52 protein-coding genes and 1 riboswitch (1 of these 53 running past the window's edge) are annotated in these 57179 nt (G+C 71.3%); of the genes, 41 read left to right on the top strand and 11 right to left on the bottom strand.

Translation table 11 applies throughout. The features are described from left to right. From fliG to N799_RS02470, 28 genes are all read left to right on the top strand, one after another. Positions 1–415, top strand: the 3' end of a protein-coding gene (gene fliG / locus N799_RS02605) for a flagellar motor switch protein FliG (RefSeq protein ID WP_081974663.1). It extends 608 nt beyond the left edge of the window; 415 of the gene's 1023 nt are visible here — the last part of the coding sequence; the start codon falls outside the window, past its left edge; it ends in the stop codon at positions 413–415. Continuing rightward, positions 412–1032, top strand: a complete 621-nt coding sequence (locus N799_RS02600; RefSeq protein ID WP_036207433.1) for a FliH/SctL family protein — start codon at positions 412–414, stop codon at positions 1030–1032. The genes fliG and N799_RS02600 overlap by 4 nt, the downstream gene beginning before the upstream one ends. Continuing rightward, on the top strand, positions 1029–2456 hold the full coding sequence (gene fliI, locus N799_RS02595; RefSeq protein WP_081974662.1) for a flagellar protein export ATPase FliI: 1428 nt from the start codon (positions 1029–1031) through the stop codon (positions 2454–2456). Before N799_RS02600 ends, fliI begins: the two co-directional genes overlap by 4 nt. Continuing rightward, positions 2453–2905, top strand: a complete 453-nt coding sequence (fliJ, locus tag N799_RS02590; RefSeq protein WP_036207430.1) for a flagellar export protein FliJ — start codon at positions 2453–2455, stop codon at positions 2903–2905. Before fliI ends, fliJ begins: the two co-directional genes overlap by 4 nt. 104 nt (positions 2906–3009) lie before the next feature. Next, a complete protein-coding gene (locus N799_RS14270; protein WP_152597786.1) occupies positions 3010–4155 on the top strand; it encodes a flagellar hook-length control protein FliK in 1146 nt (381 codons plus the stop codon). A 125-nt stretch (positions 4156–4280) separates the two neighbouring features. Continuing rightward, a complete protein-coding gene (locus N799_RS02580) occupies positions 4281–4775 on the top strand; it encodes a flagellar basal body-associated FliL family protein (protein WP_036207427.1) in 495 nt (164 codons plus the stop codon). Between the two features lie 18 nt (positions 4776–4793). After that, a complete protein-coding gene (fliM, locus tag N799_RS02575; protein WP_036207424.1) occupies positions 4794–5798 on the top strand; it encodes a flagellar motor switch protein FliM in 1005 nt (334 codons plus the stop codon). Then, a complete protein-coding gene (gene fliN / locus N799_RS02570) occupies positions 5795–6139 on the top strand; it encodes a flagellar motor switch protein FliN (protein WP_036207421.1) in 345 nt (114 codons plus the stop codon). Before fliM ends, fliN begins: the two co-directional genes overlap by 4 nt. Then, positions 6136–6795, top strand: a complete 660-nt coding sequence (gene fliO / locus N799_RS15110; protein ID WP_052101090.1) for a flagellar biosynthetic protein FliO — start codon at positions 6136–6138, stop codon at positions 6793–6795. The genes fliN and fliO overlap by 4 nt, the downstream gene beginning before the upstream one ends. A 38-nt stretch (positions 6796–6833) precedes the next feature. Then, positions 6834–7676, top strand: a complete 843-nt coding sequence (fliP, locus tag N799_RS02560; RefSeq protein WP_036207748.1) for a flagellar type III secretion system pore protein FliP — start codon at positions 6834–6836, stop codon at positions 7674–7676. 10 nt (positions 7677–7686) lie between these two features. Then, the gene (locus N799_RS02555; RefSeq protein ID WP_036207417.1) at positions 7687–7956 is read left to right on the top strand and encodes a flagellar biosynthetic protein FliQ; all 270 of its coding nucleotides are present in this window, start codon (positions 7687–7689) and stop codon (positions 7954–7956) included. Positions 7957–7969: 13 nt separating this feature from the next. Beyond that, positions 7970–8758, top strand: a complete 789-nt coding sequence (gene fliR, locus N799_RS02550; RefSeq protein WP_036207415.1) for a flagellar biosynthetic protein FliR — start codon at positions 7970–7972, stop codon at positions 8756–8758. Between the two features lie 42 nt (positions 8759–8800). Next, a complete protein-coding gene (gene flhB / locus N799_RS02545; protein WP_036207412.1) occupies positions 8801–9952 on the top strand; it encodes a flagellar biosynthesis protein FlhB in 1152 nt (383 codons plus the stop codon). Continuing rightward, the gene (gene flhA, locus N799_RS02540; RefSeq protein WP_036207410.1) at positions 9949–12015 is read left to right on the top strand and encodes a flagellar biosynthesis protein FlhA; all 2067 of its coding nucleotides are present in this window, start codon (positions 9949–9951) and stop codon (positions 12013–12015) included. The genes flhB and flhA overlap by 4 nt, the downstream gene beginning before the upstream one ends. Before the next feature lie 74 nt (positions 12016–12089). Further along, the gene (locus N799_RS02535) at positions 12090–13898 is read left to right on the top strand and encodes a hypothetical protein (protein ID WP_036207407.1); all 1809 of its coding nucleotides are present in this window, start codon (positions 12090–12092) and stop codon (positions 13896–13898) included. Next, the gene (locus tag N799_RS02530; protein WP_036207405.1) at positions 13885–14763 is read left to right on the top strand and encodes a MinD/ParA family protein; all 879 of its coding nucleotides are present in this window, start codon (positions 13885–13887) and stop codon (positions 14761–14763) included. The genes N799_RS02535 and N799_RS02530 overlap by 14 nt, the downstream gene beginning before the upstream one ends. Beyond that, complete coding sequence (locus N799_RS02525) at positions 14760–15509, top strand: RNA polymerase sigma factor FliA (protein ID WP_036207404.1); 750 nt, start codon at positions 14760–14762, stop codon at positions 15507–15509. Before N799_RS02530 ends, N799_RS02525 begins: the two co-directional genes overlap by 4 nt. A 53-nt stretch (positions 15510–15562) precedes the next feature. After that, a complete protein-coding gene (gene cheY, locus N799_RS02520) occupies positions 15563–15955 on the top strand; it encodes a chemotaxis response regulator CheY (protein ID WP_036207402.1) in 393 nt (130 codons plus the stop codon). Continuing rightward, positions 15952–16581 carry a protein phosphatase CheZ gene (locus N799_RS02515; protein ID WP_052101085.1) on the top strand — a complete coding sequence of 210 codons (630 nt, stop codon included), beginning with the start codon at positions 15952–15954 and terminating at the stop codon, positions 16579–16581. Before cheY ends, N799_RS02515 begins: the two co-directional genes overlap by 4 nt. Before the next feature lie 3 nt (positions 16582–16584). After that, on the top strand, positions 16585–18384 hold the full coding sequence (locus tag N799_RS02510) for a chemotaxis protein CheA (RefSeq protein ID WP_036207399.1): 1800 nt from the start codon (positions 16585–16587) through the stop codon (positions 18382–18384). A gap of 60 nt (positions 18385–18444) precedes the next feature. Continuing rightward, a complete protein-coding gene (locus N799_RS02505; RefSeq protein ID WP_036207396.1) occupies positions 18445–19185 on the top strand; it encodes a flagellar motor protein in 741 nt (246 codons plus the stop codon). Positions 19186–19195: 10 nt separating this feature from the next. After that, positions 19196–20215 (top strand): flagellar motor protein MotD, encoded by a 1020-nt coding sequence (gene motD / locus N799_RS02500; RefSeq protein ID WP_036207393.1) that lies wholly within the window; start codon positions 19196–19198, stop codon positions 20213–20215. Position 20216: 1 nt separating this feature from the next. Further along, positions 20217–20990: a ParA family protein gene (locus N799_RS02495; RefSeq protein WP_036207390.1), complete on the top strand. Its 774-nt coding sequence runs from the start codon at positions 20217–20219 to the stop codon at positions 20988–20990. Continuing rightward, entirely contained in the window at positions 20987–21682 is a 696-nt protein-coding gene (locus N799_RS02490) for a chemotaxis protein CheW (RefSeq protein WP_052101082.1), read from the top strand. Before N799_RS02495 ends, N799_RS02490 begins: the two co-directional genes overlap by 4 nt. A 237-nt stretch (positions 21683–21919) precedes the next feature. Next, positions 21920–22210 (top strand): STAS domain-containing protein, encoded by a 291-nt coding sequence (locus N799_RS02485; RefSeq protein ID WP_036207387.1) that lies wholly within the window; start codon positions 21920–21922, stop codon positions 22208–22210. A gap of 8 nt (positions 22211–22218) precedes the next feature. Further along, a complete protein-coding gene (locus N799_RS02480; RefSeq protein WP_036207738.1) occupies positions 22219–22584 on the top strand; it encodes a response regulator in 366 nt (121 codons plus the stop codon). Positions 22585–22598: 14 nt separating this feature from the next. After that, positions 22599–24599 (top strand): chemotaxis protein CheA, encoded by a 2001-nt coding sequence (locus N799_RS02475; protein WP_036207384.1) that lies wholly within the window; start codon positions 22599–22601, stop codon positions 24597–24599. Between the two features lie 33 nt (positions 24600–24632). After that, entirely contained in the window at positions 24633–25154 is a 522-nt protein-coding gene (locus tag N799_RS02470) for a chemotaxis protein CheW (protein ID WP_081974660.1), read from the top strand. A 371-nt stretch (positions 25155–25525) separates the two neighbouring features. Here N799_RS02470 and N799_RS02465 read toward each other — a convergent pair whose 3' ends face one another. Next, complete coding sequence (locus tag N799_RS02465) at positions 25526–25831, bottom strand: energy transducer TonB (RefSeq protein ID WP_052101079.1); 306 nt, start codon at positions 25829–25831, stop codon at positions 25526–25528. A gap of 268 nt (positions 25832–26099) precedes the next feature. Between N799_RS02465 and N799_RS14260 the strand changes: the two genes are divergently transcribed. The 7 genes from N799_RS14260 (at position 26100) to N799_RS02430 (ending at position 35987) form a co-directional block, all read left to right on the top strand. Then, positions 26100–28775, top strand: a complete 2676-nt coding sequence (locus N799_RS14260) for a methyl-accepting chemotaxis protein (protein WP_052101076.1) — start codon at positions 26100–26102, stop codon at positions 28773–28775. Between the two features lie 201 nt (positions 28776–28976). Then, the gene (locus N799_RS02455; RefSeq protein ID WP_081974658.1) at positions 28977–31157 is read left to right on the top strand and encodes a putative bifunctional diguanylate cyclase/phosphodiesterase; all 2181 of its coding nucleotides are present in this window, start codon (positions 28977–28979) and stop codon (positions 31155–31157) included. Then, positions 31150–32028 (top strand): CheR family methyltransferase, encoded by an 879-nt coding sequence (locus N799_RS02450; RefSeq protein ID WP_036207382.1) that lies wholly within the window; start codon positions 31150–31152, stop codon positions 32026–32028. The genes N799_RS02455 and N799_RS02450 overlap by 8 nt, the downstream gene beginning before the upstream one ends. Continuing rightward, positions 32025–32621: a chemoreceptor glutamine deamidase CheD gene (gene cheD / locus N799_RS02445; protein WP_036207379.1), complete on the top strand. Its 597-nt coding sequence runs from the start codon at positions 32025–32027 to the stop codon at positions 32619–32621. Before N799_RS02450 ends, cheD begins: the two co-directional genes overlap by 4 nt. A gap of 18 nt (positions 32622–32639) precedes the next feature. Beyond that, positions 32640–33707 carry a protein-glutamate methylesterase/protein-glutamine glutaminase gene (locus N799_RS02440; RefSeq protein WP_275040599.1) on the top strand — a complete coding sequence of 356 codons (1068 nt, stop codon included), beginning with the start codon at positions 32640–32642 and terminating at the stop codon, positions 33705–33707. A gap of 88 nt (positions 33708–33795) precedes the next feature. After that, positions 33796–34965, top strand: coding sequence for a methyl-accepting chemotaxis protein (locus N799_RS02435; RefSeq protein WP_036207376.1), 1170 nt, complete (start codon positions 33796–33798; stop codon positions 34963–34965). 89 nt (positions 34966–35054) lie between these two features. Then, positions 35055–35987 (top strand): sensor histidine kinase, encoded by a 933-nt coding sequence (locus tag N799_RS02430; protein WP_036207373.1) that lies wholly within the window; start codon positions 35055–35057, stop codon positions 35985–35987. A 153-nt stretch (positions 35988–36140) separates the two neighbouring features. Here N799_RS02430 and N799_RS02425 read toward each other — a convergent pair whose 3' ends face one another. From N799_RS02425 to N799_RS02410, 4 genes are all read right to left on the bottom strand, one after another. Further along, the gene (locus tag N799_RS02425) at positions 36141–36992 is read right to left on the bottom strand and encodes a TrmH family RNA methyltransferase (RefSeq protein ID WP_081974669.1); all 852 of its coding nucleotides are present in this window, start codon (positions 36990–36992) and stop codon (positions 36141–36143) included. Further along, complete coding sequence (locus N799_RS02420) at positions 36982–38490, bottom strand: alanine/glycine:cation symporter family protein (protein WP_052101069.1); 1509 nt, start codon at positions 38488–38490, stop codon at positions 36982–36984. Before N799_RS02420 ends, N799_RS02425 begins: the two co-directional genes overlap by 11 nt. 79 nt (positions 38491–38569) lie before the next feature. After that, positions 38570–41695, bottom strand: coding sequence for an efflux RND transporter permease subunit (locus tag N799_RS02415; protein ID WP_036207369.1), 3126 nt, complete (start codon positions 41693–41695; stop codon positions 38570–38572). Between the two features lie 2 nt (positions 41696–41697). Beyond that, complete coding sequence (locus N799_RS02410; protein ID WP_081974657.1) at positions 41698–42834, bottom strand: efflux RND transporter periplasmic adaptor subunit; 1137 nt, start codon at positions 42832–42834, stop codon at positions 41698–41700. Between the two features lie 231 nt (positions 42835–43065). On the opposite strand from N799_RS02410, the gene cysK reads away from it, so the two are divergent. Continuing rightward, on the top strand, positions 43066–44022 hold the full coding sequence (cysK, locus tag N799_RS02405) for a cysteine synthase A (RefSeq protein ID WP_036207366.1): 957 nt from the start codon (positions 43066–43068) through the stop codon (positions 44020–44022). Positions 44023–44222: 200 nt separating this feature from the next. Here the strand turns inward: cysK and N799_RS02400 are convergent, their stop codons facing one another. From N799_RS02400 to pyk, 3 genes are read right to left on the bottom strand one after another with little or no spacing between them, the layout of a single operon-like run. Next, entirely contained in the window at positions 44223–45227 is a 1005-nt protein-coding gene (locus tag N799_RS02400) for a class I fructose-bisphosphate aldolase (RefSeq protein WP_036207363.1), read from the bottom strand. Between the two features lie 38 nt (positions 45228–45265). After that, positions 45266–46186, bottom strand: a complete 921-nt coding sequence (locus tag N799_RS14600) for an energy transducer TonB (RefSeq protein ID WP_081974656.1) — start codon at positions 46184–46186, stop codon at positions 45266–45268. A gap of 36 nt (positions 46187–46222) precedes the next feature. Further along, positions 46223–47683: a pyruvate kinase gene (pyk, locus tag N799_RS02395; RefSeq protein ID WP_036207362.1), complete on the bottom strand. Its 1461-nt coding sequence runs from the start codon at positions 47681–47683 to the stop codon at positions 46223–46225. Between the two features lie 68 nt (positions 47684–47751). Between pyk and N799_RS02390 the strand changes: the two genes are divergently transcribed. Further along, on the top strand, positions 47752–48342 hold the full coding sequence (locus N799_RS02390) for a GNAT family N-acetyltransferase (protein ID WP_052101067.1): 591 nt from the start codon (positions 47752–47754) through the stop codon (positions 48340–48342). 138 nt (positions 48343–48480) lie between these two features. On the opposite strand, the gene N799_RS02385 is transcribed toward N799_RS02390, so the two are convergent. Next, positions 48481–49656, bottom strand: coding sequence for a phosphoglycerate kinase (locus N799_RS02385; RefSeq protein WP_036207360.1), 1176 nt, complete (start codon positions 49654–49656; stop codon positions 48481–48483). A 433-nt stretch (positions 49657–50089) separates the two neighbouring features. Then, positions 50090–50303: riboswitch (cobalamin riboswitch) on the top strand. Between the two features lie 428 nt (positions 50304–50731). Here N799_RS02385 and N799_RS02380 point away from each other — a divergent pair. The 3 genes from N799_RS02380 (at position 50732) to N799_RS02370 (ending at position 54647) form a co-directional block, all read left to right on the top strand. Then, positions 50732–53083 (top strand): ribonucleoside-diphosphate reductase subunit alpha, encoded by a 2352-nt coding sequence (locus tag N799_RS02380; protein ID WP_036207709.1) that lies wholly within the window; start codon positions 50732–50734, stop codon positions 53081–53083. Between the two features lie 159 nt (positions 53084–53242). Next, positions 53243–54250, top strand: coding sequence for a ribonucleotide-diphosphate reductase subunit beta (locus N799_RS02375; protein ID WP_036207357.1), 1008 nt, complete (start codon positions 53243–53245; stop codon positions 54248–54250). Beyond that, entirely contained in the window at positions 54237–54647 is a 411-nt protein-coding gene (locus tag N799_RS02370) for an acyl-CoA thioesterase (protein ID WP_036207355.1), read from the top strand. The genes N799_RS02375 and N799_RS02370 overlap by 14 nt, the downstream gene beginning before the upstream one ends. 112 nt (positions 54648–54759) lie before the next feature. Here N799_RS02370 and gap read toward each other — a convergent pair whose 3' ends face one another. After that, positions 54760–55764, bottom strand: a complete 1005-nt coding sequence (gap, locus tag N799_RS02365; RefSeq protein WP_036207353.1) for a type I glyceraldehyde-3-phosphate dehydrogenase — start codon at positions 55762–55764, stop codon at positions 54760–54762. Positions 55765–55949: 185 nt separating this feature from the next. On the opposite strand from gap, the gene N799_RS02360 reads away from it, so the two are divergent. Then, the gene (locus N799_RS02360) at positions 55950–56771 is read left to right on the top strand and encodes a S1/P1 nuclease (protein ID WP_238978697.1); all 822 of its coding nucleotides are present in this window, start codon (positions 55950–55952) and stop codon (positions 56769–56771) included. Between the two features lie 38 nt (positions 56772–56809). On the opposite strand, the gene N799_RS02355 is transcribed toward N799_RS02360, so the two are convergent. Then, a partial coding sequence (locus N799_RS02355; RefSeq protein WP_152597785.1) for an energy transducer TonB occupies positions 56810–57179 on the bottom strand: 370 nt, incomplete at its 5' end.

The following is a 57179-nucleotide window of genomic DNA, read 5'->3' as shown; positions in this document are numbered from 1 at the left end:
CGGCATCAAGGTGGCGGCCAACATCCTCAACTTCATGGACTCCGGCCAGGACGAGGTGATCCTCGGCAGCATCGGCGAGATCGACGACGCGCTGGGTGGCCGCATCCGCGACCTGATGTTCGTCTTCGACAACCTCGCCGACATCGACGACCGCGCGATCCAGACCGTGCTGCGCGACGTGCCGTCCGACAAGCTCGCCGTGGCCCTGCGCGGCGCCGACCCGCGCGTGCGCGAGAAGATCACCACCAACATGTCGCAGCGCGCGGCCGAGATCCTGCTGGAGGACATGGAGGCGCGCGGCCCGGTGCGGCTGGCCGAGGTGGAGGCGGCGCAGAAGGAGATCCTCGCCACCGTCCGCAAGATGGCCGATGAGGGCACCATCCAGCTGGCCGCCAAGGCCGAGGCCTTCGTATGAGCGAGACCCTGCTGCAGGCGCGGTTCGCCGACGCCTCCGGCGCGGTGCGCTGGACCGCGCCGGGCTTCGAGTACGTCGAACCCGAACCTCTGCCGCCACCGCCCAGCGTCGAGGATCTGCAGGCGCTCGAGCGCGCCGCCCACGAGGAAGGCTACGCCGCCGGCCATGCCGAGGGGCTGGCCAGCGGACAGGCCGAGGTGCGGCGCCAGCTGGCCCGCATCGAGGGCATCCTCGACGGCTTCACCCGGCCACTGGCAAGGCTCGACTCGGAGGTCGCCGACGCGCTGGGCGACCTCGCCGTGCGCATCGCCGGCGCCCTGCTCGGTCGTGCCTACGCGGCCGACCCGACCCTGCTGGCCGACCTCGTGCGCGAGGCGCTGGACGCGGTCGGCACCAGCTCGCGCGAGGTCGAACTGCGCCTGCACCCGGACGATCTCGGCGTGCTCGCGCCGCACCTGGCCGGCCTCAGCGGCGTGCGCCTGACCGCCGATTCCACCCTCGGCCGCGGCGAGCTGCGGCTGCACAGCGAAAGCATGCGCATCGACGGCACCCTCGCCGCCCGGCTGCAGGCCAGCCTCGACGCGTTCGCCAACACCCCGCCGGAGCCGCGCGCATGACTTCGGTCGCCGCCGAACACTGGGAAGAAGCCCGCAACCTGCGGCTGGCCGCGCGGCTGGACGGTTCCAGCGCGCAGCCGCCGTCACTCGGGCTGGCCCGCGAGGGCGTGCTGCGCCGCGCGGTCGGCCTGACCCTGGAGGCGTCGGGTTGTTCGGCGCCGCTGGGTTCACGCTGCCGGGTCGAGACCGCGGGCGGTCGCTGGGTCGACGCCGAGGTGGTCGGCTTCTCCGGCGACCGCACCTTCCTGATGCCGACCGCCGACCTCGCCGGCCTGCTGCCCAACGCGCGCGTGGTCAACACCCGCCAGCAGGGCGAAGTGGCCGTCGGCGAGGGCCTGCTGGGCCGCGTGATCGACAGCGACGGCGTGCCGCTCGACGGCCGCGGCCCGATCCGCCCCGAAAGCTGGGTCGGCCTCGGCGGCGAGGCGATCAACCCGCTGATGCGCGAGCCGATCACCCGTTCGCTCGACGTCGGCGTGCGCGCGATCAACGCCCTGCTGCCGATCGGCCGCGGCCAGCGCATCGGGCTGTTCGCCGGGTCCGGCGTCGGCAAGTCGACGCTGCTGGGCATGATGACCCGCTACACCGCCGCCGACGTGATCGTGGTCGGGCTGATCGGTGAGCGCGGCCGCGAAGTGCGCGACTTCGTCGAGAGCACGCTCGGCGAGGAAGGCCTGCGCCGCTCGGTCGTGGTCGCCACCCCGGCCGACCGCCCGCCGCTGGCGCGCCTGCACGGTGCGCTGCGGGCTACCGCCATCGCCGAGTGGTACCGCGACCAGGGCCTGCACGTGCTGCTGCTGATGGATTCGCTGACCCGCTTCGCCCATGCCCAGCGCGAGATCGGCCTGTCGGTCGGCGAGCCGCCGACCACCCGCGGCTACCCGCCGAGCGTGTTCGCCAAGCTGCCGCAGCTGGTCGAGCGCGCCGGCAACGGCGCCGACGGCCGCGGCTCGATCACCGCGTTCTACACCGTGCTGACCGAGGGCGACGACCAGCAGGAGCCGATCGCCGACGCCGCCCGCGCGATCCTCGACGGCCACATCGTGTTGACCCGCCGGATCGCCGATGCCGGCCAGTACCCGGCGATCGACGTCGAGGTGTCGGTCAGCCGCGTGATGCAGGAGATCACCGACGCGTCGTGGCGCGAGCGCATCCGCAAGCTGAAGCGGCTGATGGCGGCCTACAACGCCCAGCGCGACCTGATCGCGATCGGCGCCTACCAGCGCGGCAGCGACCCGCTGGTCGACGAGGCGGTGGCGCGCTGGCCGAGGATCATGGAGTTCCTCGGCCAGGACGTGGCCGAGGCCTCCGATGTCGAGGCCAGCCGCGCCGCGCTGGCCCGCTTGCTCGACGACGGCCGCGAGGCTGCGCCCGCCACCGCAACCCCCCAGATGCCCACCCCGGCCCAGGAGCCTGCCCGATGACGCGCTCGCAACGGCTCGACCCGCTGCTGCGGGTCAAGCAGCAACACCAGGACGACGTCGCCCGCGAGGTCGCCGAGCGCGACCGTGCCGTGGCCGAGCAGGAGGAACGGCTGGAGGCGCTGCGCCGCTACGCCGCCGAGTACTCGGCACCGGCCGCGGCATTGACCAACCCGGCGCTGCTGGCCAACCGGCTGGCATTCCGCGAACGCCTCGACGCCGCCGTCGCCCAGCAGGTGCGCGTGGTCGACAACACCCGCCAGCACGCCGACGTCGAGCGCGCCCGCCTGATGCTGGCCAGCCGCGAGACCCACGTGCTGGAGAAGCTGTCGGCCAGCTATCGCGCCGAGGAGTCGCGCGCCGCCGAGCAACGCGTGCAGCGCGAGCTCGACGACCTCGGCGCCCGTCGCGTGCGCAACACCACCCGCGACGACGGCGAGGTGCCGGCGTGATCGCGTCGGGGCTGGCTTCGGCGCCGTCCGCCGCGCCGTCGGGCGACGGTGGCCGGGCGTCACGTGGCAATGGCGGTGGGCGGGACGGGGACAGCTTCGAGCGCTTGCTGGATCCCGCGGCGGCACGTCCCGCGGCCGGGGCGGATGCGCGGGCTTCGCAGTCGCGCGGCTCGCAGGCCCGCGACGACGGTTCGCGCTCGGCGGACGAGCGCTCGCGCGCCGGCGAGGCGACCGGCGCCGCCGGTTCCAGCGATGCGTCGCCGGGCACCGCCGCACGCGCGGAGCGGCGGGAAGGCGACGGCGACGCGTCCGCCGCGACAAAGGATTCGGCCGATGCACGGGGCGGGGACGCCGCCGATGCAACGCTGCCGGACCAGCTGTTCGCGATGATCGGCGGATGGCGCGAGACCGCGCCGGCGCCGGGCATCGGGCCGCCGCCATCCGGCGCGCCGGGCGGCACCGCTGCGATGCCGGCGGCCACACTGTTCCCGACGGCTACCGCTGACGGATTGCCCGCGACCCTGCTCGCCTCCGGACCCGTCGCGGCCACCACGCCGGCCGGCGCGGCAGCCACTTCCGACACCGCCGCATCCACCCTCGCCGGCCTGGCACCCCTGCCCGCGATGCCCGTGGCCACGGACACCGCAGTCGGCTCCGCCGGCAGCGCCCCGCCGGTCGACTTCGCCCCGGTGCTGGAGCAGTCCGCCGACGGCACTTCGCCCGACCTCATCCCCGAATTCGAGACCGGCGAGCGCACCCTGCCGCCGGGCGCCACCGGCAGCACGCCCACCGGTGCACGCCCCGTCACCGCCGCCGGCCAGCCGCCGCTCGCCTTCCCGGCCGACCCCGACGCCGGCTTCGACGACGCCTTCGGTGCGCGAATCGGCTGGCTCGCCGAGCAGCGCATCGGCCACGCCGAGATCCGCCTGAACCCGGAGACCCTCGGCACCATCGACGTCCGCCTGCAAATCGACGGCACCCGCGTCGTCGCCGAGTTCCAGTCGGCCCACGCCGACGTCCGCCACGCGCTGGAGAACAGCGTCGGCCGCCTGCGCGAACTGCTCGGCCAGCACGGCCTGCAGCTGGCGCACAGCGACGTCGGCCAAGGGCGTGGTGACGGTGCCGGCGACAGCGCCGGCGGGCGCGCCGGGACCGTGGCCGGCAACGCTGACGGCATCCACGCCGACGGCCGCAGCGAGCGCGCACCGGTGCAGCTGCGCACCCGCGGGCTGCTCGACGAGTACGCCTGAACCCGGCATCCGCGGAAACCCGTCACCGCTCCGTTCACCTTCGCGTCAAATCACCGGCGGCAACCCGGCGCGCATCGCGGCACACCCCTTGCACGGTAACCGGCACCGACAGCCGGAGTGATCGCGTGCCTGCCCAGAGTTCCACCGCCCCCGCCACCAAAGGCAGCAAGCTGCCCTGGATCATCATCATCGTGCTGCTGCTGGCCATCGCCGGTGGTGGCGGCTGGTGGTTCATGCAGGCCCGCGCCGCGCCGCCGGCCACCGACGGTGCACAGGCGCCGGCCGCCGCCCCCGGCCGTGCGCCGGCCCGCTACTACGCGCTGGAGCCGGCATTCGTGGTCAACCTCGCCGACACCGACGCGGTCCGCTACCTGCAGGCCGACGTCCAGCTCATGACCCGCGACGCGGCCACCTCCGCCGCGCTGGAGTTGCATACCCCCGCCATCCGCAACCGCCTGCTGCTGCTGTTCGGCCAGCAGTCGGCCGCGCAACTGGCGCAGCGCAGCGGCAAGGAGCGGCTGCAAGAGAAGGCCAGGGCCGAGGTCGTCGCCGTGCTCAAGGCCGAGGCCGCGCCGGCCAAGGTCGAGGCGGTGCTGTTCACCAGCCTGGTCACCCAGTAACGCACCCGGACACGAGCCATGAGCGACCTGCTGTCACAAGACGAAATCGACGCCCTGCTGCACGGCGTCGACAGCGGTGCGGTCGACACCGAGGACGCCCCGCCGGCGCCCGGCGAGGCGCGCAGCTACGACTTCGCCAGCCAGGACCGGATCGTCCGCGGCCGCCTGCCGACGCTGGAGATGATCAACGAGCGCTTCGCCCGCACCTGGCGCATCGGCCTGTTCAACCTGCTGCGGCGCTCGGCCGACCTGTCGGTGCGCGGCGTCGACCTGATCCGCTTCGGCGAGTACATGCATTCGCTGCAGGTGCCCAACAACCTCAACATGGTGAAGATGAAGCCGCTGCGCGGCACCGCGCTGGTGGTGTACGAGCCGCGGCTGGTGTTCACCGTGGTCGACAACTTCTTCGGCGGCAACGGCAAGTACCACACGCGCATCGAGGGCCGCGAGTTCACCGCCACCGAGATGCGTGTCATCCAGCTGCTGCTCAAGCAGACCTTCGCCGACCTGGTGGAGGCGTGGGCGCCGGTGATGCCGGTCGAGTTCGAGTACCTCAACTCCGAGGTCAACCCGCACTTCGCCAACATCATCAGCCCGCGCGAGTACATCGTGGTCAGCCGCTTCCACGTCGAGCTTGAAGGCGGCGGCGGCGAGTTCCACGTGTCCATCCCCTACTCGATGCTCGAGCCGATCCGCGAGCAGCTCGACGCCGGCGTCCAGAGCGACCGGGTGGAGCGCGACGAGGGCTGGACCCGCGCGATGCGTACCCAGCTGCAGGACGCCGAGGTCGAACTGGCCTGCGCCCTGACCCAGCGCCAGATCAGCCTGCGCGAGCTGTGCCGGCTGAAGGTGGGCGACGTGATCCCGATCGACCTGCCGCAGACCGTGCAGTTGCAGGTCGAGCAGATGCCGCTGTTCTCCGGCGAGTTCGGCACCCACAACGGCCGCAACGCCATCAAGGTCACCGCGGTCCACGCCGCGCGCACCGTCCCCTCAATCGCCAGCCTGACAACCACGCCATGAACGCATCCGATTCCGCCCAGCTTGCCGATCCGGCCCGCGCCTCGTTCGAGTCGCTGACCGCCGACGCCACCGCCGGCGCCGACCTCAACCTCGACGTGATCCTCGACGTCTCGGTCGCGCTGTCGCTCGAGGTCGGCCGCGCGCGCATCCCCATCCGCAACCTGCTGCAGCTCAACCAGGGCTCGGTGGTCGAGCTCGAGCGCGCGGCCGGCGAACCGCTGGACGTGTTCGTCAACGGCACGCTGATCGCCCAGGGCGAGGTGGTCGTGGTCAACGACCGCTTCGGCGTGCGCCTGACCGACGTGGTCAGCCCGGCCGAGCGGATCAAGCGCCTGCGATGAAACCGTCACCGATCACCGCCGACGCCGCCGGCGTGGCGCAGACCTGGCCGCTGCTGGCGAGCGCGGGCGCGACCGTGGTCGAGCCGCTGCCGGCCGCTGGCGCGGGTGATGCCGCGGCCGGCGTCGCCGCCGTGGCGCCCGCCGCGTCGGCGCAAACCGATGCCACTGCAGCGACACTCGCACCCGCTTCGGCCCACGCGCGCTTCATCGAAACGTCGACCAACGCCACGACGACCGCCCCGCGCAGCGCCGCCAGCGCCTTCACCGAGGGCCAGCCGGTCGCGACCGCCACCACCGCGCAGCCGACGGCCGCTCCGCTCGGCGCCCCGCCCAGCGGCGCCGGCATGGTCGGCACCACGGTGGTGACGCTGCTGCTGGTGATCGGTTTCATCCTGCTGCTGGCGTGGCTCGCCAAGCGCATGCCGGGCATTGGCGGCGCCGCCAACCCGGCGCTGAAGGTGGTCGGCTCGCTGGCGCTCGGTCCGCGCGAGCGCGTGGTCGTGGTCGATGTCGGCGGCACCCAGCTGCTGCTCGCCACGGGTCCCGGCGGCACCCGCACCCTGCACACGCTGGAGCAGCCGCTGCCGGTCGCGGCCGGCACGCCGTCGCCGTTCGCCCAGGTGCTGGCGCAGCAGTTCGGGAAGAAGCCGCGATGACCGCGTCCGGCCTGCACCCAAGCCGCGAGGTCGTCGCCATTCCCGGCCGGCGCAACCCGGCCACCCGCGCCGCCCGCCTGCTGCGCATCGGCATGGCGCTGATGCTGCTGTTCGCGGCGGCACTGTTCATCGCCCCGGCCGAGGCGCAGACCGCGCCGGCCGCCACTCCGGCGGCCTCCGCGCCGGCCACCGCGGTCCCGGCGGCCAGCCAGCCGCTGCCGTCGGTCAACGTCGGCAACATCGGCGGCGAGCCGGTCAGCATGCCGCTGCAGGTGCTGCTGCTGATGACGGCGATCACGCTGCTGCCGGCGGCGCTGCTCGGCCTGACCGCGTTCACCCGCATCATCATCGTGCTCGGGCTTCTACGACAGGCACTCGGCACCGGCCAGACCCCGTCCAACCAGGTGCTGCTGGCGCTGGCGCTGTTCCTCACCGCGATGGTGATGATGCCGGTGTTCGACCAGGCCTGGGTCACGGCGATCTCGCCCTACCTCAACGACCAGATGGAGTTCCGCCAGGCGTGGAGCGCGGCGCTGGAACCCTTCCGCGGCTTCATGCTGGCGCAGATCCGCGAGAACGACCTGATGACCTTCGCCGGCCTGTCCGGCACCGGTCCCTACGCGTCACCACAGGACGTGCCGTTCGGCGTGCTGGCCGCGTCGTTCCTGACCAGCGAACTGAAAACCGCGTTCGAGATCGCGTTCCTGATCTACATCCCGTTCGTGATCATCGACCTGGTCGTGGCCAGCGTGCTGATGTCGATGGGCATGATGATGCTGTCGCCGATGATGATCTCGGCGCCGTTCAAGATCCTGCTGTTCGTGCTGGTCGACGGCTGGGTGCTGGTGGTCGGCTCGCTCGCCGCCAGCTTCAACACCTGAGGCGCGCACGATGAGTCCGGAAACCGCCCTCACCGAGATCGGCCGCGGCCTGCAGATGGCGCTGCTGCTGGGCGCGCCGCCACTGCTGGCGGTGCTGGTGATCGGCGTGGTGGTCGGCATCCTGCAGGCCGCCACCCAGATCAACGAGCAGACCATCGCCTTCGTCGCCAAGGCCATTGCGCTGGTGGCGGTGCTGGCGGTGACCGGGCACTTCCTGCTCGGCCGGCTGGTGTCGTTCACCACCGACCTGTTCCAGCGCATCCCGCACCTGATCGGCTGAGCGCGCGCGCCCGATGGATCCGGTCACCGCCACCACCGTCGACGGGCTGAACCTGTTCGGCATGCTCGCCGCGGTGCTGTGGCACCTGCTGCGGATCGGCGCGGCGCTGCAGGTGCTGCCGATGGTCGGCGGCCGCGGCATGCCGATGCGGGCGCGGCTGGTGCTGGCTCTGGCGCTGTCGGCGGCGATGTCGACGATCCTGCCGGCGCCGCCACCGGCCGCGGTCGACGCGGCCACCGTGCTCAACGTGATCCGCGAGTTCGCCGTCGGCATCGCGCTGGGGCTGGTGCTGCGGCTCGCATTCGAGGCCGGGCAGTTCGCCGGCGAGCTGGTCAGCCAGGGCATGGGCCTGTCGTTCGCGACCATGGCCGACCCGCTCAGCGGCGCCTCCTCGAACGTCCTGTCGCAATGGTTCTTCCTGGTGTTCGGGCTGCTGTTCTTCACCCTCGACGGCCACCTGGCGCTGGTCAACCTGCTGGTCGACAGCTACCACGCGCTGCCGATCGGCACGCCTCTGGCGGACGTGGCGGGCTTCCTCGCCGCGCTGCCGGCGTTCTTCGGTACCTGTTTGCGGGTCGGGCTGCTGCTGGCGCTGCCGGTGATGATGGCGCTGCTGGCGTCCAACCTCGCCTTCGGCGTGCTGTCGCGCGCGGCCGCCTCGCTCAACCCGATCCAGATCGGCCTGCCGGTCGCGCTGCTGGTCGGGCTGGTGCTGATGTCGCTGCTGGCACGGGAACTGCAGGGGCCGGTGCAGCGGCTGTTCGAGGACGCCTTCCTCGCGGCCCGCGCACTGACTCCATAGCAACCGGGCCGGCCGTCCGCCGCCCACGACAGGGCCGGCGAGATGGCGAGCGAAGACAAGGACGACCGCACCGAACAACCTACCGAAAAACGCCTTCGCGACGCCCGCGAAAAGGGCGACGTACCGCGCTCGCGTGAACTCGGCAACGTCGCGGTGCTGGGCACGGCGACCGTCGCCCTGATGGTCACCGCGTCGTCGCTGGCCGATGCCGGCCAGGGCTGGCTGCGCGGCGCGCTGATGCTCGACCCGGCCCTGCTCGGCCACCCCGACCGCCTGCTTGCCCACAGCGCGCGGCTGGCCGGCGGGCTGGTCCTGCCGGTGCTGCCGATGCTGGCCGCGGCGCTGCTGGCGTGCCTGATCAGCCCGGCGGTGCTGGGCGGGCTGCGGTTCTCCACCCAGGCGCTGCAACCGGACTTCAAGCGGCTCAACCCGGCATCCGGCCTGGCCCGCATCTACGGCAAGGAGGGCTTCGCCGAACTGCTGCGCTCGCTGATGCGCGTCGGCCTGGTGCTCGGCGTCGGCGCCGCGATGGTCTACCGCGGCTTCCACGAGCTGGTGGCGATGCCGGGGATGTCGCTGGAGGAGGCGATCAGGACCGGGCTGGATACCGCGCTCTGGGCGCTGCTGGCGATGGTCGGCTCGCTCGCCGTGCTGGCCGCCGTCGACGTGCCGTGGCAGCACTACCGGCACCGCAGCAAGCTGAAGATGACCAAGCAGGAGATCCGCGACGAGTTCAAGGAGATGGAAGGCAACCCGGAGGTCAAGGCCAAGGTCCGGCAGATCGCCCAGCAGATGTCGCAGCGCCGGATGGTGGAGGCGGTGCCGACCGCCGACGTGGTGGTGACCAACCCGACCCATTACGCGGTCGCGCTGAAGTACGACGCCGGCAACATGCGCGCGCCGAAGGTCGTGGCCAAGGGCGTCGACGAGATGGCGCTGGCGATCCGCGACGTGGCCGGCAAGCACCGGGTCGCGGTGCTGGAGGCGCCGCCGCTGGCACGCGCCTTGTATCGGCAGGCGCAGGTCGACCAGGAAATCCCGGTGAAACTCTACGCCGCCGTCGCGCAGGTACTGTCCTACATCTACCAGCTCAGGCGCTGGCACCCGGCCCACGGGCCCGCGCCGGTGCTGTCGCAGGTCGACGTCGGCGCCGATGGCGCGCCCGACAGCGGTGACGGGGAGCCGACGCGATGAGTTCGCAGAGCCGGCTTTCCGGCGTCGCCGCCGCGGTCCGCAACGGCGCCGCCGCCCCGGTCATCGTGCTGGCGCTGCTGGCCATGGTGGTGGTGCCGCTGTCGCCGCTGATGCTGGACGCGCTGTTCACCATCAACATCGCGCTGTCGCTGGTGGTGATGATGGCGGTGGTCTACGTCAAGCGGCCGCTGGAGTTCTCGGTGTTCCCCAGCGTGCTGCTGCTGGTGACCCTGCTGCGGCTCGGCCTCAACGTCGCCTCCACCCGCGTGGTGCTGCTGCACGGCCACGAAGGCCCGGCCGCGGCCGGCCACGTCATCGAGTCGTTCGCGCAGTTCGTGATCGGCGGCAGCTATGCGGTCGGCATCGTGGTGTTCGCGATCCTGACCATCATCAACTTCGTGGTCGTGACCAAGGGTTCGGGGCGCATCTCCGAGGTGTCGGCGCGCTTCATCCTCGACGCCCTGCCCGGCAAGCAGATGGCGATCGACGCCGACCTCAACGCCGGCCTGCTCAGCCGCGAGGACGCCAAGGCCCGCCGCGAGGAGGTCCGCGAGGAAGCCGACTTCTACGGTTCGATGGACGGTGCCAGCAAGTTCGTCCGCGGCGACGCCATCGCCGGCCTGCTGATCCTCGCGATCAACCTGGTCGGCGGCATCCTGATCGGCCTGATGCAGCACGACATGGCCTTCGGCGACGCGGCCCAGGTCTACACCCTGCTGGCAATCGGCGACGGCCTGGTGGCGCAGCTGCCGGCGCTGCTGATCTCCACCGCGGCGGCGATGCTGGTCACCCGCGCCACCCGCGAGCAGGACATGGGCCCGGCGGTGCGCAAGCAGGTGTTCGGGCAGAAGCGCGCACTCATCGTCGCGGCGCTGCTGATGGGGCTGGTCGGCATTGTGCCGGGCATGCCGAACATCCCGTTCCTGGCCCTGGCCGCAGTGCTGGGCTATGCCGCCTGGCAACTGCACAGGCGCGGCGCCACCGAGGCGCGGGTCGAGGAGGAGTCCGCCGAACTGGCCAGCGCCCCGACCACCGCCGAACTGAGCTGGGACGAGGTGCGCCCGGTCGAGCCGCTCGGGCTGGAGGTCGGGTACAAGCTGATCGCGCTGGTCGACAAGGCCCAGGGCGGCGAGCTGCTGGCGCGGCTGAAGGGCGTGCGCCGCAAGCTGACCCAGGACCTCGGTTTCCTGATCCCGGCCGTGCACGTGCGCGACAACCTCGAACTGGCGCCGGGCCAGTACCGCATCCTCGTCCACGGCGTGCCGGTGGCGACCGGCGAGCTGCACGCCGACCGCGAACTGGCGCTCGACCCCGGCCGCGTGTTCGGCCCGCTCGATGGCATCCCCGGCAAGGACCCGGCGTTCGGGCTGGACGCGGTGTGGATCCAGAAATCGCAGCATGCCCACGCCGAGTCGCTCGGCTACACCGTGGTCGACGCCGCCACCGTGGTCGCCACCCACCTTTCGCACGTGGTGCGCGAGCGCGCCTCCGAGCTGCTCGGCCACGAAGAGGCGCAGCAGCTGCTCAACAGCGTCGGCAAGGCGGCGCCGAAGCTCGTCGAGGAATTGACGCCCAAGCTGCTGCCGCTGTCGGTGGTGGTGCGGGTGCTGCAGTCGCTGTTGGTCGAAAAGGTGCCGCTGCGGCAGATGCGGCAGATCGTCGAGGCCCTGCTGGAGCACGGTGCCCACACCCAGGACCCGGCCACGCTGACCGCCGCGGTCCGCACCGCCTTGGGCCGCTTCATCGTGCAGGAGCTCAACGGGCTCAACCCGGAGCTGCCCGTCTACACCCTGGCGCCGGCGCTGGAACGGGTATTGCAGGACTCGGTCAACGGCCAGGGGGCCGCGCTGGAACCCGGACTCGCCGAGCGGCTGCACCAGAACCTCAGCGATTGCGTGACCCAGCAGGAAGGCCGCGGCGAACCCGCGGTGCTGCTGGTCCCGGCGGGCATCCGCGCAACCATCGCGCGGCTCGTCCGCCACAGCGTCCCCGCGCTGTCGGTGCTGGCCTACACGGAAGTGCCGGAAGACAAGCGGCTGCGCCTGGTCGGCGCGGTCGGCTGAACACAACGAGGCACCGCCACCGCGGTGCGGGACGAAACGAGAACGGCACGAGCCGGAGTGGTCAGGGGTAGTTGATGAGAATCAAGCGATTCATTGCCAGCGACATGCGCACCGCGCTGCGGATGGTCCGCGACGAACAGGGCCCGGACGCGGTGATCCTCTCCAACCGGCCGTGCGAGGGCGGGGTGGAGGTGGTCTCGGCCACCGACTACGACGAGGCGCTGGTGCACCAGGCGCTGCGCGCCGCCGCGCCGGCGATGGTGCGGGTACCGTCGATGCCGGCGCAGGCCGCGCCGGCCGCCAGGCCCGTTGCGGTGCCGACGCCTGCCCCGGCGGAGGCGCCACTGCCGTCGTTCGCCGGTGTTGCGACCGCGACCCCGCCGCCGGTCCGCGAGACCCTCGCCAGCCGCGCCCGCGCGGTGTTCCGCATCGGCGACGCCAACCGCCCGGCATCGAACGAGCCGACCCTGGCCGAGCTGACCGGCGACGCGAACCCGGCGCCCGCCACCACCGCGCCGGCCGGCAACGCCCCGTCCCGCGCGAACGATACCGCCGACACGGGCGCCGGCCGCTTCGACGCGATGATGGCTGCGCTCGGCGTGCCGGCCGCCGCCCTGCAGGAACCGGCCGACGACGTGGTCGCCCTGTCCGGCGCCGCACGGTCGGCCGCCAACCAGGTTTCCCCGCCGGCGTCGCCGCGGCCGGTCGCCGGGCAGGACGCCACGGCGACGGCCGCGCCGGCGCAGGTTCCGGCTGCGGTTGCCACGCAGGCCCTCGCTGAAGAGCCGGCCGCGGTCACGGCATCCGCACCGAAGCTCGAACTGACCCTCGAACCGCTGCCCGAGCCGCAACCGGAACCCGAAACCGAAACCCCCGCGCACCCGGAACTGACGCTGGAGCCGGTCGCCGGGGCGGAGCCGGCCAACGACCCCGCCGACGCCCCCCGCCACCTGCACGCCGTCCCGCGCTGGGACGCCGACCCCGCCGTCGCCGCGATGCGCGAGGAGCTGGCGACCATGCGCCAGCTGATCGAGCGCGAGATGGGCCAGTTCGCGGTCGAGCGCCTGAAGGGCTCGCCGGCGCGCGCCGCCGCGTTCGACACCCTGCTCGGCTACGGCTGCGACGAATCGCTGGCGCAGACCCTCGCGGCGAAGATCGACCCCGCCCTCGACCCCGCCCGCGTGCACGCGCCGATGCTGGCCGAGCTGGCCCGCATGCTCACCGTCACCCGCGAGGAGCCGATCGAGGACGGCGGCATCATCGCCCTGGTCGGCCCGACCGGCGCCGGCAAGACCACCACCGCAGCCAAGCTCGCCGCCCGCTTCGCCGCCCGCCACCGCGCCCGCGACGTCGCCCTGGTCACCACCGACTTCGAGCGCGTCGGCGCCTGCGAGCAACTGCACGCCCACGGCCGCCGCCTCGGCATCACCGTCTGCGAGGCCAACGGCCCGGAGGCGCTGCAGCAGACCCTCGACCAGCTGCAGGACTACCCGCTGGTGGTGGTCGACACCGCCGGCTACGGCGCCCGCGACCGTGCCCTGCTCGGCCAGATCACCTGGCTGCGGGCCACCCAGAACGTGCGCAGCCTGCTGGTGCTGCCGGCCAACGGCCACCCGCACGACATGAACGAGGTGGTCCGCCGCTACCGCATGGCCAGCCCGGAGGGCGTGGTGCTGACCAAGCTCGACGAGACCGGCCGCCTCGGCGCCGCCCTGTCGACCGTGATCCGCAACGGCCTGAGCCTGGCCTACACCACCGCCGGCCAGCAGGTCACCACCGACCTCGCCGCGGCCGATGCCTCCCGCCTCGTGCTGCTACTGGAGAAATTGCGCCGTGCTGCCGATAACCCCCTTGCCACCGAGGACCGTCATGCCGTCGCCTGACCACAACCCGACCTTCCCGGCGACGCAGCCCGGCGCTGCGCCGGCGCCCGTGCGCGTCATCGCCGTGGCCAGCGGCAAGGGCGGCGTCGGCAAGACCAGCGTCTCGGTCAACCTCGCGCTGTCGCTGCAGAACGCCGGCCAGCGCACCCTGCTGCTGGACACCGACCTGGGCCTGGCCAACGTCGACGTGATGCTCGGGCTGTCGCCTCGCTTCACCCTGGCCGACGTGTTCGCCGGCCGCTGCGAGCTGCGCGACACCCTGCTGCAGGGCCCCGGCGGCATCTGGATCGTCCCGGCCGCCTCGGGCAAGCGCCACATGACCGAGCTGCTGCCGCAGCAGCACGTCGGCCTGGTGCACGCCTTCAGCCAGCTCGACGTGCCGATCGACACGATGGTGGTCGACAACGCCGCGGGCATCGCCGATGGGGTGCTGACCTTCTGCCAGGCCGCGCAGGACGTGATCGTGGTGGTCTGCGACGAGCCGGCCTCGGTCACCGACGCCTACGCCCTGATCAAGGTGCTCAGCCGCGACCGCGGCGTCAGCCGGGTGCAGATCCTCGCCAACCAGGTGCAACACGCCGCCGAGGGCCGGCTGCTGTTCGACAAGCTGCAGCGGGTCACGTCCAAGTTCCTCGACGTCACCCTCAACTACCTCGGTGCGATCCCGCGCGACGAGTGGCTGCGCCGCGCGGTGCAGCGGCAGGAGGCGGTGGTCGACGCGTTCCCGTCGGCGCCGGCCTCGGCCGCGTTCCGCGACATCGCCCGCCGCGCCGGCCAGTGGCAGAGCCCGCAGGGCCCGCGCGGCCACGTCGAGTTCTTCATGGAGCGCCTGATCGCGCAACCGTCGAGGAGTGCCGCCGCATGAGCACCGCCGCTGCCGCCTATCGCGCCCACCAGCCCAGCGAGACCGCACTCGTGGTCGAGCGCCACGGCGAGCTGGTGCGCCGCATCGCCCACCACCTCGCCGCACGCCTGCCGGCCAGCGTCGAGGTCGACGACCTGATCCAGGCCGGCATGCTCGGCCTGATCGACGCCGCCCGCAATTTCCAGGCCGACCAGGGCGCCGCGTTCGAGACCTACGCATCGATCCGCATCCGCGGCGCGATGATCGACGAGATCCGCCGCGGCGACTGGGTGCCGCGTTCGGTCCACCGCAAGTACCGCGACGTGGTGGCCGCCACCCGCGCGGTCGAGCAGGACACCGGCCGCGCCGCCACCGCGCAGGAAGTCGCCGCCCAGCTCGAAGTGCCGCTGGACGAGTACCACCGGATGCTGGAGGACGCCGCGCGCGGGCAGCTGATCAGCCTCGACGCGCACATCGAGGAGCACGACGGCGAGCCGCGGCTCGCCTCCACCGGCAGCGCCAGCCCGGCGCGCGAGTTCGAGCACACCGCCTTCCGCGAGGCGCTCGGCGGCGCGATCGGCGACCTGCCCGAGCGCGAACAGCTGGTGCTGTCGCTGTACTACGAGCAGGAGCTGAACCTGCGCGAGATCGGCGCGGTGCTGTCGATCAGCGAATCGCGCGTCTGCCAGATCCACGGCCAGGCGATGTTGCGCCTGCGCGCGCGGCTGGGCGACTGGCGCGAGGAAGCCCAGCTCGACGACGAATGACGGCCTCCGCCGCCGCCCCCTTTCCCGGACACTCCGCTGCACGAGCCTGACCCATGGACAAGAACATCAAGATCCTGATCGTCGACGACTTCTCCACGATGCGACGCATCGTCAAGAACCTGCTCAACGACCTGGGCTTCTTCAACACCACCGAGGCCGACGACGGCTCCACCGCGCTGGTGGAACTGCGCAAGGGCCCGTTCGACCTGGTCATCACCGACTGGAACATGCCCGGCATGCCCGGCATCGACCTGCTCAAGGCGATCCGCGCCGACGCCTCGCTGGCCAGGATCCCGGTGCTGATGGTCACCGCCGAGGCCAAGCGCGAGCAGATCATCGAGGCCGCGCAGGCGGGCGTTAACGGCTACGTGATCAAGCCGTTCACCGCGTCCACGCTCGGCGACAAGCTTGGCAAGATCTGGGAGCGGCTGGAGTCGGCGGCGTGAGCACCGCGGCGACCGGCACGGACGAACCGGCCCGGGGCCTGCCCGAGCAGGACCGCCAGCTGATCACGCGGCGCCTGCACGCGGCGCTGTGGGCGCTGGAGCACGACGACCACGCCGGCTGGCGGGCCAACGTCGACGAGCTGATCCAGTGGCGCACGCAGCCGTTCGTGCAGGGGCTGGCGCGGATCGCACGCGAGCTCGAACTCGCGCTCGGCGATGCCACCAGCCACGGCGGCTCGCTGCCCGACGCCTGCGCGCGTCTGGAGCACGTGGTCACGCTGACCGAGACCGCCAGCATGCGCACGCTGGACCTGATCCAGGAGTGCTCGGGCCTGCTCGGCCGCCTGCAGTCCGGCGACGCGAGCCAGCCCGACGCGGTTGCCGGCATCCGCGAGCGGCTGTCGGAAATGACCGCCGCGCAGGGCTACCAGGACCTCACCGGGCAGATCATCCTGCGCGTGGTGGAGCTGGTGCGTGCGGTGCAGGAAGGCCTCGGCGAGGTCACCGGGCCGAGCGCGCCGCTGCACCTGTCCAGCCGCGGCAACGGCCCGTCCATCGCCGGCCTCGACCCCGCCCCGGCGACCCAGGACGACGCCAACGAACTGCTGTCCTCGCTGGGGCTCTGACGCATGAACGCCGCGTTCGAAGGCAATGACATCTGCGCCGACTTCCTGATCGAGGCGCGCGAGATCCTCGACCAGCTCGGCGAGCAGATGGTCGCGCTCGAACGCAGCCCGGCCGACCGCGAATGCCTCAACGCGGTGTTCCGCGGCTTCCACACGATCAAGGGCGGCGCCGGCTTCCTCGACTTCGCGCCGATGGTGGCGATCTGCCACGCGGTCGAGGACCGCCTCAACGCCGCGCGCAGCGGCGAGGTGCCGCTGGATGCCGACGCCTTCGACGGCGCCCAGCAGTCACTGGACCTGCTGGTCGACCTGCTCGACTGCGTGGCCGCCGGCGAGACGTTGATGCCGGCGCCACAAAGGCTGCTGGACGGTCTGCGCGCCGGTTCCGGCGGTGCCGCCGCGCCGGCCGCGAGCGGCGCCGACGCCGCGCCGGCCGGCATCGGCGAGGACCTCGACGACCTCGATTTCGACGCGTTGCTGGACAGCCTGCACGGCGCCGGCAACCTGCCCGGCAGCGGCGAGGCCGCGCCCGCGGCGACGCCGGCAGCGCCCGCCCTGGCACCGGTGAAGCCGGCGCCTGCAACTCCAACCGAGGCCACGCCGCCTGCACCACGCAAGCCGGCCGCGGCCGCCCACGCCGAAGACCCGACCGTGCGCGTCGACGTGCGCCGGCTCGACGCGATGGTCAACCTGGTCGGCGAACTCGTGCTCGCCCGCAACCGGCTCAAGACCATCCGCCCGCGCCTGCGCGACGACGAGCTCGACCGCGCGGTGACGACGCTCGACGCCGCCACCTCGCGCCTGCAGTCGGCGGTGATGATGGCGCGCATGCAGCCGGTCGGCCGCGTGTTCTCGCGCTTCCCCAAGCTCGCCCGCGACGTCGCCCGCCAGTTGCAGAAGAAGGTCGAGCTGGAAGTCATCGGTGCCGAGACCGAGCTCGACCGCAACCTCGTCGAAGCCCTGTCCGACCCGCTGGTGCATCTGGTCCGCAACGCGATCGACCACGGCATCGAAAGCCCCGATGCGCGCCTCGCCGCCGGCAAGCCGGCACAGGGCCAGGTGGTGCTGAGCGCGCAACAGGAAGGCGACCACGTCGCCATCGAGGTGCGCGACGACGGCGCCGGCATCGACCCCGACCGGATCCGCGACAGCGCCGTGCGCAAGGGCCTGATCGAGGCCGACGCCGCCGCCCGGCTGTCGCCCGACGAGTGCCTGCAACTGATCTTCATGGCCGGCTTCTCCACCCGCACCGAGGTCAGCGACCTGTCCGGCCGTGGCGTCGGCATGGATGTGGTGCAGTCGAAGATCCGCGAGCTGTCGGGCGAGGTGCAGATCCAGTCCGAGCCCGGACGTGGCAGCCGCTTCCTGATCCGCGTCCCGCTGACTCTGGCGATCCTGCCGACGCTGCTGGTCGAACTGGCCGGCGACGTCTACGCGTTGCCGCTGGTGCGCGTGGTGGAGGTGCTGTCGCACGAGCGCGGCGCGGCGATGCAGGTCGACGGCCAGACCGTGCTGGACCTGCGCCAGCAACCGGTGCCGCTGCTGTCGCTGCGGCAGTGGCTCGGCGTGCCCGGCACCGCGCTGGAGGAACCCACCGCGGTGGTCCTGCAGTCCGGCGAACAGCGCTTCTGCCTGTCGGTGGACAGCGTGCGCGGGCGCGAGGAAGTCGTCATCAAGGCGCTGCCGAAAACCCTGCGCGGACTGGCCGGTTACGCCGGTGCCAGCCTGATCGGCGACGGCCGGATGGCGCTGATCCTCGACGTCGACGCGCTCTACCGCACCGGCGTGCGCGGCAACCGCTGACCGCACCCGCATCGCCCCGCCCACCTCAAGAAACCGCTCCGGAAACCGATAACGCGAACAATGGACAGGCTCAGCATCATCGGTACGGTACTGGCGATAGGCGCCCTGATGGGTGGCAGCGTGCTCAAGGGCGCGGGGCTGGCCGGGCTGTGGTCGCCGGCGGCATTCGTGATCGTCGTGCTGGGCACCATCGCGGCGATCCTGCTGCAGACCCCGATGGACACCTTCAAGCGGGCGCTGAAGATCATGCGCTGGGTGTTCCAGCCGCCGATGCAGGACCGCACCGCGGTGATCGCGCGGATCGTCGAGTGGAGCGGCACCGCGCGCAAGCAGGGCCTGCTCGGGCTGGAGGCGGAGGTGCAGGCGCTGGAGGACCCGTTCCTGCGCAAGGGCCTGCAGATGGTGGTCGACGGCGTCGAGCCGGAAGCGATCCGGCAGATGCTGGAGATCGAGCTGCACGGCCAGTCCGACCGCGACGTGGCCGCGGCCAAGGTGTTCGAAGGCGCCGGCATCTATGCGCCGACGCTGGGCATCATCGGCGCGGTGCTGGGCCTGATGGCGGTGATGAAGAACCTCGCCGACCCGAGCCAGCTCGGCCACGGCATCGCCGCCGCGTTCACCGCGACCATCTACGGCATCGGCATGGCCAACCTGGCGCTGCTGCCGATGGCAAGCAAGCTCAAGGGGCTGATCGGCCACCAGGCACAGGAGCGCGAGATGATCGTCGAAGGCCTGATCGCGATCGCCCAGGGCGAGAACCCGCGCAACATCGAGGCGCGGCTCAACGGCTTCGTGCATTGAGGCGCCGCGCATGGCCCGCCGCCACCGCCACGAGGAGCACCAGAACCACGAGGCCTGGGCGATCCCGTACGCCGACCTGATGACGCTGCTGCTGGCGTTTTTCGTGGTGATGTACGCGATCTCCTCGCTCAACGAGGGCAAGTACCGCGTGCTGGCCGACTCGCTGTCGTCGGCGTTCGGCGGCGCGCCGCGGACCATCTCGCCGATCCAGCTGGGCAAGACCCAGCTGCGCGGCTCGTCGTTCGACCGGCCCTCGATGCAGACGCCCGACTCCAAGGCCGGGCCGTCGGCCGCGAGCCCGATCAACTCGCCGCGCATGCTGCAGGTGCTGGACATGCCGACCTTCGGCCACATGGCCCGGCCGACCCAGGCGGCGATGCGCCCGGACGCGGCGCAGGGCCAGCGCGCCATGCAGCTGCAGTCGATCGGCAAGCGCATCCAGGAGGCACTGTCGGACCTGGTGCAGCGCAAGCTGGTCACCGTGCGCCGCAGCGAGACCTTCCTCGAGGTCGAGATCCGCAGCGACATCCTGTTCGCCAGCGGTTCGGCGGTGCCCAATGCGCTGGCGACCGAAACCGTGCGCCGCCTCGCCGGCGTGCTGCGCGACGAGCCGAACTCGGTCCGGGTCGAGGGCTACACCGACGACCAGCCGATCCACACCGCGCAGTTCCCGTCCAACTGGGAACTGTCGGCCGCGCGCGCCGGCAGCGTGGTGCACGAACTGGTCGGTTCCGGCGTCGGCCCGTCGCGGCTGGCCGTGGTCGGCTTCGGCGAGCACCAGCCGGTGGCCGACAACGCCACGGTCGAAGGCCGCAACGCCAACCGGCGGGTGCTGCTGGTGATCCTCGCCGCGCCGCAGGGCCCGGACGCGATCACCGAACCGCTGCCGCCGGTGATGGCCGGCGCGGCCACCGGCGAGGTCGACACCGCCACTGCCGAAGCCGGGCAGCCCGCCGCCGACGACGCCCTCGCCCCTCTTTACCCGCTGCCGGACGCCGCGTCCGCCGGCGCCGCCCTGGGAGTCCCCTGACATGCAGACCTGGGCAATCGCCAACCAGAAGGGTGGCGTCGGCAAGACCACCACCTCGCTGTGCCTTGCGCGCGGGCTCGCCGCCGATGGCGCGCGCGTGGTCCTGGTCGACCTCGACCCGCATGCGTCGCTGACCCGCGCCTTCGGCGTGCCGACCGACCCGGCGCCGTCGGGCAGCCACGACCTGTTCAACACCGGCGGCAGCGTCGAGCTGCGCTCGCTGGCGCGCGGCACCGCCATCGACGGCCTGCTGCTGGTGGCCGCGCAGCCGGCACTGGCGACGCTGGAGCGCCGAGGCGCGACCCAGCCCGGGCTGGGCCTGTCGATCGGCCGCGCCCTGCATGCCGCGCGCGCGCATTTCGACTACGCCGTGCTGGACTGCCCGCCGACGCTCGGCCTGCTGATGGTCAACGCGCTGGCCGCGGCCGACCGCCTCGTGGTACCGACCCAGACCGACCCGCTGGCGCTGCACGGGCTGGCCGACATGCTGCGCACCGCCGACATGGTCGAGCGCTCGCGCCGTCGCCCGCTGCCGCGCCACATCCTGCCGACGCTGTACGACCGCCGCACCCGTTCCGGCGTGCAGAGCCTGGAGCGCCTGCACGACCTGTACGAAGGCCACGTGTGGCCGAAGGCGATCCCGATGGACACCCGCCTGCGCGACCCCGCCACCCTCACCGCCAGCGAAGAACCCGGCGGCCGCGGCGCCGACGCCTACCGCTCGGCACTGAACTGGTTGCTGGCGGCGATGCCGCGCCAGCAGGAGGCCGCATGAACACGCTGGTGGTTGACGCCTACCTCGACGAGCTGCTGACCGATGTGTCGGATGCCCCGGTGGTGGCGGACGAGGGTGCGGCTCCGCGCGTTGCGGTCGTCGCCCCCGAGGCCCTCGCTCCGCCTGCAGCCGGGCCCGTCGCGATTGCCGCCGAACCACTGCTGACACCGCTTCCGGCGCCAGCCGTGCCCGAACCGCAACCCGTCCAGACGCCGCAACCGTTCCGGGCCCCGAACGACACCGCCGGCAACGACGGCGACGCGCGTCCGATGCCGCGCCCGGCCACCACCAGCCGCTGGCTGCGCCTGGGCATCGGCCGCGACCACTACGCCTTCGAACTGCTGCGCGTGCAGGAAGTGGTGCGCGTCGCCCCGACCGTCGCCATGCGCGGCGCGCCGCCGGCGGTGACCGGAGTGATGAACCTGCGCGGCCGCATCGTCCCGGTGTTCGACCTCGGCCGCTGGCTCGGCGGCGACGCCGTGCTGGCCGGCGAGCAGTCGCGGATCGTGGTGGTCGAGCGCGACGACGAGCTGATCGGCGTGCTGGTCACCGCGGTCGAAGACGTCGCCACCCTGGCCCGCGAGCACATCGAGCCGCCGCTGGTCGGCAGCGACGCCGGCGCGATCCTCGGCATCGCCCGCATCGGCCGCAGCCCGACCGTGCTGCTGGACGCGAACGCGCTGTTCGCGTGAGGGATGGTGGAGTGGATCAGGCCTGCTGGCCCGCACCGGGACGGGCCACCGCAACCACCGGTGTCCGTCGGATGTAGGAGCGACGTAAGTCGCGACCGCGGCTGGAACCGGGGCGATGTACAGGTCGCGACTCACGTCGCTCCTACAACGACGCAGCCGCATTCCCGCGCGACGGCCGCCTCAAGTCCCAGCCCGCCCCGCCGTTAAACCACTCGACCACCCCTTCGCCGCGCCGCCATGACCCAACTGTCGCTGCAACCCGATCTCGGCATCGAGCACGTCGCCGAACTGCAGGCCGCGCTGCTGCCGCACCTCGACGACGAGGCCCCGGTGCAGCTCGCCGGCGACCAGGTACGGCGGGTGCATGCGGCCGGCCTGCAACTGCTGCACGCCTTCGTCCGCGACCGCGCCGCCGCCGGCCGCAGCACCACCGTCACCCTCGCCTCGCCGACCCTGGCCGACGCCGCGCGCTCGCTCGCGCTCGCCGCCAGCCTCGGTGTCGATTCACCCTCCGGAGAACCCGCGTGAGCGCCAATCTGCCCCAAAACCTGCTCATCGTCGACGATTCCACCTCCATGCGGCAGATGGTCGCCTTCGCGCTGTCGTCGGGCGGCTACAACGTCAAGGAGGCCGAAGACGGCCAGGCCGCGCTCGACATCGCGAAGACCGCGAAGTTCGACGCCGTCGTCACCGACGTCAACATGCCGCGCATGGACGGCATCGAGCTGATCCGCCAGTTGCGCACCCTGCCCGACTACAAGTTCACCCCGCTGCTGATGCTCACCACCGAGTCCGGCGGCGACAAGAAGATGGAAGGCAAGGCCGCCGGCGCGACCGGCTGGCTGGTCAAGCCGTTCGACCCCGACCAGCTGCTCGCCACCGTCCGCAAGGTCCTGGGCTGAGGAAGCCCGGCACCATGGACATCACCCAGTTCCACGCCGCGTTCTTCGAGGAGAGCCGCGAGGGTCTCGACGCGATGGAGTCCGGCCTGCTGGGACTGGAGGCCGGCGGCGCCAGCGCCGACGTGGTCAACGTGATCTTCCGCGCCGCGCATTCGATCAAGGGCGGCGCAGCGACGTTCGGCTTCGGCCACGTCACCGACCTCACCCACCTCTTGGAGACCCTGCTCGACCAGGCCCGCGCCGGCCAGCGCGTGCTCGACAGCGCGGCCATCGGCGTGCTGCTGGAGGCGGTCGACGTGCTGCGAGGGTTGCTCGCCGCGGCCGAGCGTGGCGACGGCGACATCGACCACGCCGCACTCGCCCGTGCACGCGCCGGGCTGGACGCGATCCTGAGCGGCGATGCCGGCGCGGCCGCCACCGATGCGGGTACCGAAGCTCCGTCCGGCGACGCCGCCACCGACGGCTGGCGCATCGGCTTCCGCCCCGAGCCGTCGCTGTTCATGAGCGGCAACGACCCGCTGCGGATCCTGCGCGAACTCGAAAGCCACGGCCCGGTGCAGGCAACCTGCCTCGACGACCGCCTGCCGCCGTTCAACCAGCTCGACCCGTTCGAGGCGCACCTCGCGTGGGACCTGATGCTGCCCGGCAGCGTGCCGCGCGGCGCGATCGACGAGGCGTTCGCGTGGGTCGAGGACCAGTGCGAGCTGTCGATCGAGGCGATCGCGGCCGCGCCCGCAACGGCGCCGCCTGCCCCGGCACCCGACGCGCCCGCGGCAACCGCGACCGCCGACGCCGCCGGCCCGTCCACCCGCGCCACCGAACCGGAAACCTCGATCCGCGTCGCGGTCAACAAGGTCGACGCGCTGATCAACCTAGTCGGCGAGCTCGTCATCACCCAGGCGATGCTGCGCCAGCAGTCCACCGGGCTCGACGCCAACACCCACGAGGCGCTGCTTGGCGGCCTCGACCAGCTCGACCGCAACACCCGCGACCTGCAGGAAGCGGTGATGAGCGTGCGCATGCTGCCGGTCGAGTTCGCCTTCAGCCGCTTCCCGCGGATGGTGCGCGACCTCGCCGCGCGGCTCGACAAGAAGGTCCGGCTCAAGACCCAGGGCGAGGCGACCGAGCTCGACAAGGGCGTGATCGAGAAGATCGTCGACCCGCTGGTCCACCTGATGCGCAACGCGATCGACCACGGCCTGGAGTCGCCGGCCGAGCGCCGCGCCGCGGGCAAGGACGAGACCGGCACCATCAGCATGAGCGCCGCGCACCAGGGCGGCCACATCGTCATCGAGGTCGGTGACGACGGCAAGGGACTGGACCGCGAGCGGATCCTGCGCAAGGCCGCCGAGCGCAACCTGCCGCTGCCGGCCGAGCCGACCGACGCGCAGGTGTGGGACCTCGTGTTCCACCCCGGCTTCTCCACCGCCGACGCGCTGACCGACCTGTCCGGCCGCGGTGTCGGCATGGACGTGGTCAAGAGCAACATCGTCGCCCTCGGTGGCCAGGTCGAGATCCGCAGCGCCAAGGGCGTCGGCACCACGGTGTCGATCAAGCTGCCGCTGACGCTGGCGATCCTCGACGGCATGTCGGTGGCGGTCGGCGACGAGGTCTTCATCCTGCCGCTGAACATGGTGATCGAGTCGCTGCAGCCCGGACCGGGCGAGATCCGCACGATCGCCAACGACACCCGCGTGCTGAAGGTGCGCGACGACTACCTGCCGCTGATCAACCTGCGCGAGCAGTACCGCTTGCCCGACCCGGTGCACGGTGCCGCCGCCAACGCCGCGACCACCGCGCCGATCGCGGTGGTGGTGGAAAGCGACGGCCGCAAGCTGGCGCTGGAGGTCGACGAACTGCTCGGCCAGCAGCAGGTGGTGGTCAAGAACCTCGAAGCCAACTACCGCCGCGTGGCCGGCGTGTCGGGCGCGACCATCCTCGGCGACGGCCGGGTCGCGCTGATCGTCGACGCCGGTGGCCTGGCGCAACCCAACACCCTTCCGTCGGCCGCCTGAGCGCCGCCGCCGGACCGCAACCAAGGACCCGACATGAGCAGCCCCCGCCCCGACACCCGCAACGCCGCCGGCCACCACGCCCCCGGCGTGGACGGCGACGGCGCCAGCAACGAGTTCCTGACCTTCGCCCTGGGCGAGGAGGAGTACGGCGTCGACATCCTCAAGGTGCAGGAAATCCGCGGCTACGACGCGGTGACGCGCCTGCCGGACGCGCCGGAATACATCAAGGGCGTGATCAACCTGCGCGGCGTGATCGTGCCGGTGATCGACATGCGCCTGAAGTTCCGCCTCGCCGCCGACTACAACCCGCTGACGGTGATGATCGTGCTGAACGTCGCCGACCGCGTGGTCGGCATCGTGGTCGACCGCGTGTCCGACGTGGTGCGCCTGGCCGGCGAGCAGATCCGCGAGGTGCCCGAGTTGGGCGCGGCGATCGACCGCCAGTTCCTGACCGGCATCGGCACCCTCGACGAGCGCATGCTGATCCTGCTCGACATCGAGCGGCTGATGACCAGCAGCGAGATGGGCCTGGTGAGCGAGGCGCTCGCGGCGTAAGTCCACTGCATCTGCCGCGGCGATTCCGCTGCCCCCGCCAGAGCGATGCCCTCCCCCGTAGGAGCGACGTGAGTCGCGACCTGTACATCGCCACGGAACGCGACGGAACCACCAGCCGCGACGCGGGTTGCCGAAGCAGGCCCCGGACAATCCGTTCGCAAGCGAATCGCACCGCATCCCACGCGTTCGGCGGGTCGCGACTCACGTCGCTCCTACCATGCCGGGCGTTGGAACCCGGACGGGACACGCGCGGCAAGCGAAGCATGGCCGGCCTTGCGCGACTCCTGCACGCAAAAAGAACGCGCCCCGAAAGGGCACGTTCTTTTCTTTGCCGCGAACGGATGCCGCCGGTGACCCGGCGGGACCTTGGCTTACAGCGCGAAGTCGAGGCGGACCTTGCCGCGACCGCCGCCCGGGGCGAACGACCACTTCTTGACCGCGGCCACGGCCGAGCGCTCGAACACGCGGGCCGGCTGGGCGTTGACGACCGAGACGCTCTCGACCTTGCCGGCGGCGTCGACCGAGAACTCGACCTCGACGAAACCTTCGGTGCCGGCGCGCATCGCCTCGACCGGGTAATCGGGCTCGACCCGCTTCAGCGGCTTGAGGTCCGGGGAGGCGAAGGCGGGGGTGACGAATGCCACGGCCAGCGCGGCGACGAAGAGCGAACGCAACATGGGGATGACTCCTTGGGAGGAACTGCCTGGGGGTTGCCCCTTCCATCGGCCGCCATCGCGCGAACTTTCGCGATCCTCAGCGGAACTGTGACCGCCGCCACACCGACAGGTACACCTCCCGTTCAGCCACGCGCCACCGCTACGCATGCACATCGCAGGCCCTGCCTCCCAGCGCGGTTGCCGCACCCCGCCGACCTAAAGTTTCGACGCGGCGTGCCGTTGGTCCGGAGAGTCGACCCACCCAGCGGTCACCATTGCCGAGGTTTCCATGTCTTACCGCGCACCCGTTTCCCTGCTCGACCAGGCGTTCGCGCCGGCGATGCGATTGATGGCGCGGCTGCGCTTCGGCCAGAAGGCGATGGTGATCGGCGCCGCGTTCACCCTGACCTGCGCCGTGCTTGGCGGGATGGTGATCGTCAACGCGGCCTCGTCACTGGCCGACGCGCGGATGCAGCGCGACGCGATCGCACCGATCGCGCGGCTGCAGCGGTCGATGCAGGCGATGCACACCGTCCGCCAGCTCGAAGTCCGCAGCGATGCCGGCGAGGAGGTTGCGGCCGCCGCGCTCGACGCCGCCAAGGCCGAGGCGGGCACCGAGCTGCGCCAGGTCAGGCAGTGGGCGCGGGCCAACCTGCCCGAGTCGGCGTCACTGGCCACCGCGTTCGATGAAGCCGAATCCGCGTGGCAGGCCGCCAACGGTGAACACGCCGACCTCGCCACCGCGATCGCCGCGCGCAACCACGCGGTGACCCGCCTGCACGAGGTGATCCGCCTGATGGCCGACATTGCCGGTCTGTCGCGCGCCAACGCCGCCGAGACCCTGTACACCAGCAGCGTCGCCACCGAGTGGCTGCCGGCGCTGGCCGAGTACACCTCGCGCCAGGCCGCTACCGCGATGGTGGTGCTCGGCGCCGGCAGCATCTGGGTCGACGACCGCACCACGCTGGCGATCACCCGCAACATGCAGGACTTCCTGCGCCAGCGCGCCGAGCTCGACGCCGCCAACGCCGCGCAGGCGATGCCGGAGCTGTCCGGCACGGTCGGCGACAAGCTCGCCGCCGCGCTGGCCGCGGTCGACAAGCAGACCGCCTACGTGCAGGAGCACATCCTCGACGCGCCGATGCCGGAGAAGCCCGTGCAGGCGATGGCCGCGCGCGAGGAGGCCACCCGGCTGGCGCTGACCGCCGCGCTGATCGGCGCCAACAACGGCCTGGTCGCGTCCACCGACGCCGAGATCGCCGGCCTGCAGCGGCAGCTGTGGCTGATCACGCTGTTCACCGTGGTCACCCTGCTGGTCGCCGCCTACCTGTTCCTCGGCTTCATCCGCGGCACCCGCCTGTCGCTGCAGCAGATCCGCCGCGTGTCCGAGTCGATCGGCGCCGGCGAGTTCCCCGAGCGCGTGCGAGTCGACGGCAAGGACGAACTCAGCGACATCGCCGGCAGCCTCGACGCCGCGGTGTCCAACCTGCGCCGCTTCGCCGACGCCCAGCGTTCGCTGTTCGACGCCCACCAGGCCGGCAACGTCGACGAACGGCTCGACTGCCAGGCGTTCCCGGGTTCGTTCGGCACCATGGCCGAGGAGATCAACACCCTGGTCGGTTCGCATATCGACCTGCAGACCCGCGTGGTCGCGATCGTCGATGCCTACGGCCGCGGCGACCTGTCCGAGGACATCGAGCGCCTGCCGGGCCAGAAGGCGCGCATCACCGAGGCGGTCGACGACGTCAAGGCGCGCATGCTGGCGGTCAACGGCGAGATCAAGACCCTGGTCGACGCCGCCGTGGCCGGTGACTTCAGCCGTCGCGGCGACGCCGGGCGCTTCGAGTTCGTCTACCGCGAAATGATCGACGGCCTCAACGCACTGATGGAAAGCGCCGACCGCGGCATCGACGAGGTCGGCCAGCTGCTGGGCGCGGTGGCCGACGGCGACCTGACCCGCAATGCCGACGACACCCTGCCGGGCCAGTTCGGTGAGCTGGCACGCAATGCCAATGGCGCGGTCCACCAGCTGGCACTGGTGGTCGGCCGGATCCGCAACGGCAGCGACGCGATCAGCGCCGCCGCCGGCGAGATCAGCGCCGGCAACAACGACCTGTCGCAGCGCACCGAGCAGCAGGCCGCGTCGCTGGAGGAAACCGCCTCGTCGATGGAGGAGCTGACCTCGACGGTCAAGCAGAACGCCGACAACGCGCGCCAGGCCAACCAGCTGGCGATCGGCGCGGCCGACGTCGCCGAGCAGGGCGGCCGGGTGGTCGGCCAGGTCGTGCACACCATGAGCGCGATCAACGACTCCTCGCGCAAGATCAACGACATCATCGGCGTGATCGACGGCATCGCGTTCCAGACCAACATCCTCGCGCTCAACGCCGCGGTGGAAGCCGCGCGCGCCGGCGAGCAGGGCCGCGGCTTCGCGGTGGTCGCCTCGGAGGTGCGTTCGCTGGCTCAGCGCTCGGCCAACGCCGCCAAGGAGATCAAGCAGCTGATCACCGACTCGGTCGGCAAGGTCGAGGAAGGCAGCGCACTGGTCGACCAGGCCGGCAAGACCATGGACGAGATCGTCGGCAGCGTGAAGCGCGTGACCGACATCATCGCCGACATCTCGGCCGCCTCGCAGGAGCAGAGCAGCGGCATCGAGCAGGTCAACCAGGCGATCCTGCAGATGGACGAGGGCACCCAGCAGAACGCCGCGCTGGTCGAGGAGGCATCGGCCGCCGCACGCAGCCTGGAGCAGCAGTCCGGCCAGCTGGTGCAGGCGGTGGCCGCGTTCCGCCTCGCCGCCGACGAGGAGCACCTGCAGCCGGCGACGATCGTGCGCGTGGCCGAGCCCGCCGTCGCACCGGCCCCGCTGAAGGCCGCTGCGTTGAAGCCCGCCGCGCCGGCCCGCCCGGCCCGTCGCACCAGCGCCAAGCCGGCCGCGGGCGACCAGCACTGGCAGGAGTTCTGACGGGGGCTGGCCCACCCGGAGCGGAATCCCGCAAAGGCCGCGTGCAAACGACGCGGCCTTTGCCGTTTCCGGCGTTCAACGTTTGTGGAGTGGTCGCGTCCGGCCCGCTCAAGTCGAACCGCCGCACGCCGTTAATCCTCACCGACGGCATCGCCGTCCGCCGCGCGCCCCGGTCCACCCGCCGGAGCTTCAGGGAAGCCCATGCCGCCACCGTTCCACCCCAGCACGAGCGAGGCCGGCATGCCGTGGCCGCGGACCGGCGACGACCTGCCCGGTGGCGAGCGCAGCGGCGAGGAGTTCACCGACCTGGTATCGCTGGCGGCCTCGCTGCTGCGGGCTTCGATGGCGGCGCTGGTGGTCGGCAGTGGCGACGACGCGCGGCTGATCGCGCACCACGGTTTCGACCCTGCGATCATGCGCAACAGCACGATGCTGCGCGAAGGCACGGCCGCCGTGGCCGACGCCGCCGCGGTGCCATCCCTGCGCCGCGACCCGCTGGTCGCCGCCGGCGCGCGTTTCGCGATGGTGCTGCCGGTAGTCGGTACCGACGGTTGCGCGCTGGGCCGGCTGCTGGTGGCCGACCACCACACCCGCCCCGCCCCGCCGCCGGCCGACGACCCGTTGCTCGGCCAGCTCGGCCGGCTCGCCGCGCGCCTGCTGGAGCGCCACCAGCTGCAACGCCGCAACCGGATCGCCGCGCAGATCGTGCAGGCCGATTTCAGCGCGGTGGTCATGGTCGACCCGCGCGGCTGCGTGGGCTACGTCAACCACGCGGCCGAGCGTTTGTTCGGCGGCGGTGCGCGGGCGATGCGCGGGATGCCGGTCGACACGCTGTTCCCGGCCTACCTGCAGGCCGATCCCGAGGCCGCGAGCGCGTGGCTGCACGGCCGCGGCACCCACCCCGTCGCGCCCTTCCACCTGCGGGTGCGCCACGGTGATGCCTTGTTGACCCTGGAGGCGGCACGTTGCGCGTGGCGCCTGCAGCACGGCGAGGGCGTCGCGCTGGTACTGCGCGACATCACCGCCCAGCTGGAGCAGGAAGAACGTCTGCGGCAGGCCGCGCTGGTCGATCCGCTGACCGCCCTGCCCAACCGCAACGCGGCGCTGGCCGCCCTGTCCGGCCACATCGACGCCGGCATCGCGGTCGGCTTCGCCGTGGTCGGGCTGGACAACTTCAAGTCGATCAACGACACCCTGGGCCACGATGTCGGCGACGCGGTGCTGCGCGCCACCGCCGTGCGCCTGGAGTCGCTGCTCCCGGCCGGCGCGATGCTTGCGCGGTTCGGTGGCGACGAGTTCGCGCTGGTCTGCCCCGGCGCGGACGCCGTGCGTCTCGGCGCGCACCTGGCCGATCTTCTGCGGCAGGTCTGCCGGCTGGAGGACATCGACGGCCATCCGGTGAGCCTGGAGGCCAGCATCGGCATCGCGCTGTGCCATGGCGACGACGATTGCCCGGCCGGCGAGCTGGTCGCCCGCGCGGACCTCGCGCTGTACAAGGCCAAGGCCGCCGGCGGCCGCCGCTGCTGCCGCTTCGACGAGGGCATGCGCGAGGAGGTCAACGCGCGCCGGCTGATGGAGCTGGAGCTGCGCCGCGCATACGCAAGCGGCGAGTTCGAGGTCCACTACCAGCCGCAGATCGACCTCGGCAGTGGCCGTACGATGGGCGCCGAAGCACTGCTGCGCTGGCGCCATCCCGAACGCGGACTGCTGCTGCCGGTCGACTTCATCGACGTGCTTGCGGCCAGCCCGGTCGCCGCCGAGGTGGGTCGCTGGATCATCCGCCAGGCCTGCCAGGATGCCGCCGCGTGGCCGCGCGTCGGCGGCCAGCCGCTGGCGATCAGCATCAACCTGTTCCCGGTGCAGGTGAACAACGGCCTGCTGCCGCACGAGATCGACCAGGCCCTGGCCGCCAGCGGGCTGCCGCCGGAGCGGCTGGAGCTGGAGATCACCGAGACCATCGCGCTCAACCCCGACGACGACGGCGCGCGTGCGCTGGCCGGGCTGCGCGCGCGCGGCGTGCGGCTGTCGTTCGACGACTTCGGCACCGGTTACGCGTCGTTGTCGCTGCTGCAGCGGATGCCGGTGGACCGGGTCAAGATCGACCGCTCGTTCGTGCGCGACATGCTCGCCAACACCGGCGACGCGGCGATCGTGAAATCAATACTGCTGATCTCGACCAACATGGCATTGCAGGTGGTCGCCGAGGGTGTCGAGAGCCACGAGCAGGCGCTGCTGCTGCGCGGCCTCGGCTGCCACGGCGCGCAGGGCTTCCTGTACGCGCCGGCGTTGGACCCGCAGGCCTTCGCCGAGTGGCTGGCGGCACATACCCACGACCCCGCGGCGGCGCCGTGGACGCGGCCGGAGACCGCCGGCCATGGTTGACACCGCCCTCGCCCACCCGCGCGGCGCGGCCCGCGACGACGTCGAGCGCGACTTCGCGTTCGACGAGCGCGACTTCCGCCGCGTCTCGCGCCTGATCCACACCCGCGCCGGCATCCACCTCAGCGCGCACAAGCGCGACATGGTGTACAGCCGCCTCGCCCGCCGAGTGCGCGCGCTCGGGCTTGACCGCTTCTGTGACTACCTCGACGCGCTGGAAGAAGACGACGGCCCGGAGTGGGAGGCGTTCACCAACGCGCTGACCACCAACCTCACCTCGTTCTTCCGCGAGGCGCACCACTTCGACGAACTCGTCCGCCACCTGCGCGACGTGCCGGCCGAGCGCATCACGATCTGGTGCGCCGCCGCATCCACCGGCGAGGAGCCCTACTCGATCGCGATCGCCGCCTGCGAGGCGTTCGACACGCCGACGCCGCCGGTGCGGATCCTCGCCACCGACATCGACACCAACGTGCTGCGCACCGCCGCCGCCGGGGTCTACCCACTGGAGCGGATCGCGGCGGTGTCCGAACAGCGCCAGCGTGCGTTCTTCCAGCGCGGTGGCGGGCCGCACGCCGGCATGTGCCGGGTCAAGCCGGCGCTGGCTGCGCTGGTGACCTTCCGCCCGCTCAACCTGCTCGACGCCGACTACGGACTGCGCGGCGGCTTCCAGGCGGTGTTCTGCCGCAACGTGATGATCTACTTCGACAAGCCGACGCAGTACACGGTGCTGGCGCGGATGGCACCGCTGCTGGCGCCCGGCGGCCTGCTGTTCGCCGGCCACTCGGAAAGCTTCGCCCACGCGCAGGACATCGTCGTGCCCTGCGGTCGCACCGTCTACCGCGTCGCGCCGCGCGCCGGAGCCCGCCCGTGAACGCTGTATCCCCCGTCGCCGAGGCCCTCAACGGCCGCTACTATGACCGCACCCTGCAGACCGAGGCGATCAAGCTGTTGCCGGCCGACTACGTCGCCACCGGCGAACCGGTCGCGCTGGTGACCCTGCTCGGCTCATGCGTCGCCGCCTGCCTGTACGACCCGGCGGTGAAGGTCGGCGGCATGAACCACTTCATGCTGCCCGGCGAGGACGGCAAGAGCGTGTGCGCGCGCTACGGCGCCCACGCGATGGAACTGCTGATCAATGATCTGCTCAAGCGCGGCGCGCGGCGCAACCGGCTGCTGGCCAAGGTGTTCGGCGGCGGCAACGTGCTCAGCGGGTTCCACACCGATCCGATCGGCACCCGCAACGCGCGCTTCGTTCTGGAGTACCTGGCGGCCGAGCGCATCCCGGTGATGGCGCAGGACCTCGGCGACATCCACCCGCGCAAGGTCTGCTTCTTCGCCCAGACCGGCCGCACCCTGGTCAAGCGCCTGCCGGCGACCCGCGACGACGAGATCGCACGGGCCGAGCGCGCGTACCTGGGCAGCCTCAACCGCGCGCCGGTGGCCGGCAGCGTCGAGCTGTTCTGATCCATGGCGGCGCGAGCGGTGGCGCCCACGCCACGGCGCCCGGTGCGGGTGCTGGTCATCGACGATTCCGCGCTGGTGCGCAAGCTGATGGCCGAACTGCTGTCGGCCGACCCGCGGATCGAGGTGGTGGGCACCGCCGCGGACCCGTTCATCGCGCGGGAGAAGATCAAGCAGCTCGCGCCCGATGTGCTGACGCTCGACGTCGAGATGCCGCGGATGGACGGGCTGACCTTCCTGCGCAACCTCATGAGGCTGCGACCGATGCCGGTGGTGATGGTGTCCTCGCTGACCGAACGCGGCGCGCAGGTCACGCTGGACGCGCTGGCGCTGGGCGCGGTCGACTTCGTCGCCAAGCCGCGCATCGACGTCGCCCGTGGGCTGGCCGGACACGCGCGACTGCTGTGCGAGAAGGTCCGGCAGGCGGCCGGCGCACGGGTCTGCCGGCTGCAGCCGGAGGGCATCGCGGCACCCGTCGCGGGGCCGATCGGCTATCGCACCACCGACCGCCTGCTGGCGATCGGCGCCTCCACCGGTGGCACCGAGGCGATCCGTTCCGTGCTCGCGTCGATGCCGGCCGACGCGCCGGCAACGGTGATCGCGCAGCACATCCCCGCCCCGTTCAGCGGTCCGTTCGCGCAACGGCTGGACCGCCACAGCCGACTGACCGTGGTCGAGGCGCGCGACGGCGAACAACTGCTCGCCGGCCACGCCTACGTCGCCCCCGGCGGTCGCCACCTGCGCGTGCGCCGCGGCGGTGCGCGCTGGTACTGCGAGCTGGCCGACGACGAGCCGGTGCGCGGTCACCGCCCCAGCGTCGACGTGCTGTTCGAATCGATTGCCCGCCACGCCGGTGGCAACGCCGCCGCCGCACTGCTGACCGGCATGGGCGACGACGGTGCGCGCGGCCTGCTCGCGCTGCGCAACGCCGGCGCGGCGACCTTCGCGCAGGACCAGGCCAGCAGCGTGATCTGGGGCATGCCCGGCGCCGCGGTCGCGCTGGGTGCGGCGCAGCGCATGGTGCCGCTGGACGAGGTGGCCACCGCACTGCTCACCCCGCCGCCGCGTGAGGCCACCGCCAACCGGTAGCGACGCAGGTCGCGAATCGCGCGGCCCGTTGCTAAAGCAACCCGCGCACGCGCCGATACCGGGAGTGACCGCCCCCGAGAGAGCTCTGATGGACTCCCGCGCAATGATCCGCCTGGCCGCACCGCTGGTGCTTACCGCCGTCCTGCTGTGTGCCGAACTCCTCGGCTGGCCCGTCGCCGTGCGCCTCGGCGCGCTGGTGGCGATGACCGCCGCGTGGCTCGGGTTCGCCTGGTTCACCCTGCGCCCCGGCCAGGCCGGCGCGGCGGTCCGCGAGCAGAGCCGCCTGCTGGAGGAACTGCGCAGCTTCGTCGGTTCCGAGGTGCAGGGTTCGCGCACCGAGATCGAGCGCACCCGCGAGCTGATCCGCGAAGCCGTCGCCAAGCTCGGCAACAGCTTCGACGCGGTCAACCGCAAGTCGCGCGAGCAGGGCGAGGTGGTCGCCCGCATCATCGACCGCACCGGCAGCGACAACGGCGCCGGCGTCGATATCCAGCAGTTCGCGCTGCAGGCCAGCCAGAAGATGGAGCAGCTGGTGGAGGCGCTGGAGGCCGTCGCCGGTCAGAGCGGCACCACCGTGACCCACATCGACGCGATGGCCGAGCACCTCGACGGCATCTTCGCGCTGCTCGAAGACGTCAAGTCGATCGCCGACCAGACCAACCTGCTGGCGCTCAACGCCGCGATCGAGGCCGCGCGCGCCGGCGAGGCCGGCCGCGGCTTCGCGGTGGTCGCCGACGAGGTGCGCAACCTGTCGGAGCGCTCGACCGCGTTCAACGAGCAGATCCGCAAGCTCGCCCACAGCTCCAAGGACGCGATCGCCAAGGTGCGCGACACCGTCACCACGATGGCCTCGCGAGACCTCGACCGCTCCCGTGGCGCCCGTGCCGAAGCCGCCGCGATGCTGGAGCGGGTCGACGGCATCAACCGTGGCCTCGGCAACGGCATGCGCGAGATCGCCGATTGCGGCCGCGCGATCGACGGCTCGGTGGCCGAGGCGGTGCGCTCGCTGCAGTTCGAGGACATCGCCACCCAGGCACTCGGCGCGGCCAACCTGCACCTGGAACGCCTGAGCGCTATCAACAACGAAGCGACCGCACTGCACGACCTGCTGCACCGCGACCACCACGACGGCGAGGTCCAGGCCGCGCTGAAGAAGCTGGTGCAGCGCATCGGCCAGATGCGCAGCGACTGGGAGCGCCCGCCGCACAAGCCGGTGATGCAGCAGTCGATGGACGCCGGCAGCGTCGAGCTGTTCTGACCGCCGGCCCGGGCCGCCCGCAACACCCGATCCCCGCCCCCGTGGCGGGGATTTTGCTTTCCGGGTTTTACCGCAGGCACACTGCGGGCATGCCGCTCACCTCGTCCCTGTTGCTGATGGCCCTGGTCGCGGCGGTCGCCGCACTGGCCGGCGCCGCGGTCTGCTACGAAGTGCTGTGCCGCCGCACCGTCCGCAACAACACCGACACGGTGGGCCGGCAGCGGGTCGAGTTGCAGGCCCTGACGCGGCGCATCATCACCCTGCAGGAAGACGAGCGCAGCGCGCTGTCGCGCGAACTGCACGACGACATCGGCCAGGCCATCACCGCGATCAAGCTGTGCGCGCTGGCGCTGGACGACGAAGACGACGCGCGGCGCGGCGCGACCATCGCCGAGATCTCGGCCATTGCCGACCAGACCGTGGTCAAGCTGCGCAACCTCTCGCTGCTGCTGCGCCCGCCGCAACTCGACGCACTGGGGCTGGAAGCGGCGCTGCGCTGGCAGGCCGGCACGATGTTCCGCAGCGGCACACCGGAGCTGGCGATGTCGCTGCAACCGCTACCGCAACGGCCGGCACCGGCGGTCGAGCTGGCCTGCTTCCGCATCGCCCAGGAAGCACTGACCAACGTGCTGCGCCATGCCGGCGCGACGCGGGTGGAGCTGGTGCTCGATGCCGCGGTCGAGGAGGGCACGGTGTCGAGCAGTGGTGACGTCGACATCGCGCACCACGACGATGCGGCAATGGCGGCCGGTGGCGGTGGAGGCATGCACCGGGGCGCGGATGTCGCGACCGGCGGCGACCTGGTAGGCGTGATCGAACTGCGCGTCGAGGACGATGGCGTCGGTTTCGACCCGCGCCGCAGCCCGGGTCTCGGGCTGGTGACCATGCGCGAGCGCGCCGAGCAGCTGGGTGGCACGCTGGAAGTGCGGCGTGGCGAGGCTGGCGGCACCTGTGTCTGCGCCAGGCTGCCGATGGCCCCGCACGCGAGCCGCGAGCACTCCACCACGCACCTGTACCACTGACCGCCCGACTGGCGGCGGTCAACGCGATAACTGTTTCGCGCGATTGCGCATGGCGTTGAACGTCGGACTTCGTCCGGTCAGTGGGTCGCGACTCACGTCGCTCCTACCGATCGGTACCTCTGCGGCAACAACTACGGTCCGGCGCCGGGACTTCTACCCCGTCCGGCTGCGCCACGCGGCCAGCAGAACCGCGGTCGCGGCGGCCACGTTGAGGCTTTCAACCGCACCGGTGCCGGGGATCGACAGCCGCAGGTCGCACCGCGACGCGAGGCCGCGGTCCATGCCCTCGCCCTCGGCGCCGAGCACGTAGACCAGCCTTCGTGGCAGCGCGGCGGCGAACAGGTCGTCACCGCCGTCCACCACCGTCGCGGCGGTGGCGAAACCGGCCCCGCGCAGCGCTGCCAGCGATTCGTCGACACCGTCCAGCCGCACCATCGGCACCGCCTCGGCGCCGCCCTCGGCAACGCGCGCGGCGGCGCCCGACAGCGCCAGCGTCGACGCCTGCGGCAGCAGGATCGCACCGACGCCGAAGTGCGCGGCCGAGCGCAGGATCGCGCCGAGGTTGTGCGGGTTGCCGACGCCGTCGAGCCAGACCGCGCATTGCGGGCCGGCAGGCAGCGCCGCCAGCCAGCTGTCCAGCGGTTGCGGGGCCTCGCGCAGCACATCGGCGACCACGCCCTCGTGGTGCGAACTGGCGGCCAGCTTGCGCAGGTCGTCCTCTTCCACCACGCGGTAGCCGACGCGGTTCGCCACGCACCACTTCAGTAGCGGCTGCAGGGCCGGGATCCGCGTCTCCGCCAGGTACAGCTTGCGCAGCGCGCCGGGCCGCCGGGCGAACATCGCGCGCACCGCGTTCAGCCCGTACAGGCGCAGCTCGCGCGACGTCGCTTCGCCGGCGGCGCGGGAGGGTTCGTCGCGACGCCCGCTTCGAACGTCCTGCCCGCCGCGGTCGTCCGGCGGCGTCCGGCCGGCGCCGCGGAACCGCCCGTACGGATCAGCGGCCATCGCCACCCCGCGGCGCATCCACGCCGTCCGGCAACGGCAGGTCCGGTTCCAGCCCGACCTCGCGTCGCTCCCAGTAACCGGCATTGCGGATGCCCAGCGCGCGCGGGTCGAAGTCGTAGTCGGCGACCTTCGCCTTCTTCTGCCGCTCGTAGTCGCGCAACGCCAGCAGCGCCGGCTTCTGCAGGATCACGATCGCGACCAGGTTGAGCCATGCCATCAGGCCGACCCCGATGTCGCCCAGCGCCCACGCACCGCCGGTGGTGCGGAACACGCCGATCATCACCGCGGCGATGATCACCAGCCGCAGCAGCAGCACCAGCCACGGCCGGTGCACCTTGCGGTTGATGTAGGCGATGTTGGTCTCGGCCATGTAGTAGTAGGCCAGCACCGTGGTGAACACGAAGAACAACAGCGCCAGCGCGACGAAGCCCTCGCCCCAGCCGCTCATGTCGGGCACCGAGTCGACCGCAGCCTGGGTGAACCCGGCACCCGCGTCCATGCCCGGCAGCGCCTCCCTGAGGAAGCCGCCGGCCGGCGCGATGACGTTATACATGTCGGTGATCAGGATCATGAAGGCGGTCGCGGTGCACACCAGCAGGGTGTCGACGTATACCGCGAACGCCTGCACGTAGCCCTGCTGCGCCGGGTGCTGGACCTCGGCCGCGGCGGCGGCATGCGGGCCCGTACCCTGGCCGGCCTCGTTCGAGTAGATGCCGCGCTTGACGCCCCACTCCACCGCAAGCCCGAGCATCGCGCCGAAGCCGGCGTGCAGGCCGAACGCGCTCTCGATGATCAGCTGGAACATCGCCGGCACCCGCTCGATGTTGAGTGCCAGGATGGTCAGCGCCACCAGGATGTAGGCCAGCGCCATGAACGGCACCACGAACTGGGTGAAGCTGGCAATGCGGGTGACGCCGCCGAAGATGATCAGCGCCAGCCCCATCGCCACGCCCAGCGCGATCAGCAACGGTGGCAGGCCGAACGCGGTCTGCATACTCGAGGCCAACGTATTGACCTGCACCACCGGCAGCAGGAAGCCGCAGGCGATGATCGTGACCACCGCGAAGATCCACGCGTACCACTTCTGGCCCATCGCCTTCTCGATGTAGTACGCCGGGCCGCCGCGGTAGCGTCCCTCGTCGTCCTTCTCCTTGTAGATCTGGGCAAGGGTGGACTCGACGTACGACGTCGACGCGCCGAGGAAGGCCATCACCCACATCCAGAACACCGCGCCGGGGCCGCCGAAGGCGATCGCGGTGGCGACGCCGGCGATGTTGCCGGTGCCCACCCGCCCCGACAGCGACAGCGCCAGTGCCTGGAACGAGGACACACCGGCGTTGGAGGACTTGTTGTTGAACATCAGCCGCAGCATTTCCGGCACGCCGCGGATCTGCATGAAGCGGGTGCGGATGGAGAAGTACAAGCCGAGGCCGAGGCACAGCGCGATCAGCGCCTTGCTCCAGATGATGCCGTTGAGGGCGTTGATCAGGTCTTCCACGGGGCGGGGATCCTTCGGGCGGACAAGCTCCGCACCTTAACCGGATTCGGCGGCCGGACGCAGCCCGGCCGCCGCCGCCTCAGGCGTGGCCGCCCGCCTCGGGGGTGTCGGCCTCCAGCCGGTCCAGCTCGTTGCCGACCGCGTGCGGGGAGCGGGTGAACCGCGCCAGCAGCACGTAGAACGCCGGCACCACGAACAGCGACAGCAGGGTCGAGAACGCCACGCCGGAGATCACCACAACGCCGATGGTCGCGCGGCTGGCCGAGCCCGGGCCGCCGGCGAGCACCAGCGGCAGCGCGCCGAACGCGGTCGCGACCGAGGTCATCAGGATCGGCCGCAACCGCACCCCGGCCGACTCGACGATGGCCTGGGCGATGTCACGGCCCTCGTCGCGCAGCTGGTTGGCGAACTCGACGATCAGGATGCCGTTCTTGGCCGCCAGCCCGACCAGCATGACGATGCCGATCTGGCTGAACAGGTTGAGCGTGCCACCGGTGGCGGCGAGCCCGACCAGCGCGCCGAACACCGCCAGCGGCACCGTCAGCATGATCACGAACGGATGGATGAAGCTCTCGAACTGCGCCGCCAGCACCAGGAACACCACCAGCAGCGCCAGGGTGAAGGTCAGCAGCACCGCGCCGCCGGCCTTCTGGAACTCGCGCGACTCGCCCTTCCAGTCGATCTGGGCGTACTCCGGCAGCTCCTCGCGGGCGGTCGCCTCGAGGAACTCCAGCGCCTCGCCCATGCTGTAGCCCGGCGTCAGGCCGGCGGTGATCGTGATCGCGCGCAGGCGGTTGAAGCGGTTGAGACTGCCGGCCTCGGCCAGCTCGCTGAGGGTCACGAGGTTGGACAGCGGCACCAGCTCGCCGCTGCGCGCGCGCACCTGGATCGCGGCGAGGTCGGCCGGGTCGGCGCGGTCGGCGCGGTCGGCCTGCACGATCACGTCGTACTCCTCGCCGTCCTGCACGAAGGTGGTGACGCGGCGGCTGCCCATCATCGTCTCCAGCGCCTGGCCGATGCTCGCGACGCTGACGCCGAGGTCGGCGGCGCGCTGGCGGTCGATCTGCACGCGCATCTGCGGGCGGGTTTCCTTGTAGTCGGAGTCGACCGAGAAGAACCCGGGGTTCTCCTCCATGCGCTGCATCATGGTGTCGCGCCAGCCGGCGATCTCGCTGTACTCCGGGCCGCCGAGCACGATCTGGATCGGCTGGCCGCGACCGCCGACCAGGCCGCCACCGACGCGCGGCTGCGCGCGCACGCCGGGCAGCACCGACAGCTCGCGGCGCAGCTCCTCGGCGACCTCGGCGGTGCTGCGTTCGCGCTCGTCCCAGTCCTGCAGGAACACGATCACGTTGCCGGTGTGCATCTCCTCGCTCGCGCCCCAGCCGCCCGGCACGCGGGTGTTGTAGCGGCGGATCGCACTGTCCCCGCCGGTGTTTTGGGCGAAGATCTTCTCGACCTGCTGCATCTGGCCGACGGTGTAGTCGAAGCCCGCGCCCTCCGGCCCGGTCACCGAGACGAAGAAGTTGCCGCGGTCCTCGGCCGGCGCCAGCTCCGACGGCACGAACCTGATCAGCCCATAGCTCAGCGCGACGGCGCCCAGCATCACCAGCGCCAGCAGCCAGCGCTTGCCGACGTTGCGCCGCAGCCAGCCCTGGTAGCCGCTGGACAGGTCGTTGAGGCGCCGGTTGATCCACAGGTTGAGGCGGTTGGACTTCTCCTCGTTGTGCGGCCGCACCAGCTTGGACGACATCATCGGCGTCAGCGTCAGCGCGACGAACGCCGACAGAGCCACCGCGCCCGCCAGCGCCACCGACAGCTCGCGGAACAGCCGGCCGGTATTGCCCTCCATGAAGCCGACCGGCAGGAACACCGCGACCAGCACGGTGGTGGTCGCGATCACCGCGAACGCGACCTGCTTCGTCCCGCGCGAGGCGGCGACGAGTTTCGGCTCGCCGAGGTCGGCGCGGCGCTGGATGTTCTCCAGCACCACGATCGCGTCGTCGACCACCAGCCCGATCGCCAGCACCAGCGCCAGCAACGTCAGCAGGTTGATCGAGTAGCCGAACAGGTACAGCGGGATGAACGCGGCCACCAGGCACACCGGCACCGTCACCGCCGGGATCAGCGCCGCACGGAAGCTGCCCAGGAACGCCCAGATCACCAGCAGCACCAGCGCCATCGCCTCGCCCAGCGTCCAGTACACGCGCTTGATCGAGGCGTCGATGAACACCGTGTCGTCGTAGGCGACGAAGATGTCGGTGCCCTCCGGCAGGGTCTTCTGGATCTCCTCGGCCTGCGCGCGCGCGGCCTTCACCACGTCCAGCGCGTTGGCGGTGGAGGTCTTGACGATGCCGAGGCCGACGTTGGTCTCGCCGTTGCTCTTGTAGTACGCGCGGCGCTCGGCCGAGGCCAGCTCGACCCGGGCGATGTCGCCCACCCGCACGACGTAGCCGTCGGCGCCCTCCTTCACCGGGATCTGCGCGAACTGCGCCGGCTCCTGGTACTGGCGCGCCACGCGCAGGGTGAAGTCGCGGTCGGCCGACTCGATCCGGCCGGCCGGCAGCTCGACGTTCTCGGTGCGCAGCGCCGCCTCGACGTCGGCCGGGGTGATCCCGCGCGCGGCCATCGCCGCGCTGTCGAGCCAGATCCGCATCGCGTAGCGCTGGCGGCCGCCAAGCCGCACCTGTGCCACGCCGTCGAGGCTGGACAGGCGGTCGACGATGTAGCGCTCGGCGTAGTCGGACAGCTGCAGGGTGTCCATCGTGGTCGAGCTCATGTTGAGCCAGACCACGGTGTCCGAATCGCTGTCGGCCTTCTCGACTTCGGGCGCGTCGGCCTCGTCGGGCAGGCGGTCGGCGACGCCGCTGATGGCGTCGCGCACGTCGTTGGCTGCGGCCTCGATGTCGCGCTCGAGGGTGAACTCGAGCGTCACCGCCGCGCGGCCGTTGACGCTGCGCGACTGGATCGTCTCGATGCCCTCGATGCCCGACAGCGCGCTTTCCAGCACCTGGGTCACGCGGGTCTCGACCACCGCGGCGGAGGCGCCGGGATAGTTGACGTCGACCGACACGATCGGCGGGTCGATCGCCGGCAATTCGCGCAGGGTCAGCCGCGAGAACGCCATCACGCCCAGCACCATCAGCAGCAGGCTGACCACGGTGGCGAACACCGGGCGCCGGATCGACAGCTCGGAAATACTCATGTTCAGTCCGCCGGGGGGGTGGCGCCGCGGGCCGGCCTGGCTTCGGCTTCGGTCTCGGCGGCCTCCGGATCACCGTTTTCCGCACCGGCACCGGCACCGGCACCGGCGCCCGTCGGACGAACCTCGATCTTCGCGCCCGGCCGCAGTTTGGCGGTGCCGTCGACCACGATCCGGTCGCCGCTCTGCAGCCCCGACAGCACCTCGGCCAGCCCGCCACGGCGTGCACCGACCTCGATGTTGACGCGCTCGACGGTGTCGTCGTCCTTCACCCGGTACACGAACGAGCTGTTGCCGACCTGCACCACGGCGATCTCCGGCACCAGCAGCGCCTCGCGCTCGGGCCGGATCAGGGTGACCTGCAGCAGCATGCCCGGCCGCAACAGGCCTTCGGCGTTCGGGAAGTCGCCGCGCACGGTCACCGAGCGGGTGGCCGGATCGATCCGCGAATCGACCGTGGCTACGGTGCCGGTGAACTCGCGGCCCGGGTAGGCGGCGCTGGTGGCGGTCAGCGGCCGGCCCGCGGCGAGCTGGGCGATGGCGGTCTCGGGCACGGGGAAGTCGACGTATACGCGGGCGAGGTCGTCGAGGGTCGCAATCGCGGTGCCGGGCGTGACCAGCGAGCCCGGGCTGACCTGGCGCAGGCCGAGCACGCCGGCGAACGGCGCGCGGACCACCCGGTCGCCGAGCTGGGCGCGGATCTGCGCGACCCGGGCGTTGGCGGCGTCGCGGGTGGCACGCTGGCTGTCCAGCATCGCCCGCGCGATGAGCTGCTGCTCGGCGAGGTTGGCCTGGCGCTCGTACAGCCGCGAGGCCTCGTTGGCGGCGGCCTCGGCCTCGGCCAGGGCGGCCCGCTGCTGGCGACCGCTGAGGGTGACCAGCGGCGCCCCGGCGGTGACCACGTCGCCACTGTCGAAGTGGACCTGTTCGACCGTCTCGCTGACCTTGGCCGTGACCGTCACCGACTCGCGCGCCTGCACCGTGCCCAGCGCGCGCAGGGTGTCGTTCCACGGCTGCATCCGGACCACCTCGGTGGTCACGATCTCGGCGCCGCCACCACCGCGCCCGGGTGCCGGGTCGCTGCAGCCGGCCAGGGCCAGTGCGAGGGCGCAGGCCGCGCCGAATCGGGTCATCACTTGCATGCGGGAGGAGTCACGTCGGGGAACCGGGGAGTCTAGTCGCCGGGGGTTAACGGTGGCGTGGGCCGGAGGTTGACAGCCAACCCGGCAAACCCGATCCGGCAAAGTCTGCGCGACCGTGCCGTCGCGACCACGGACGGTTGCAGCGGTGGAACGCCGGCATTGCGCCGGCCGACACGCCACGTCCCGGCACCTGTGGCAGGCTGGAACGCCCCCCCGCACCGGATCCTCCCCATGATCCACGACAGCATCGTCGACACCATCGGCCGCACCCCGGTGGTGCGCCTGCACCGGCTCGCGCCGGCCCACGTCACCCTGTACGCCAAGGTCGAATCGTTCAACCCGGGCGGCTCGGTCAAGGACCGGCTGGCGCTGGCGATCATCCTCGACGCCGAGGCGCGTGGCCTGCTCAAGCCCGGCGACACCGTGGTCGAGGCGACCAGCGGCAACACCGGCGTGGCGCTGGCGATGGTCTGCGCCGCGCGCGGCTACAGGTTCGTCGCGGTGATGACCGAGACCTTCTCGATCGAGCGCCGCAAACTGATGCGCGCCTACGGCGCCAAGGTCATCCTGACCGCAGCCGCCGAGCGCGGCACCGGCATGGTCCGCAAGGCCGAGGAACTGGCGGCCAGGCACGGCTGGTTCCTCGCCCGGCAGTTCCAGAACCCGGCCAATCCGGCGTACCACCGCAACACCACCGGCGCCGAGATCCTGCAGGACTTCGCCGGCCGCCGGCTCGACCACTTCGTCAGCGGCTGGGGCACCGGCGGCACCCTGACCGGGGTCGGCGAGATGCTCAAGCTGGCCCGGCCCGGGGTCCGCATCACCGCCTGCGAACCCGCCGGCGCCTCGCTGCTGGCCGGCAAGGAGTGGCAGCCGCACAGGATCCAGGGCTGGACCCCGGACTTCGTCCCCGAGGTGCTCAACCGCGACGCCGCCGACGCGGTGCTGCCGGTCGACGACGTGCTGGCCCGCGACACCGCCCGCCGGCTGGCGACCGAGGAAGGCATCTTCACCGGCATCTCCGCCGGCGCCACGGTCGCGGCCGCGCTGCAGGTGGCGAAGGACGCCGACGACGGTGCGGTGATCCTGGCGATGCTGCCCGACACCGGCGAGCGCTACCTCAGCACCTTCCTGCTGGAAGGCGTGGAAGAAGGCTCCGACGACGCATGGCTGGCCGGGTTGTCGTAGCGCCGAGTGGGTAGTGAGCACGCCCCGCGGAACGTCCTCGCGTCCGTAGGAGCGACGTGGGTCGCGACCTGTACAGGGTCCCGGGCGTTCGGCGGGTCGCGACTCACGTCGCTCCTACAGGGGAACCATCGCGGGGCGCTCTGCCAAAAAAAAACGCCGGCGCGAAGCCGGCGTTTTCTGTTCCGGACGGAACCGGAGGCTTACGCCTTCCACTGCCCCAGCGCCGCCAGGCCGTTGTCCCGCGCGCGGGCGAACACGGTCTCCTGCGCCTTGCCGACGTTGCCGACCAGGTCCTGCGACCACAGCTTCAGCGCCGCCGACTGCATCGCGCGGCCGTAGGAGAAGCTCAGCGGCCACGGGTTCGGGCCCATGCGGTTCATCGCGTCCAGGTGCGCGGTCGCGTCCTCGTCGGACTGGCCGCCCGACAGGAACACGATGCCCGGCAGGGTCGCCGGCACGGTCGACTTCAGGCACTGCAGGGTCGCCGCGGCGACTTCCTCGACGCTGGCCTTCTCGCCGCTGGTGGTGCCCGGCAGGACCATCGAGGCCTTCAGGATGGTGCCTTCCAGCATCACGTTCTGCTCGTACAGCGACGCGAACAGCGAACGCAGCGTCACCTCGGTGACCTGGAAGCACTCGTCGATGTCGTGGCCGCCGTCCATGATCACTTCCGGCTCGACCATCGGCACCAGGCCCTGCTCCTGGCACAGCGCGGCGTAACGGGCCAGCGCGTGGGCATTGGCGTCGATGCAGGCGCCGGACGGGATCGTCTCGCCGATGTTGATCACCGCGCGCCACTTGGCGAAGCGGGCGCCGAGCCTGTAGTACTCCTCCAGGCGTGCGCGCAGGCCGTCCAGGCCCTCGGTCACCACCTCGCCCGGGAAGCCGGCCAGGGCGTGGGTGCCCTTGTCGACCTTGATGCCCGGGATGATGCCGTTGTCGGTCATGACCCTGGTGAACGGCACGCCGTCCCTGGTCGACTGGCGCAGGGTCTCGTCGAACAGGATCGCGCCGGAAATGTGCTCGCCCAGCTTCGGCGTGGTCAGCAGCATCTCCCGGTAGGCGCGGCGGTTCTCCTCCGTGCACTCGATGCCGACGCCATCGAAACGCTTCTTGATGGTGGCGTTGGACTCGTCGATCGCGATGATGCCCTTGCCCGGGGCGACCATCGCCAGGGCGGTTTCGGCAAGCTGTTCGATGCTCATTTCGTGGACGTCCTGCGGGAGCGGTGGGAAACCCGGGATTATAGCCTTGAAGCCGCTTCTGGTTCCCCAGAGTCACCTGGCATCCGTCGCTCCAGTTCTTCCGTAGACAACGACTCACATGGGGGCGCCGAGCCGCCTCCGATCGCGAAATCCACGGGCACCTGCTGGAACTCCGGTAGCCGCTGCAAGTTGACGGGGCTGGGTACGTGTGTCCATTCGGTGGCTGCGACGAGGCTGGCATTTTCGAATGCCTCCCGCATTGAGCGCGAACCCGGTCCGGACAGGCGGGACCGGATCACCTTGAATAGCCCCGGATGGCCATCACTGCCAACAACGAAGCCAACCACCACGCACGCGCTGTACCCGGCCGACAGCGCGGCCGCAGGGTATCGGGGAGGTTCTCGCGTCACCCCTAACCATAAAGGCACCGCATCGTCGTCGTGCAACGCCACCTTGCCGTCATGGAGCGCGACAGCTTTTTCCACCGGGATCGCATTACGCTGCGTCCACGCGTGGAGGTCGTCCACCCGGCATGCGTCGCGCAGCGGTGCGGCCTGTGCGTCGATCCCAAGCACCACTCGATCCTCCACGCCAGCACCGAAACCCACGACATGGGTGACAAAATCCGTGGTCCGCCGCCCAGGCCCGACGTGGCGATGCCGCCACCCCTTGGCGGCTTCCACGGCCGCCTCGGAGAAGCGTTTGCGCGCCGTCTCGTCCACCCTGCCGTTGAAAGCGCCCTGCAGCACCATCGGGTGCGCGGTCCGCCCGTCTTCCAGCACAGCCATGGCAAGTGCGACGCAGCCGATACCGTTGGCGTCGATGCCGGCCGGGAGCGGCGGCAATATCGGGCTTTCCAGCTCCCAGGCGACATCCGGCCCGTCGGCCCGGGCAATTCCGCAAGCGTTCGCAAGAAGCAGCAACAGCGCGGCGGCTACTGCAACTGGTCGAGTATCCATCCCTGTGCCCTGCGCACGATTGTCCCCGAGCGGACTTTACAGCTCGCCCAACCCCTCGGCCATGCCGCCGGCGCCGACCTGCAGCAGGCGCAGGACGTTGGTGGCGCCGTGCTGCTCCATGTGGTCGCCGCTGGTGACGATCACGCGCTCGCCCTCGGCCAGCTGGCCGGCGTCGAACAACTGCCGGATCGCGTTGCGGACGGCGTCGCGGGTGGCGAGGCCGCGGCTGTCGAAGTCCACCGGGGTGACGCTGCGCATCAGCGCCATCTTGCGGCGCGCACCGGCGTGGCGCGACAGGCCAAACACCGGCGCCGGCGAGCGGAAGCGCGACAGGAACCGCGCGGTGCCGCCGGACTCGGTCATCGCCACGATCGCACGCACGCCGATGTGCTCGGACAGGAACATCGCCGCCATCGCGATGGCCTGGTCGGCGCGCTGCAGGTTGCGTGGGGCGGCCTCGAAATCGGTGTCGTGGTCGAACTGGCGCTCGGCGCCAAGGCAGATCCGCGACATCGCCTCGACCGCCTTGACCGGGTAGCGGCCGGCCGCGGTCTCGGCCGACAGCATCACCGCGTCGGTGCCGTCGATCACCGCATTGGCGACGTCGAGCACCTCGGCGCGGGTCGGCATCGGGCTGTCGACCATCGACTGCAGCATCTGGGTGGCGGTGATGACCACGCGGTTGCGGGCCAGCGCCTCGCGGATGATCTTCTTCTGCAGGCCGGGCAGCTCGGCGTCGCCGATCTCCACGCCCAGGTCGCCGCGGGCGACCATCACCACGTCGCTGGCCTCGACGATCTCGGCGAGGTTCTCGATCGCCTCGGCGCGCTCGATCTTGGATACCAGGGCGGCATCGCTGCCGGCCTCGCGGGCGATCCGGCGCGCCTCGTCCATGTCGGCGGCGGTGCGGCAGAACGACACCGCGATGAAGTCGGCCCCCAGTTGCGCGGCGACCCCGATCAGTTCGCGGTCGCGCTCGGTCAGCGCGCCCAGCGACAACCCGCCGCCGAGCTTGTTGAGCCCCTTGCGGTCGGACAGCTCGCCGTCGTTGAGGACGCGGGTGACGATGCGCTCGCCTTCGACCGACTCGACCTGCAGCTGCATCATGCCGTCGTCGAGCAACAGCACGTCGCCGGGCGCGACATCACCGGGCAGGCCGAGGTAGCTGACGCCGACCTCGCTGGTCGAACCCTGCGGCGCGTTGTCACTCGCGACCAGGTCGAAGCGCTCGCCCGACTTGAGTTGCACCTTGCCGCCGGCGAAGCGCTCGATCCGGATCTTCGGGCCCGGCAGGTCGGCGAGGATGCCGACCTCCCGCCCGACCCGGCGCGCCGACGCGCGCACCGCCTCGGCCCGTGCGATCTGCGAGGCCGGATCGCCGTGCGAGAAGTTGAGCCGGACCACGTCGACCCCGGCCGCCAGCAGTGCGTCGAGCACGCCCGGCGCGTCGGTTGCGGGGCCGAGGGTGGCGAGGATGCGGGTGCGGCGCGCGGTCATGGGCGTGGCAGACTCTTGAGGTTGCCGCGAAGCTAGCACAGCCCGCACGCCCCCCGGGTTGCATACGAATGCAGGATTCCGACGCCGCCACGTCCGCTCCCCCGGTCGACGACCTGCCGGTCATCGAGACCGCGCGCCTGCGCCTGCGCGGGCACCGCCAGGACGACCTCAATGCGTACTTCCAACTGCATGCCGACCCGGCGGTGATGCGCTACTGGAGCTGGCCGGCGTGGACATCCGTCGAGCAGGCGCAGGACCGGCTGTCGCAGGTGATCGGCCAGCGCGGTGCGAACCGGGTGCTGTGCTGGGCGATCGCCGACCAGGGCGACGACCGCCTGCTCGGCAGCATCGTGCTGTTCGCGATCAACCGCGAGCAGGGGCGCGCGGAGACCGGTTACGCGTTGTCGTCCAGCCACTGGGGCCGTGGCCTCGCGCAAGAGGCGATGGCGCCGGTGCTGCGGCACGCGTTCGACGTGCTCGGGCTGCGCCGGATCGAGGCCGACATCGACCCGCGCAACGCGGGCTCATGTCGGCTGGTGGAGCGGATGGGCTTCGTCCGCGAGGGCCTGCTGCGCGAGCGCTGGTGCGTGGCCGGGGAAGTCAGTGACTCCGCCATGTATGGCCTGCTGGCGGCCGACTGGCGGGTGCGGGCGCGGTAAGCCCTCCGCCCGCGTATACGAGATCGGTCCGCGTCCGTAGGAGCGACGTGAGTCGCGACCTGTACATCGCCTCCGGCGTTCGGCGGGTCGCGACTCACGTCGCTCCTACACCGGAACCAAAGCCGACGCGGAACCCGCTCAGCCGCGCGCGGCCAGCGCCGCGACCGCCGGAAGCTCCTTGCCTTCCAGGAACTCAAGGAACGCGCCGCCGCCGGTGGAGATGTACGACACGCCGTCCTCGATACCGTACTTGTCGACCGCGGCCAGGGTGTCGCCGCCACCGGCAATCGAGAACGCGTTCGACGCCGCGATCGCGCGGGCCAGCGCCTCGGTGCCCTTGCCGAAGGCGTCGAACTCGAACACACCGACCGGGCCGTTCCACACCACCGTGCCGGCCCGCCCGATCATCGCGGCATAGCGCGCGGCGGTGTCCGGGCCGATGTCGAGGATCATGTCGTCGGCACCGACCGCGTCGACCGGCTTGACCGTCGCCGGCGCGTCGGCGGCGAACGCCGGCGCCACCACCACGTCGGTCGGCACCGGGATGTCGGCGCCGCGGGCCTTCGCGTCGGCCATGATCTTCTTCGCCGTGTCGACCAGGTCGGTCTCGACCAGCGACTTGCCGACCCCGTGCCCCATCGCCGCGATGAAGGTGTTGGCGATGCCGCCGCCGACGATCAGCTGGTCCACCTTCGACACCAGCGACGACAGCAGTTCAAGCTTGGTGCTGACCTTGGAACCGGCGACGATCGCCAACAGCGGCCGCGCCGGGTTGTCGAGCGCCTTGCCGAGCGCGTCGAGCTCCGCCATCAGCAGCGGGCCGCCGGCGGCGACCTTGGCGTGGCGGATCACGCCGTGGGTGGACGCCTGCGCCCGGTGCGCGGTGCCGAAGGCGTCCATGACGAACACGTCGCACAGCGCCGCGTAGGCCTTCGACAACGCCTCGTCGTCCTTCTTCTCGCCGACGTTCATGCGGCAGTTCTCGAGCAGCACCAGCTGGCCCGGCTCGACCGGCACGCCGCCGACCCAGTCACGCACCAGCGGCACCTCGATGCCGAGCAGTTCCGACAGCCGCGCGGCGACCGGCGCGAGCGAGTCCTCGGAGCGCCACTCGCCCTCGGTCGGGCGGCCGCGGTGCGACATCACCATCACCGCCGCGCCCTTCTCCAGCGCCAGCTTCAGCGTCGGCAGGGCCGCGGTGATGCGCTGTTCGGAGGTGATCCGGCCGTCCGCGTCGATCGGCACGTTCAGGTCCTCGCGGATCAGCACGCGCTTGCCGGTGAGGTCGAGGTCGGTCATGCGGAGGATGGTCATGGGCGCTTCCGTGGTGTGGGGGCACGCGTGGAGGTGGCGTGCGGTCAGCCCGGTATTGTCGGATGGGGGGATGGGTTGGGCAAACGTCCAAAAAGCGGCGTTCGATGGGCGGGGGCGCGGTGCCGCCGCAAGTCGCTCCCCGATACTCGCTTGGTTGCGACGGCACCGCGCCCCCGCTCCCCACGGTCCGGCGAACCGGGAGGAGATCAAAAGCGAAGAAGATCGTCCGCCCGTGGCGCTCTCGCTTTTGCCGTTGCTCTCCCCCAGGCTCCGGCGCAGCTCGGCGAGCGCCTGCCGGGTGGCTTGGACACCAAGCGAGTATCGGGGAGCGACTGTCCAGGCTACCCGGCAGGCGCCTTCCGCAACCCACCAGCCGCTTTTGCCTTTAGACACGCCCACCACAATATCTAGCGTTGACATATCCAACAAGCGCGATATGTTGTGTCACGTCGGTGCCGGCCTCGCGGTCGGCTGAAAAGGGAAGCCGGTGCGGACACCTCAGTCCAATGCCGGCGCTGCCCCGCAGCGGTAGTGGAAACGAAAGCCGTCTTGGCACTGGGTACGCCCCGGGAAGCGACGGCCGGTAGGAGGACAGCAGACTGTCCGCGTCCAGAGCCCGAAGACCTGCCGACAGCCGCGCGAAGCACACCGCGCGGTGACCGGCCACGGAGTCTTCGGGGGAAGACGGTCGGTGTCGCGCCCGGGTCTCCGCCCGGCAGGCGATGGCAGGCCTTCGGCCGCTGTCGCCGGACCGGCCGATGCCGGTTGCGTGGCACCCCGGTTCCCGACGATCCGACTCCACGCCCGCGGGGGCGTGGCCGCAGCGTGCCTCGTCGCCGACCGGCGGCGCGGCCGGTGCGTCGCGTTCCCCGTGCGTCGCCCCGCGAGGGAGGAGCGGCGGCCCGTGCGCCATGCACCGGAGTCACCCATGACCAGCCACGCCGCCGACGCCACCCCGGCCATCGACGCCATCGAACCCGAAGCCGTGCCCGCACACGCCCGGGCGGAAACGCCGGAGCCTGCCGACACCCGCAACGGCAGCTTCAACCTCACCCCGCCCGCCGGCGCGCTCGGCATGGGCGTGACCAAGCGCAACGGCGCGCACGAGCCGGTCGACCTCAACAAGATCGTCCGCGCCATCGGCCGCTGCTGCGACGGCCTGCACGCGGTCGACCCGATGCGTGTCGCCACCCGCACCATCTCCGGCCTGTACGACGGCGCGACCACGCGCGAGCTCGACGAACTGTCGATCCGCACCGCCGCGCTGCTGACCGCCGAGGAACCCGAGTACGGCCGCCTCGCCGCGCGGCTGCTGGCCGGGGTGATCGGCAAGGAGGTCGCCGCGCTCGACATCAACGCGTTCTCGCAGTCGGTCCAGCGCGGGCACGAGCTGGGGCTGGTCAACGAGCGCCTGCTCGGCTTCGTGCAGGCCAACGCGCGCAAGCTCAACGACGCGATCGACAACGACCTCGACCGCGGCTTCGACTACTTCGGCCTGCGCACGCTGTACGACCGCTACCTGCTGCGCCACCCGACCGCGCGCACCGTCATCGAGACCCCGCAGCAGTTCTTCCTGCGCGTGGCCTGCGCACTGAGCGAGGACGTCGGCGAAGCGATCGCGCTGTACCAGACGATGGCGCGGCTGGACTACATTCCGTCGTCGCCGACGCTGTTCAACGCCGGCACCACCCACGAGCAGCTGTCGTCGTGCTTCCTGCTCGACTCGCCCGAGGACTCGCTGGAAGGCATCTACCGGCGCTACATGGACGTGGCCAAGCTGTCCAAGTTCAGCGGCGGCATCGGCCTGAGCTACACCCGCGTGCGCTCGCGCGGCTCGCTGATCCGCAGCACCAACGGCCTGTCCAACGGCATCGTGCCGTGGCTGAAGACGCTCGACGCCTCGGTCGCCGCGGTCAACCAGGGCGGCAAGCGCAAGGGCGCGGCCTGCGTCTACCTGGAGCCGTGGCATGCCGACGTCGAGGAGTTTTTGGAACTGCGCGACAACACCGGCGACGAGGCGCGGCGCACCCACAACCTCAACCTCGCCAACTGGATCCCGGACGAGTTCATGCGCCGGGTCGAGGCCGACGCGCCGTGGTCGCTGTTCGACCCGCGCAAGGTGCCGGAGCTGACCGACCTGTGGGGCGAGGCGTTCGACCGTGCCTACCGCGCCGCCGAGGCCGCCGGGCTGGCCAGCCACACGGTCAAGGCGCGCGAGCTGTACGCGCGGATGATGCGCACGCTGGCCCAGACCGGCAACGGCTGGATGAACTTCAAGGACAAGAGCAACCGCGCCTGCAACCAGACCGCGCGCGAGGGCAACGTGGTGCACCTGTCCAACCTGTGCACCGAGATCATCGAGGTGACCTCCGCCGGCGAGACCGCGGTGTGCAACCTCGGCTCGATCAACCTGTCGCACCACGTCGAGTGTTTCGACGAACCGCTGCACGGCCGGACCGGACGCTTCGATTTCGGGAAGCTCGCCGAAACGGTGCGCCAGGCGGTGCGCCAGGTCGACCGAGTGATCGACCTGAACTTCTACCCGATCGACAGCGCGCGCGATGGCAACCTGCGCTGGCGGCCGGTCGGGCTCGGCGCGATGGGCCTGCAGGACGTGTTCTTCAAGCTGCGGCTGGCGTTCGACTCGGAGGAGGCCCGTGGCCTGTCGCAACGGATCGCCGAGGAAATCTACTTCCACGCGCTGGACGCCTCGTGCGAACTGGCGATGGAGCGCGGCCGGCATCCGGCGTTCACCGACACCCGCGCCGCCGCGGGCGAGCTTCAGTTCGACGCGTGGGGCGTGGAACCGGCCGAGCGCGAGCGCTGGGACGCGCTGCGTGCGCGCATCCGCGAACACGGCCTGCGCAATTCATTGCTGGTCGCGATCGCGCCGACCGCGACGATCGCCTCGATCGCCGGCTGCTACGAATGCATCGAGCCGCAGGTGTCCAACCTGTTCAAGCGCGAGACGCTGTCGGGCGACTTCATCGTGGTCAACCGCTACCTGGTCGGGGAGCTGAAGACGCTCGGCCTGTGGACGCCGGAGCTGCGCGATGCGATCAAGCTGGCCGAGGGCTCGGTACAGGGCATCGCCGCGATTCCCGAATCGCTGCGCGCGATCTACCGCACCGCGTGGGAGCTGCCGATGCGCTCGCTGATCGACATGGCCGCCGAGCGCGGCGCGTTCATCGACCAGAGCCAGTCGCTGAACCTGTTCATCGAGAGCCCGAACATCGGCCAGCTGTCGTCGATGTACATGCACGCGTGGAAGCGCGGGTTGAAGACGACCTACTACCTGCGCTCGCGCCCCGCGACGCGGATCGCCAAGTCGACGGTGAGCGCGGGGGCGGTGCAGGCGCCGGTATCGGAACGCGATGCGGTGGCGTGCTCGCTGGAGAACCCGGAGAGCTGCGAGGCCTGCCAGTAGCCATATGCCGCCAGCCAACGGCGCGGATCCTGATGTCGCTTCGTTGTAGGAGCGACGTAAGTCGCGACCCGCCGACCTTCCAGTTCTCTGCGCGTTCGCCACTTACGTCGCTCCTACATATGGAGCCATCGCGATCGCACCCGACCAAGGACACCCACCATGCACACCCACCTGCTCGACCCCGGCTTCGACCTCACCCTGAGGCCGATGCGCTACCCGAAGTTCTACGACATGTACCGCGACGCGATCCGCAACACCTGGACCGTCGAGGAGGTCGACTTCTCGCTCGACGTCAACGACCTCAAGCACAAGCTCGGACGGGCCGAGCGCCACCTAGTCGAGCGCCTCGTCGCGTTCTTCGCCACCGGCGACTCGATCGTCGCCAACAACCTCGTGCTCAACCTGTACCAGCACATCAACGCCCCCGAGGCGCGCATGTACCTGTCGCGGCAGTTGTACGAGGAGGCGCTGCACGTGCAGTTCTACCTGACCCTGCTCGACACCTACCTGCCCGATCCGGTCGCGCGGGCCAAGGCGTTCGCCGCGGTCGAGAACATCCCGTCGATCCGCGCCAAGGCGGAGTTCTGCTTCCGCTGGATCGATTCGGTGCAGGAACTCAAGCGCATCGAGACGCGCGAGCAACGGCGGCAGTTCCTGCTCAACCTGGTCTGCTTCGCGGCGTGCATCGAGGGCCTGTTCTTCTTCGCCGCGTTCGCCTACGTCTACTACCTGCGCTCGCGCGGCCTGCTGCACGGGCTGGCGGCCGGCACCAACTGGGTGTTCCGCGACGAGAGTGGGCACATGGCGTTCGCGTTCGAGGTCATCTCGACGATACGCAAGGAGGAGCCGGGGCTGTTCGACGCCGCGTTCGAGGACGACGTGGTGCTGATGCTCAACGAGGCGGTCGACTGCGAGATGCGCTTCGCCGAGGACGTGCTGTCCGGCGGCGTCGCCGGGCTGTCCTTGAAGGACATGCGGCAGTATCTGGAGTACTGCGCGGACCAGCGACTCGGCCAGCTCGGCCTGCCGAAACATTTCGGCGCGAGCAATCCGTTCGGCTTCATGGACCTGCAGGACGTGCAGGAGGTGACCAACTTCTTCGAGCGCCGGGTGTCGGCGTACCAGGTCGGCGTGCAGGGCGAGGTGGCGTTTGATGCCGCGTTCTGAAAGCGCCCCCCTGCCCCTTCGCAGCGCCGCTGAGACGCGCACGGTCGAGATCGTGTTTCCCGACCACAGCAACCACCTGGGCACGCTGTTCGGCGGCCAGGCGCTGGCGTGGATGGACAAGGCGGCGTTCATCGCCGCCAGCCGGCACGCGCGCTGCACGGTGGTGACCGCGCGCTCGGAACGGATCGACTTCCGCGCCGCGGTATCCACCGGTGCGCTGGTGGAGCTGGTCGCGCGCGTGGTCTCGACCGGGCGCACCTCGATGGAGGTCGAGGTGGAAATGCACTGCGAGGACCTGCACTCCGGCCACGCGCACCTCGCCACGCGCGGCCGCTTTACGATGGTGGCGCTGGACGATGCCGGTCGCCCCGCGCCGGTGCCCGCGCTGCCGGGCTGAGACAGCGCCGCGGCAGCGTCCGGGATCGCCCAGGCCGGGGTGGCGTGCTGCCGCCGGAACGAAGAAGCCCCGCACGTGGCGGGGCTTCCTCGGGTTCGGGAGCGGCAGCGGCCTACTTCGCCGCGACCACCTTGGCCATCTCCAGGCACTTGTTGGAGTAGCCCCATTCGTTGTCATACCAGCTGACCAGCTTGACGAAGTTGTCGTCCAGCGCGATGCCGGCCTCGGCGTCGAACACCGAGGTGCGGGTCTCGCCACGGAAGTCGGTGGCGACCACCTTGTCCTCGGTGTAGCCCAGCACGCCCTTCAGCGCGCCCTCGGACTGCGCCTTCATCTCCGCGCAGATCTCGGCGTAGGTCGCCGGCTTCTCCAGCTCCACCGTCAGGTCGACCACCGACACGTCGCTGGTGGGCACGCGGAAGCTCATGCCGGTCAGCTTGCCGTTGAGGTCCGGCAGCACCTTGCCGACCGCCTTGGCCGCGCCGGTGCTGGACGGGATGATGTTCTCGAGGATGCCGCGGCCGCCGCGCCAGTCCTTGTTGGACGGGCCGTCGACGGTCTTCTGGGTCGCGGTGGCGGCGTGCACGGTGGTCATCAGGCCGCGCTTGATGCCCCACTTGTCGTTGAGCACCTTGGCCACCGGTGCCAGGCAGTTGGTGGTGCACGAAGCGTTGGAGATGATCGCCTCGCCGTTGTACTTCCCGTCATTGACGCCGTAGACGAACATCGGCGTGTCGTCCTTCGACGGTGCCGACAGGATCACCTTCTTCGCGCCCGCGTCGATGTGCTTCTGCGCGCTGGCCTTGTCCAGGAACAGGCCGGTCGACTCGATCACCACGTCGGCGCCGACATCGCCCCACTTCAGGTTGGCCGGGTCGCGCTCCTGGGTCAGGCGGATCTTCCTGCCGTTGACGATGAGGTCGTTGCCCTCGACCGACACGTCGGCGTCGAAACGGCCGTGAACGGAGTCGTACTTCAGCATGTAGGCCAGGTACTCCGGCTCGAGCAGGTCGTTGATGCCGACGATCTCGATGTCGTTGCCGAAGTTCTGCACGGCCGAACGGAACACGTTGCGTCCGATGCGGCCGAAGCCATTGATGCCAACCTTGATCGCCATTACGGAAAGCTCCTGAGCGGGCGGTAGTGGGGGGGGGGGAGTGAAACCCCGTAATTCTAGCCCATCTGCCGCCCCGCGGCCCGCGACGCGAGCTGGCGCAACCCTCCCTTGCCGCCAACGGCCGCCTCACCGGCGCAGCGCGGCGCGGCTATCCTTCCGGACCCAACCCGTGCCGGGACCCGAAGATGGCCATCACCCGCCCGCTACGCCGCCTGCGCATGCTCACCGCCGCTTCTGTCCTCGCCGGCCTGCTGCTGGCGCCCGCGCTCGCGTCCGCGTGGGGGCCGCAGGGCCACCGGCTGGTAGCTGCGCTGGCCTGGGACGAACTGGACCCGCGGGCCCGCGCGCGGGTCGAGCAATTGCTTGCCGGTGAGTCCGATCCGACCCTGCCCGGCATCGCCAACTGGGCCGACGACCTGCGCGGCAACGACCCCGACATCGGCCGCCGCAGTGCGCGCTGGCATTACGTCAACATCGCCGGCCAGGGCTGCCGTTACGACGCCGCCAGTGCCTGCGCCGGTGGCGACTGCGTGGTGGAGGCGATCCGCGCGCAGGCGGCGGTCCTCGGCGACCCGGCCCGGCCGCTCGAAGAACGCCGGCAGGCGCTGAAGTTCGTGGTCCATTTCGTCGGCGACGTGCACCAGCCGATGCACGCCGGTTACGGCCACGACAAGGGCGGCAACGATGTCCAGCTGCGGATGCCCGATGGTCGCGGCGGCAACCTGCACCGGCTGTGGGACAGCGGCCTGCTCAACACCGCGGAACTCGACGATGCGGCCTACCTGGCCCGGTTGCGCGCGTTGCCGCTGGCGGTGCCGGCCGGCACCGGTCCGGCCGACTGGGCCGAGGCCTCCTGCGAGGTGGTGGTGCGACCGGGCGTGTACGTGGCCAGCGGCGCGGCGGTCGACGACGACTACGTGCAGGCCTGGCTTCCGGTGGCCGAAGCCCAGTTGCGGCGCGGCGGCTCGCAGCTGGCGGGGTTGCTCAACCGCGTACTGGGCGGTTGAGCCTTCACGGCCGAATCCTGCATCACGGGTGCGTTCAGTCAGGCGCCGGTCTCGCCGGTTTGACCGTCTGACCGGAACTCGATCGGCACCCGCACCCGGCCAGGAACCTTTTTGCCGTCCTCGACCGCGGGCGAGAACCGCCATTGCATCGCGGCGTCGATCGCGGCCTGGTCGAACACGCCGGCCGGCTCGGATTTCTCGACCTCGACATCCAGCGGACGGCCTTCGGCGTCGATCTCCACGACCAGTACCACGGCGCCCTCGATGCCCTGCTCGATCGCGGCCGCCGGGTAGCGCGGTGGCGGGGTGCGGTTGGCCGGGAGCGCACCGGGCGGCGGCGGAGGCGCGGCCGGGGGAGCGGGCGGCGCCGGCGGTACCGGCACCCCGGCATCGAGCGGTGCGGGCGGG

This window comes from Lysobacter arseniciresistens ZS79, from assembly GCF_000768335.1.
Taxonomy (GTDB): Bacteria; Pseudomonadota; Gammaproteobacteria; order Xanthomonadales; family Xanthomonadaceae; genus Novilysobacter; species Novilysobacter arseniciresistens.
This window is presented reverse-complemented; position numbering and strand designations above follow the sequence as displayed.

What these genes read in the sequence shown, in the direction of transcription:
- N799_RS02600 (WP_036207433.1), top strand. Translation starts at nt 412, where the DNA reads ATGAGCGAGACCCTGCTGCAGGCGCGGTTCGCCGACGCCTCCGGCGCG.
- fliI (WP_081974662.1), top strand. Translation starts at nt 1,029, where the DNA reads ATGACTTCGGTCGCCGCCGAACACTGGGAAGAAGCCCGCAACCTGCGG.
- fliJ (WP_036207430.1), top strand. Translation starts at nt 2,453, where the DNA reads ATGACGCGCTCGCAACGGCTCGACCCGCTGCTGCGGGTCAAGCAGCAA.
- fliM (WP_036207424.1), top strand. Translation starts at nt 4,794, where the DNA reads ATGAGCGACCTGCTGTCACAAGACGAAATCGACGCCCTGCTGCACGGC.
- fliN (WP_036207421.1), top strand. Translation starts at nt 5,795, where the DNA reads ATGAACGCATCCGATTCCGCCCAGCTTGCCGATCCGGCCCGCGCCTCG.
- fliO (WP_052101090.1), top strand. Translation starts at nt 6,136, where the DNA reads ATGAAACCGTCACCGATCACCGCCGACGCCGCCGGCGTGGCGCAGACC.
- N799_RS02555 (WP_036207417.1), top strand. Translation starts at nt 7,687, where the DNA reads ATGAGTCCGGAAACCGCCCTCACCGAGATCGGCCGCGGCCTGCAGATG.
- fliR (WP_036207415.1), top strand. Translation starts at nt 7,970, where the DNA reads ATGGATCCGGTCACCGCCACCACCGTCGACGGGCTGAACCTGTTCGGC.
- flhB (WP_036207412.1), top strand. Translation starts at nt 8,801, where the DNA reads ATGGCGAGCGAAGACAAGGACGACCGCACCGAACAACCTACCGAAAAA.
- flhA (WP_036207410.1), top strand. Translation starts at nt 9,949, where the DNA reads ATGAGTTCGCAGAGCCGGCTTTCCGGCGTCGCCGCCGCGGTCCGCAAC.
- N799_RS02535 (WP_036207407.1), top strand. Translation starts at nt 12,090, where the DNA reads ATGAGAATCAAGCGATTCATTGCCAGCGACATGCGCACCGCGCTGCGG.
- N799_RS02530 (WP_036207405.1), top strand. Translation starts at nt 13,885, where the DNA reads ATGCCGTCGCCTGACCACAACCCGACCTTCCCGGCGACGCAGCCCGGC.
- N799_RS02525 (WP_036207404.1), top strand. Translation starts at nt 14,760, where the DNA reads ATGAGCACCGCCGCTGCCGCCTATCGCGCCCACCAGCCCAGCGAGACC.
- cheY (WP_036207402.1), top strand. Translation starts at nt 15,563, where the DNA reads ATGGACAAGAACATCAAGATCCTGATCGTCGACGACTTCTCCACGATG.
- N799_RS02510 (WP_036207399.1), top strand. Translation starts at nt 16,585, where the DNA reads ATGAACGCCGCGTTCGAAGGCAATGACATCTGCGCCGACTTCCTGATC.
- N799_RS02505 (WP_036207396.1), top strand. Translation starts at nt 18,445, where the DNA reads ATGGACAGGCTCAGCATCATCGGTACGGTACTGGCGATAGGCGCCCTG.
- motD (WP_036207393.1), top strand. Translation starts at nt 19,196, where the DNA reads ATGGCCCGCCGCCACCGCCACGAGGAGCACCAGAACCACGAGGCCTGG.
- N799_RS02495 (WP_036207390.1), top strand. Translation starts at nt 20,217, where the DNA reads ATGCAGACCTGGGCAATCGCCAACCAGAAGGGTGGCGTCGGCAAGACC.
- N799_RS02490 (WP_052101082.1), top strand. Translation starts at nt 20,987, where the DNA reads ATGAACACGCTGGTGGTTGACGCCTACCTCGACGAGCTGCTGACCGAT.
- N799_RS02485 (WP_036207387.1), top strand. Translation starts at nt 21,920, where the DNA reads ATGACCCAACTGTCGCTGCAACCCGATCTCGGCATCGAGCACGTCGCC.
- N799_RS02475 (WP_036207384.1), top strand. Translation starts at nt 22,599, where the DNA reads ATGGACATCACCCAGTTCCACGCCGCGTTCTTCGAGGAGAGCCGCGAG.
- N799_RS02470 (WP_081974660.1), top strand. Translation starts at nt 24,633, where the DNA reads ATGAGCAGCCCCCGCCCCGACACCCGCAACGCCGCCGGCCACCACGCC.
- N799_RS02465 (WP_052101079.1), bottom strand. Translation starts at nt 25,831, where the DNA reads ATGTTGCGTTCGCTCTTCGTCGCCGCGCTGGCCGTGGCATTCGTCACC.
- N799_RS14260 (WP_052101076.1), top strand. Translation starts at nt 26,100, where the DNA reads ATGTCTTACCGCGCACCCGTTTCCCTGCTCGACCAGGCGTTCGCGCCG.
- N799_RS02455 (WP_081974658.1), top strand. Translation starts at nt 28,977, where the DNA reads ATGCCGCCACCGTTCCACCCCAGCACGAGCGAGGCCGGCATGCCGTGG.
- N799_RS02450 (WP_036207382.1), top strand. Translation starts at nt 31,150, where the DNA reads ATGGTTGACACCGCCCTCGCCCACCCGCGCGGCGCGGCCCGCGACGAC.
- N799_RS02435 (WP_036207376.1), top strand. Translation starts at nt 33,796, where the DNA reads ATGGACTCCCGCGCAATGATCCGCCTGGCCGCACCGCTGGTGCTTACC.
- N799_RS02430 (WP_036207373.1), top strand. Translation starts at nt 35,055, where the DNA reads ATGCCGCTCACCTCGTCCCTGTTGCTGATGGCCCTGGTCGCGGCGGTC.
- N799_RS02425 (WP_081974669.1), bottom strand. Translation starts at nt 36,992, where the DNA reads ATGGCCGCTGATCCGTACGGGCGGTTCCGCGGCGCCGGCCGGACGCCG.
- N799_RS02415 (WP_036207369.1), bottom strand. Translation starts at nt 41,695, where the DNA reads ATGAGTATTTCCGAGCTGTCGATCCGGCGCCCGGTGTTCGCCACCGTG.
- N799_RS02410 (WP_081974657.1), bottom strand. Translation starts at nt 42,834, where the DNA reads ATGCAAGTGATGACCCGATTCGGCGCGGCCTGCGCCCTCGCACTGGCC.
- cysK (WP_036207366.1), top strand. Translation starts at nt 43,066, where the DNA reads ATGATCCACGACAGCATCGTCGACACCATCGGCCGCACCCCGGTGGTG.
- N799_RS02400 (WP_036207363.1), bottom strand. Translation starts at nt 45,227, where the DNA reads ATGAGCATCGAACAGCTTGCCGAAACCGCCCTGGCGATGGTCGCCCCG.
- N799_RS14600 (WP_081974656.1), bottom strand. Translation starts at nt 46,186, where the DNA reads ATGGATACTCGACCAGTTGCAGTAGCCGCCGCGCTGTTGCTGCTTCTT.
- pyk (WP_036207362.1), bottom strand. Translation starts at nt 47,683, where the DNA reads ATGACCGCGCGCCGCACCCGCATCCTCGCCACCCTCGGCCCCGCAACC.
- N799_RS02390 (WP_052101067.1), top strand. Translation starts at nt 47,752, where the DNA reads ATGCAGGATTCCGACGCCGCCACGTCCGCTCCCCCGGTCGACGACCTG.
- N799_RS02385 (WP_036207360.1), bottom strand. Translation starts at nt 49,656, where the DNA reads ATGACCATCCTCCGCATGACCGACCTCGACCTCACCGGCAAGCGCGTG.
- N799_RS02380 (WP_036207709.1), top strand. Translation starts at nt 50,732, where the DNA reads ATGGGCGTGACCAAGCGCAACGGCGCGCACGAGCCGGTCGACCTCAAC.
- N799_RS02375 (WP_036207357.1), top strand. Translation starts at nt 53,243, where the DNA reads ATGCACACCCACCTGCTCGACCCCGGCTTCGACCTCACCCTGAGGCCG.
- N799_RS02370 (WP_036207355.1), top strand. Translation starts at nt 54,237, where the DNA reads ATGCCGCGTTCTGAAAGCGCCCCCCTGCCCCTTCGCAGCGCCGCTGAG.
- gap (WP_036207353.1), bottom strand. Translation starts at nt 55,764, where the DNA reads ATGGCGATCAAGGTTGGCATCAATGGCTTCGGCCGCATCGGACGCAAC.
- N799_RS02360 (WP_238978697.1), top strand. Translation starts at nt 55,950, where the DNA reads ATGGCCATCACCCGCCCGCTACGCCGCCTGCGCATGCTCACCGCCGCT.